The 55,237-nt window shown below is 72.4% G+C and carries 57 protein-coding genes, 1 pseudogene and 1 riboswitch (1 of these 59 cut by a window edge); of the genes and pseudogenes, 19 read left to right on the plus strand and 39 right to left on the minus strand.

Annotated elements, in window-relative coordinates:
- The 14 genes from ACZ6QO_RS14050 to pyrR form a co-directional block, all read right to left on the minus strand.
- Positions 1-116, minus strand: a 116-nt coding sequence (locus tag ACZ6QO_RS14050) for an S-adenosylmethionine synthetase N-terminal domain-containing protein (protein WP_354836556.1), incomplete at its 3' end; no start/stop codon positions are given.
- Between the two features lie 134 nt (positions 117-250).
- Positions 251-643 carry a hypothetical protein gene (locus ACZ6QO_RS14055; protein WP_465850704.1) on the minus strand — a complete coding sequence of 131 codons (393 nt, stop codon included), beginning with the start codon at positions 641-643 and terminating at the stop codon, positions 251-253.
- Between the two features lie 118 nt (positions 644-761).
- A complete protein-coding gene (gene coaBC, locus ACZ6QO_RS14060) occupies positions 762-1,982 on the minus strand; it encodes a bifunctional phosphopantothenoylcysteine decarboxylase/phosphopantothenate--cysteine ligase CoaBC (RefSeq protein WP_465850706.1) in 1,221 nt (406 codons plus the stop codon).
- 49 nt (positions 1,983-2,031) lie between these two features.
- Positions 2,032-2,295 carry a DNA-directed RNA polymerase subunit omega gene (gene rpoZ, locus ACZ6QO_RS14065; RefSeq protein WP_248965200.1) on the minus strand — a complete coding sequence of 88 codons (264 nt, stop codon included), beginning with the start codon at positions 2,293-2,295 and terminating at the stop codon, positions 2,032-2,034.
- Between the two features lie 99 nt (positions 2,296-2,394).
- Positions 2,395-2,988, minus strand: a complete 594-nt coding sequence (gmk, locus tag ACZ6QO_RS14070) for a guanylate kinase (RefSeq protein ID WP_465850708.1) — start codon at positions 2,986-2,988, stop codon at positions 2,395-2,397.
- A 121-nt stretch (positions 2,989-3,109) separates the two neighbouring features.
- Entirely contained in the window at positions 3,110-3,433 is a 324-nt protein-coding gene (gene mihF, locus ACZ6QO_RS14075) for an integration host factor, actinobacterial type (RefSeq protein WP_114031276.1), read from the minus strand.
- A gap of 702 nt (positions 3,434-4,135) precedes the next feature.
- The gene (gene pyrF, locus ACZ6QO_RS14080) at positions 4,136-4,834 is read right to left on the minus strand and encodes an orotidine-5'-phosphate decarboxylase (RefSeq protein WP_465850710.1); all 699 of its coding nucleotides are present in this window, start codon (positions 4,832-4,834) and stop codon (positions 4,136-4,138) included.
- The gene (locus ACZ6QO_RS14085; protein ID WP_465850712.1) at positions 4,831-5,805 is read right to left on the minus strand and encodes a dihydroorotate dehydrogenase; all 975 of its coding nucleotides are present in this window, start codon (positions 5,803-5,805) and stop codon (positions 4,831-4,833) included. The genes pyrF and ACZ6QO_RS14085 overlap by 4 nt, the downstream gene beginning before the upstream one ends.
- On the minus strand, positions 5,795-6,691 hold the full coding sequence (locus tag ACZ6QO_RS14090; protein WP_465850714.1) for a dihydroorotate dehydrogenase electron transfer subunit: 897 nt from the start codon (positions 6,689-6,691) through the stop codon (positions 5,795-5,797). Before ACZ6QO_RS14090 ends, ACZ6QO_RS14085 begins: the two co-directional genes overlap by 11 nt.
- Positions 6,692-6,705: 14 nt before the next feature.
- On the minus strand, positions 6,706-10,005 hold the full coding sequence (gene carB, locus ACZ6QO_RS14095) for a carbamoyl-phosphate synthase large subunit (protein ID WP_465850716.1): 3,300 nt from the start codon (positions 10,003-10,005) through the stop codon (positions 6,706-6,708).
- Positions 9,989-11,137 carry a glutamine-hydrolyzing carbamoyl-phosphate synthase small subunit gene (gene carA / locus ACZ6QO_RS14100; protein ID WP_465850717.1) on the minus strand — a complete coding sequence of 383 codons (1,149 nt, stop codon included), beginning with the start codon at positions 11,135-11,137 and terminating at the stop codon, positions 9,989-9,991. The genes carB and carA overlap by 17 nt, the downstream gene beginning before the upstream one ends.
- Complete coding sequence (locus tag ACZ6QO_RS14105) at positions 11,134-12,438, minus strand: dihydroorotase (RefSeq protein WP_465850719.1); 1,305 nt, start codon at positions 12,436-12,438, stop codon at positions 11,134-11,136. The genes carA and ACZ6QO_RS14105 overlap by 4 nt, the downstream gene beginning before the upstream one ends.
- The gene (locus ACZ6QO_RS14110) at positions 12,435-13,367 is read right to left on the minus strand and encodes an aspartate carbamoyltransferase catalytic subunit (protein ID WP_465851124.1); all 933 of its coding nucleotides are present in this window, start codon (positions 13,365-13,367) and stop codon (positions 12,435-12,437) included. Before ACZ6QO_RS14110 ends, ACZ6QO_RS14105 begins: the two co-directional genes overlap by 4 nt.
- Before the next feature lie 70 nt (positions 13,368-13,437).
- The gene (gene pyrR / locus ACZ6QO_RS14115) at positions 13,438-14,058 is read right to left on the minus strand and encodes a bifunctional pyr operon transcriptional regulator/uracil phosphoribosyltransferase PyrR (RefSeq protein WP_465850720.1); all 621 of its coding nucleotides are present in this window, start codon (positions 14,056-14,058) and stop codon (positions 13,438-13,440) included.
- A 475-nt stretch (positions 14,059-14,533) separates the two neighbouring features.
- Here pyrR and bldD point away from each other — a divergent pair, with 475 nt between their 5' ends.
- The 3 genes from bldD to ACZ6QO_RS14130 all read left to right on the plus strand — a co-directional run bounded on the left by bldD (position 14,534) and on the right by ACZ6QO_RS14130 (position 16,898).
- Positions 14,534-15,028, plus strand: a complete 495-nt coding sequence (gene bldD, locus ACZ6QO_RS14120; protein WP_279783368.1) for a transcriptional regulator BldD — start codon at positions 14,534-14,536, stop codon at positions 15,026-15,028.
- A 183-nt stretch (positions 15,029-15,211) separates the two neighbouring features.
- Entirely contained in the window at positions 15,212-15,640 is a 429-nt protein-coding gene (locus tag ACZ6QO_RS14125) for an RrF2 family transcriptional regulator (protein WP_465850722.1), read from the plus strand.
- Positions 15,641-15,716: 76 nt separating this feature from the next.
- Positions 15,717-16,898, plus strand: a complete 1,182-nt coding sequence (locus ACZ6QO_RS14130; protein WP_465850723.1) for a globin domain-containing protein — start codon at positions 15,717-15,719, stop codon at positions 16,896-16,898.
- A gap of 1 nt (position 16,899) precedes the next feature.
- Here the strand turns inward: ACZ6QO_RS14130 and ACZ6QO_RS14135 are convergent, their stop codons facing one another.
- From ACZ6QO_RS14135 to ACZ6QO_RS14145, 3 genes are all read right to left on the minus strand, one after another.
- Positions 16,900-18,372, minus strand: a complete 1,473-nt coding sequence (locus ACZ6QO_RS14135) for an FAD-dependent monooxygenase (protein ID WP_465851125.1) — start codon at positions 18,370-18,372, stop codon at positions 16,900-16,902.
- 188 nt (positions 18,373-18,560) lie between these two features.
- Positions 18,561-19,001 (minus strand): SAV_6107 family HEPN domain-containing protein, encoded by a 441-nt coding sequence (locus tag ACZ6QO_RS14140; protein WP_465850724.1) that lies wholly within the window; start codon positions 18,999-19,001, stop codon positions 18,561-18,563.
- 759 nt (positions 19,002-19,760) lie between these two features.
- Positions 19,761-20,738 carry a helix-turn-helix transcriptional regulator gene (locus tag ACZ6QO_RS14145; RefSeq protein WP_465850726.1) on the minus strand — a complete coding sequence of 326 codons (978 nt, stop codon included), beginning with the start codon at positions 20,736-20,738 and terminating at the stop codon, positions 19,761-19,763.
- A 63-nt stretch (positions 20,739-20,801) separates the two neighbouring features.
- Here ACZ6QO_RS14145 and ACZ6QO_RS14150 point away from each other — a divergent pair, with 63 nt between their 5' ends.
- Positions 20,802-21,953 carry an epoxide hydrolase family protein gene (locus tag ACZ6QO_RS14150; RefSeq protein ID WP_465850728.1) on the plus strand — a complete coding sequence of 384 codons (1,152 nt, stop codon included), beginning with the start codon at positions 20,802-20,804 and terminating at the stop codon, positions 21,951-21,953.
- Positions 21,954-22,079: 126 nt separating this feature from the next.
- On the opposite strand, the gene ACZ6QO_RS14155 is transcribed toward ACZ6QO_RS14150, so the two are convergent.
- Complete coding sequence (locus ACZ6QO_RS14155) at positions 22,080-22,982, minus strand: L,D-transpeptidase family protein (RefSeq protein WP_465850729.1); 903 nt, start codon at positions 22,980-22,982, stop codon at positions 22,080-22,082.
- 130 nt (positions 22,983-23,112) lie between these two features.
- Between ACZ6QO_RS14155 and ACZ6QO_RS14160 the strand changes: the two genes are divergently transcribed.
- Together ACZ6QO_RS14160 and ACZ6QO_RS14165 are read left to right on the plus strand one after the other, a co-directional pair.
- Positions 23,113-23,589, plus strand: coding sequence for a YbaK/EbsC family protein (locus ACZ6QO_RS14160; RefSeq protein ID WP_465850730.1), 477 nt, complete (start codon positions 23,113-23,115; stop codon positions 23,587-23,589).
- Between the two features lie 40 nt (positions 23,590-23,629).
- Entirely contained in the window at positions 23,630-24,184 is a 555-nt protein-coding gene (locus ACZ6QO_RS14165; protein WP_465850731.1) for a GNAT family N-acetyltransferase, read from the plus strand.
- Between the two features lie 163 nt (positions 24,185-24,347).
- On the opposite strand, the gene metF is transcribed toward ACZ6QO_RS14165, so the two are convergent.
- A complete protein-coding gene (metF, locus tag ACZ6QO_RS14170; protein WP_465850733.1) occupies positions 24,348-25,280 on the minus strand; it encodes a methylenetetrahydrofolate reductase [NAD(P)H] in 933 nt (310 codons plus the stop codon).
- Positions 25,281-25,537: 257 nt separating this feature from the next.
- Here metF and ACZ6QO_RS14175 point away from each other — a divergent pair, with 257 nt between their 5' ends.
- Positions 25,538-26,605 (plus strand): polyprenyl synthetase family protein, encoded by a 1,068-nt coding sequence (locus tag ACZ6QO_RS14175; protein ID WP_465850735.1) that lies wholly within the window; start codon positions 25,538-25,540, stop codon positions 26,603-26,605.
- Positions 26,606-26,807: 202 nt separating this feature from the next.
- On the opposite strand, the gene thiE is transcribed toward ACZ6QO_RS14175, so the two are convergent.
- The 3 genes from thiE to ACZ6QO_RS14190 are packed head-to-tail and all read right to left on the minus strand — an operon-like array spanning position 26,808 to position 29,026.
- Entirely contained in the window at positions 26,808-27,455 is a 648-nt protein-coding gene (gene thiE / locus ACZ6QO_RS14180; RefSeq protein ID WP_465850737.1) for a thiamine phosphate synthase, read from the minus strand.
- Positions 27,433-27,807: an Rv2175c family DNA-binding protein gene (locus tag ACZ6QO_RS14185; RefSeq protein WP_465850739.1), complete on the minus strand. Its 375-nt coding sequence runs from the start codon at positions 27,805-27,807 to the stop codon at positions 27,433-27,435. The genes thiE and ACZ6QO_RS14185 overlap by 23 nt, the downstream gene beginning before the upstream one ends.
- A gap of 49 nt (positions 27,808-27,856) precedes the next feature.
- Positions 27,857-29,026 (minus strand): NAD(P)/FAD-dependent oxidoreductase, encoded by a 1,170-nt coding sequence (locus ACZ6QO_RS14190; RefSeq protein ID WP_465850740.1) that lies wholly within the window; start codon positions 29,024-29,026, stop codon positions 27,857-27,859.
- A 170-nt stretch (positions 29,027-29,196) separates the two neighbouring features.
- Positions 29,197-29,309, plus strand: a riboswitch (TPP riboswitch).
- Here ACZ6QO_RS14190 and ACZ6QO_RS14195 point away from each other — a divergent pair.
- The 4 genes from ACZ6QO_RS14195 (at position 29,310) to pknB (ending at position 33,698) form a co-directional block, all read left to right on the plus strand.
- Complete coding sequence (locus tag ACZ6QO_RS14195) at positions 29,310-30,575, plus strand: FAD-dependent oxidoreductase (protein ID WP_465850742.1); 1,266 nt, start codon at positions 29,310-29,312, stop codon at positions 30,573-30,575.
- A 62-nt stretch (positions 30,576-30,637) separates the two neighbouring features.
- Entirely contained in the window at positions 30,638-30,838 is a 201-nt protein-coding gene (gene thiS, locus ACZ6QO_RS14200) for a sulfur carrier protein ThiS (RefSeq protein WP_465850744.1), read from the plus strand.
- 103 nt (positions 30,839-30,941) lie between these two features.
- Positions 30,942-31,661 (plus strand): thiazole synthase, encoded by a 720-nt coding sequence (locus ACZ6QO_RS14205; RefSeq protein ID WP_465851127.1) that lies wholly within the window; start codon positions 30,942-30,944, stop codon positions 31,659-31,661.
- A gap of 93 nt (positions 31,662-31,754) precedes the next feature.
- A complete protein-coding gene (gene pknB, locus ACZ6QO_RS14210; RefSeq protein WP_465850745.1) occupies positions 31,755-33,698 on the plus strand; it encodes a Stk1 family PASTA domain-containing Ser/Thr kinase in 1,944 nt (647 codons plus the stop codon).
- Between the two features lie 53 nt (positions 33,699-33,751).
- Here the strand turns inward: pknB and ACZ6QO_RS14215 are convergent, their stop codons facing one another.
- Positions 33,752-34,369 (minus strand): winged helix-turn-helix domain-containing protein, encoded by a 618-nt coding sequence (locus ACZ6QO_RS14215; RefSeq protein WP_465851129.1) that lies wholly within the window; start codon positions 34,367-34,369, stop codon positions 33,752-33,754.
- Between ACZ6QO_RS14215 and ACZ6QO_RS14220 the strand changes: the two genes are divergently transcribed.
- A complete protein-coding gene (locus ACZ6QO_RS14220; protein WP_465850747.1) occupies positions 34,286-34,912 on the plus strand; it encodes a dihydrofolate reductase family protein in 627 nt (208 codons plus the stop codon). The two genes, ACZ6QO_RS14215 and ACZ6QO_RS14220, sit on opposite strands and share 84 nt — an antisense overlap.
- A gap of 59 nt (positions 34,913-34,971) precedes the next feature.
- On the plus strand, positions 34,972-35,442 hold the full coding sequence (locus ACZ6QO_RS14225) for a hypothetical protein (RefSeq protein ID WP_465850748.1): 471 nt from the start codon (positions 34,972-34,974) through the stop codon (positions 35,440-35,442).
- 231 nt (positions 35,443-35,673) lie between these two features.
- Here the strand turns inward: ACZ6QO_RS14225 and ACZ6QO_RS14230 are convergent, their stop codons facing one another.
- From ACZ6QO_RS14230 to uraD, 10 genes are all read right to left on the minus strand, one after another.
- Positions 35,674-36,210 (minus strand): cupin domain-containing protein, encoded by a 537-nt coding sequence (locus tag ACZ6QO_RS14230; protein WP_465850750.1) that lies wholly within the window; start codon positions 36,208-36,210, stop codon positions 35,674-35,676.
- A 142-nt stretch (positions 36,211-36,352) separates the two neighbouring features.
- On the minus strand, positions 36,353-37,366 hold the full coding sequence (gene alc / locus ACZ6QO_RS14235) for an allantoicase (protein WP_465850752.1): 1,014 nt from the start codon (positions 37,364-37,366) through the stop codon (positions 36,353-36,355).
- Positions 37,363-38,706, minus strand: a complete 1,344-nt coding sequence (gene allB / locus ACZ6QO_RS14240; RefSeq protein ID WP_465850754.1) for an allantoinase AllB — start codon at positions 38,704-38,706, stop codon at positions 37,363-37,365. The genes alc and allB overlap by 4 nt, the downstream gene beginning before the upstream one ends.
- Before the next feature lie 121 nt (positions 38,707-38,827).
- The gene (locus ACZ6QO_RS14245; RefSeq protein ID WP_465850756.1) at positions 38,828-39,994 is read right to left on the minus strand and encodes a glycerate kinase; all 1,167 of its coding nucleotides are present in this window, start codon (positions 39,992-39,994) and stop codon (positions 38,828-38,830) included.
- Between the two features lie 154 nt (positions 39,995-40,148).
- A complete protein-coding gene (locus ACZ6QO_RS14250) occupies positions 40,149-41,555 on the minus strand; it encodes an 8-oxoguanine deaminase (RefSeq protein WP_465850758.1) in 1,407 nt (468 codons plus the stop codon).
- Positions 41,552-42,025 carry a (2Fe-2S)-binding protein gene (locus ACZ6QO_RS14255; RefSeq protein WP_465850760.1) on the minus strand — a complete coding sequence of 158 codons (474 nt, stop codon included), beginning with the start codon at positions 42,023-42,025 and terminating at the stop codon, positions 41,552-41,554. The genes ACZ6QO_RS14250 and ACZ6QO_RS14255 overlap by 4 nt, the downstream gene beginning before the upstream one ends.
- A complete protein-coding gene (locus ACZ6QO_RS14260) occupies positions 42,016-42,891 on the minus strand; it encodes an FAD binding domain-containing protein (RefSeq protein WP_465850762.1) in 876 nt (291 codons plus the stop codon). The genes ACZ6QO_RS14255 and ACZ6QO_RS14260 overlap by 10 nt, the downstream gene beginning before the upstream one ends.
- A 9-nt stretch (positions 42,892-42,900) precedes the next feature.
- Positions 42,901-43,773 (minus strand): factor-independent urate hydroxylase, encoded by an 873-nt coding sequence (pucL, locus tag ACZ6QO_RS14265; protein ID WP_465850764.1) that lies wholly within the window; start codon positions 43,771-43,773, stop codon positions 42,901-42,903.
- A gap of 2 nt (positions 43,774-43,775) precedes the next feature.
- A complete protein-coding gene (uraH, locus tag ACZ6QO_RS14270; RefSeq protein ID WP_465850765.1) occupies positions 43,776-44,099 on the minus strand; it encodes a hydroxyisourate hydrolase in 324 nt (107 codons plus the stop codon).
- Positions 44,096-44,632 carry a 2-oxo-4-hydroxy-4-carboxy-5-ureidoimidazoline decarboxylase gene (uraD, locus tag ACZ6QO_RS14275; protein WP_465850767.1) on the minus strand — a complete coding sequence of 179 codons (537 nt, stop codon included), beginning with the start codon at positions 44,630-44,632 and terminating at the stop codon, positions 44,096-44,098. Before uraD ends, uraH begins: the two co-directional genes overlap by 4 nt.
- Positions 44,633-44,800: 168 nt before the next feature.
- Here uraD and ACZ6QO_RS14280 point away from each other — a divergent pair, with 168 nt between their 5' ends.
- The 3 genes from ACZ6QO_RS14280 to ACZ6QO_RS14290 all read left to right on the plus strand — a co-directional run bounded on the left by ACZ6QO_RS14280 (position 44,801) and on the right by ACZ6QO_RS14290 (position 47,427).
- Positions 44,801-45,661: a deoxyribonuclease IV gene (locus ACZ6QO_RS14280; protein ID WP_465850769.1), complete on the plus strand. Its 861-nt coding sequence runs from the start codon at positions 44,801-44,803 to the stop codon at positions 45,659-45,661.
- A 1,041-nt stretch (positions 45,662-46,702) separates the two neighbouring features.
- A complete protein-coding gene (locus tag ACZ6QO_RS14285; protein ID WP_465850770.1) occupies positions 46,703-47,074 on the plus strand; it encodes a type II toxin-antitoxin system RelE/ParE family toxin in 372 nt (123 codons plus the stop codon).
- A complete protein-coding gene (locus tag ACZ6QO_RS14290; protein ID WP_465850772.1) occupies positions 47,071-47,427 on the plus strand; it encodes a helix-turn-helix domain-containing protein in 357 nt (118 codons plus the stop codon). The genes ACZ6QO_RS14285 and ACZ6QO_RS14290 overlap by 4 nt, the downstream gene beginning before the upstream one ends.
- A 198-nt stretch (positions 47,428-47,625) precedes the next feature.
- Here ACZ6QO_RS14290 and ACZ6QO_RS14295 read toward each other — a convergent pair whose 3' ends face one another.
- Positions 47,626-48,036: a carboxymuconolactone decarboxylase family protein gene (locus tag ACZ6QO_RS14295; protein ID WP_465850773.1), complete on the minus strand. Its 411-nt coding sequence runs from the start codon at positions 48,034-48,036 to the stop codon at positions 47,626-47,628.
- A 164-nt stretch (positions 48,037-48,200) separates the two neighbouring features.
- Between ACZ6QO_RS14295 and ACZ6QO_RS14300 the strand changes: the two are divergent.
- Positions 48,201-48,290, plus strand: a pseudogene (locus ACZ6QO_RS14300) (sigma factor); the annotation flags it as partial.
- Positions 48,291-48,321: 31 nt separating this feature from the next.
- On the opposite strand, the gene ACZ6QO_RS14305 reads toward ACZ6QO_RS14300, so the two are convergent.
- The 4 genes from ACZ6QO_RS14305 to ACZ6QO_RS14320 form a co-directional block, all read right to left on the minus strand.
- On the minus strand, positions 48,322-48,558 hold the full coding sequence (locus tag ACZ6QO_RS14305) for a hypothetical protein (protein WP_465851144.1): 237 nt from the start codon (positions 48,556-48,558) through the stop codon (positions 48,322-48,324).
- Between the two features lie 60 nt (positions 48,559-48,618).
- Complete coding sequence (locus tag ACZ6QO_RS14310; protein WP_465850775.1) at positions 48,619-49,479, minus strand: LytR/AlgR family response regulator transcription factor; 861 nt, start codon at positions 49,477-49,479, stop codon at positions 48,619-48,621.
- Positions 49,480-49,552: 73 nt separating this feature from the next.
- On the minus strand, positions 49,553-50,743 hold the full coding sequence (locus ACZ6QO_RS14315; RefSeq protein ID WP_465850777.1) for a histidine kinase: 1,191 nt from the start codon (positions 50,741-50,743) through the stop codon (positions 49,553-49,555).
- Between the two features lie 95 nt (positions 50,744-50,838).
- A complete protein-coding gene (locus tag ACZ6QO_RS14320) occupies positions 50,839-51,447 on the minus strand; it encodes a sulfite oxidase-like oxidoreductase (RefSeq protein ID WP_465850779.1) in 609 nt (202 codons plus the stop codon).
- Between the two features lie 341 nt (positions 51,448-51,788).
- On the opposite strand from ACZ6QO_RS14320, the gene aroF reads away from it, so the two are divergent.
- Positions 51,789-52,826, plus strand: a complete 1,038-nt coding sequence (aroF, locus tag ACZ6QO_RS14325; RefSeq protein ID WP_465850781.1) for a 3-deoxy-7-phosphoheptulonate synthase — start codon at positions 51,789-51,791, stop codon at positions 52,824-52,826.
- A gap of 119 nt (positions 52,827-52,945) precedes the next feature.
- Here the strand turns inward: aroF and thiI are convergent, their stop codons facing one another.
- Complete coding sequence (thiI, locus tag ACZ6QO_RS14330; protein WP_465851130.1) at positions 52,946-54,172, minus strand: tRNA uracil 4-sulfurtransferase ThiI; 1,227 nt, start codon at positions 54,170-54,172, stop codon at positions 52,946-52,948.
- 305 nt (positions 54,173-54,477) lie between these two features.
- Here thiI and ACZ6QO_RS14335 point away from each other — a divergent pair, with 305 nt between their 5' ends.
- Positions 54,478-55,237 carry the 5' portion of an MHYT domain-containing protein gene (locus ACZ6QO_RS14335; RefSeq protein WP_465850782.1) on the plus strand. Its footprint extends 125 nt past the window's final position, so 760 of the gene's 885 nt are visible here — the first part of the coding sequence; its start codon is at positions 54,478-54,480; its stop codon lies off the right edge, out of view.

Raw genomic sequence — 55,237 nt, forward strand, 5'->3', positions numbered from 1 at the left:
CGGCTCGTGGGGTCGCCCTTGAGCATGGCGTCGAGGATGGCGTCGCTGATCTGGTCGGCGATCTTGTCCGGGTGACCCTCGGTGACCGACTCGGAAGTGAACAGGCGGCGGGACAACTCAGTGGCTCCTCATGCAGCGGCTGCTGACGTCGTTGGCTTGGCGTGTGACGGCCGAAGCGCTCCGCCGAGTCTAGCCCTACCTGAAGCGGCGCCGCTCTACCGTCCTGGCATGTGGGCATGGACGACGAGACTCACAGGTCGGGGAGCGGATCCTTCGGCAGGTCTCCGGGCGAGAACGCCTCGGCGTCCGCCGCTCCGACGACCGCGACGTACTCGTCATCGACCTCGAAAACCGTACCACCCAACTGGATCGTGGGCCCGGCAGCGAATCGCACAGGCCCGAGCCGCGTCTGACGAGGGTAGGTGGCCCACACGGCCGCGGGCTCGTATCTGCTGAACACCTTGGTGGCCAGCACGGTGATGGACCTGTCCGTGACGACGACCATGTAGTTGGCCACGCCGCCCGAGCGCACCAAACTGACCGGGAACACGTAGTGAAGGTCCTCACCTGGCGGCAGCAGAGCACGACATCGTCCCCTGACGGCGGCGGTCACCGGCATTGTCAAGCCCTCCCGGTCCGGCATCCACCTGGAGTATCCGCCGGGAAGCGCCCGCCATCAAGCACCTTCGTCCTGGTATGCGCTCATGGTCAGAAATCTGTGGCCTGCGAGTCCACCGCACCGGAGCGAAAAGCGAGCCCGATCAGCTCAGACGGGGGGCGATCAGGTCCCAGACGACGTCGGCGAGGGCCTCTTTGGGGCCGCGGGGCACCTCGACGGGGTCGCCGCCGGCCACCAGGACCACGGCGGCGTTGTCGGGGGTGCCGAACGCCAGCCCTTCCCCCACCTGGTTGACGACCAGCAGGTCGCACCCCTTGCGGGCGAGCTTGGCACGGCCGTTGGCGAGCACGTCGTCGGTCTCGGCGGCGAAGCCGGCGATCACCTCGGGGGCCGGCTTCCCGCCTTCCCCGCGCCGCTCGCACAGCTCGGCCAAGATGTCGGGGTTCTTTGTCAGGTGGACGGGCTCCGGGTCGGCAGAAGTTTTCTTGATCTTCGAGCCGCTCAGCGTGGCCGGCCGGAAGTCGGCGACGGCCGCCGCCATGACCACCACGTCGGCGCGCCCGGCCGCGTCGAACACCGCCGCGCGCATCTCCAGCGCGGACTCCACGCGCACGACCGTGACGCCCGCAGGGTCGGGCAGGGCCACGTTGGCGGCGACCAGCGTGACCTCGGCGCCGCGCGCCGCCGCCGTGCGGGCCAGGGCGTACCCCTGGAGCCCCGAGGAACGGTTGCCGATGTAGCGGACCGGGTCGAGGGCCTCGCGGGTGCCGCCCGCGGAGATCACCACGCGGCGGCCGGCCAGGTCGGGCTCGCGCCCGGCGAGGACCGAACGGCAGTACTCGAAGATCTGCGCCGGGTCGGGAAGACGGCCCCGCCCGGTGTCGGCGCCGGTCAACCGGCCCACGGCCGGGTCGATGACCAGCGATCCCCGCTCGCGCAGCGTCGCGACGTTGGCGCGGGTGGCGGGGTGCTCCCACATCTCGGTGTGCATGGCGGGAGCGAAGACCACCGGACATCGGGCGGTCAGCAGCGTGTTGGTCAGAAGATCGCCGGCCAGGCCGCCCGCGGCCCTGGCCATGATGTCGGCGGTCGCGGGGGCGACCACCACGAGGTCGGCCTCCTGGCCGATGCGCACGTGCGGCACCTCGTGGACCGACTCCCACACCTCGCTGGTGACGGGATTGCCCGACAGCGCCGCCCAGGTGGGCTCGCCGACGAAGCGCAGCGCGTCACGGGTGGGGACGACGCGGACGTCGTGTCCCGACTCGGTGAACAGCCGCAGCAGCTCGCAGGCCTTGTACGCGGCGATGCCCGCGCCGACGCCGAGAACGACTCTCGGCCTGGCGCGGTCTTGGCTCGCCATCACGGTCTCCGGGCGCGGTGCCGTCGGTCTCGGATCGCCGGGGAAGGTCTCAGCCCTCGATGGGCTCGGAGCTCAGCAGGCCCTCGGAGACCTCGCGCAGCGCGATGGAAAGCGGCTTCTCCTGGGCGTGGGTCTCGACCAGCGGACCCACGTACTCGAGCAGGCCCTCGCCGAGCTGGGAGTAGTAGGCGTTGATCTGGCGGGCGCGCTTCGCGCCCATGATGACCAGGCTGTACTTGCTGTCGACGACCTCAAGCAGCTGGTCGATCGGCGGGTTGGTGATGCCTTCGGCAACCGGGGCAGTGCCTGCCACGTCGTCGGCCTCTCAGTCGGAGTTCGAGTCTTTGCGTCTTGGCCTCGGAGGATACCAAGCGGGAACGGCGGGGCCGACTCGCTCAGGCCGGGCCGATCGTCACTTCAGCAAGGCTACCAGCCGGCCGCACACGTCCTTGACGGCCGTGTTGACCAGCGAGAGGTCGAACTCCTTCTCGGCGGCCAGCTCGACGCGCCCGGCGGCGAGGCGGCGTTCGATGACGTCCTCGGGCTCGGTGCCGCGGCCGCGCAGGCGGCTTTCCAGCTCTTCCCAGCTCGGCGGGGCGAGGAAGACCAGCAAGGCTTCGGGCATGGACTCGCGCACCTGCCGCGCGCCCTGGAGGTCGATCTCCAGCAGCGTCGGCACGCCCTCGGCGAGCTTGCGCTCGACGGGCGCGCGCGGGGTCCCGTAACGGTTGCCGGCGAACTCGGCCCATTCGAGCAGCTCGCCGTCGGCCACCAGGCGGTCGAACTCATCGTCGTCGACGAAGTAGTACTCGACGCCGTGGGTCTCACCGGGGCGGGGGGCCCTGGTGGTCACCGAGACCGACAGCCACACCTCTGGGTGGGACCGCCGAAGCTCGGCGACGACCGTGGACTTGCCCACGCCCGACGGCCCCGACAGGACCGTGAGGCGCTTTCCCGTCGGTCCGGAGGAGACCATCGTCGCCTCCGGACTCCCGGATGGAGGCATGGGGTCACCGTCACGTGTCCCGAACCCCCCGAAAACGGGAGCCTCGTGGGCTCCGCCCTCTTCGGGCCAGGACGTACCGATCACACCACACCCCCCGTAAATCATGCTCCGCGAGCCGAGATCAGCTCTCGGCACCGCCGAACTCACGCTCCAGAGCGGCGCGCTGGTTGGCGCCGAGGCCCCGTACGCGACGGGACTCGGCGATACCGAGCCGCTCCATGAGCTGCTTGGCGCGGACCTTGCCCACGCCGGGGAGCGACTCCAAAAGTGCCGACACCTTCATCTTGCCGATGACGTCGTCGGTCTGACCATCCTTCAGCACCTCAGCCAGAGAAACCGCGCCGTGCTTCAGCCGGTTCTTGACCTCGGCACGCTCCTTGCGGGCCTTGGCAGCCTTCTCCAGGGCTGCGGCGCGCTGCTCGGGGGTCAGGGGAGGAAGAGCCACGCCGGGTCACCTCGAATTTCTGTCGATGTACTCGGACGGGAGGGGAAACTAGCTGGTCTTGGGCCTTCAAGCAACGTCAAGGCCAGTTTCTCCCCACAAGAAAATAATTTCATCACGCTGCGTGGTCACGCCATTGCCCTGCGTCGACAAAATGCGCCTGTACAGGCCCCTCACGGGCTAGTCCTCCGATGCGGCGGAAAACCCGGCGGGCTAGTCCCTCCGAGCCCAGAAAGATCATCCACCCGCCCGCCGAAGCACCCCTCGAGCATCCCCCGAGAGCCCTCCCAAACCCCGTCCACGCCCCTCCTCAAGCCACCCCAAGCCACCCCAAGAACACTCCAACGGCACTCCCACGCCCGCCCCCTCGGGGGCGCGGCGGTGTCCTGAGGAGGAGGGAGCGAGTGCGAGGAACGAGCGCTCGTGAGCGACGACGAAGGGCGCCGCCTCAAAGGCGCCCCGAGCCCGCCGAGCGAAGCGAGGCAAAGCAAACACGGCTCGGGGCGCGGCGGTGTCCTGAGGAGGAAGGAGGGTGAGGAACGAGCCCGGATGACGACGAAGGGCGCCGCCTCAAAGGCGCCCCGAGCCCGCCGAGCGGAGCGAGGCAAAGCAAGCACCGCGCCCCGAGCCCGCCGAGCGAAGCGAGGCAAAGCAAGCACCGCGCCCCGAGCCCGCCGAGCGAAGCGAGGCAAAAGCCAACACAGCTCAGCCGGAGAGGACGCGCCGCAGGGCGGCGGCGATGCCTGCGGCGGCCGCGCCGGGGTCGGCGGAGCCGGTGATCGGCCGTCCGATGACGAGGAGGTCGGCCCCGTCGGCGATGGCCTGCTCGGGCGTCGCCACCCTCGCCTGGTCCTGGGTGTCGGAACCGGCGGGCCGCACCCCGGGGGTGATGAGCGTGATGTCGGGCCCCACCTCGGCGCGTACGGCGGCCACCTCGCGCGGGGAGCACACGAGGGCCTGGGCGCCCGCTCCGACGGCCTCTACGGCCAGACGGCGCACGGCGTCGCGGGCCGGCCCCCTGACACCGAGACGCTCGAGATCGGCCTCTGACAGCGACGTCAGGGCCGTCACGGCGGCGATCACGGTGGTGGGGAGGGCGTCGACGGCGGCGCGGATCATCGTGCCTCCTCCGGCCGCGTGGACGGTGAGGATGTGCGGCTTGAGCCGCGCGACGGACCTGGCCGCCCCGGCGACGGTGTTCGGGATGTCGTGGAGCTTCAGGTCGAGGAAGATCTGGACGCCTGAGGCGCCGCGCACGGAGGCGATCACGTCGGGTCCGTAACGCAGGTAGAGTTCGAGGCCGACCTTCACGGTGCTCACGTGCGGCGTCACCAGGGCCGCCCAGCGGGCCGCCGTCTCCAGGTCGGGTGCGTCCAGGGCGACGGCGATGGGTGCGGACGTCAAAGAGAGCTCTCCTCCAGGTCGATGCGGTGCCGGGGGCCCGCTCCGGGCGGTCGGTGGGCAAGCCCGACGGCGTCGGCGAGCCGCTCGAAGCCGCGCTCTTTGAGCAGGTCTTCGAGCTCCCGCAGAATCCGCAGGCAAGCGTAGGGGTCGTGGAACAGTGCGGTGCCCACCGAGACGGCGCAGGCGCCGGCCAGGATGAGCTCCAGGGCGTCCCTGCCGGTCATGACGCCGCCCATGCCGACGATCGGCACTCCGGGCAGCGCCGCGTGCACCTGCCACAGGCAGCGCACCGCCAGCGGCCGGACGGCGGGCCCCGAGAGCCCGCCGGTGCCGGCGGCGAGCGAGGGTCGCATGGTGTCGACGTCGATGCTCATGCCGAGCGGGGAGTTGATCATGGCGAGGGCGTCCGCGCCGCCGTCGACGCACGCGCGGGCGACGGCGACGATGTCGGCCACGTCGGGGGCGAGCTTGGCCACGACGGGTACGTCGTAGCGCATGGTCGCGCGCACGGAGGCGATCACCTCGGCGGAGGCGGCGGGGTCGCGGGCGAAGACCCGTCCGAGGTCCTCGACGTTGGGGCACGACAGGTTGACCTCGATGGCGGCCACGCCGGGGGCGTCGGCGAGTCTGCGGGCCAGGGCGGTGTACTCGGCGACGCTGCCGCCGGCGATGGACACAACGGCGCGCGCGCCGCGTTCGACCAGCCTGGGCAGCTCGCGTTCGAGGAAGACCTCCACGCCGGGCCCCTGGAGCCCCACGGCGTTCAGCATGCCGGAGGGCGTCTCCGCCATGCGGGGGGTCGGCCGCCCCGCCCTGGGCGCCATGGTGATCGAGCGGGTGACCACGGCCCCGAGGCGGGCGAGGTCGAAGAACTGGGAGAGCTCGGCGCCGGAGGCGGCGCACCCGGCGGCCGTGGTGATCGGGTTGGCCAGTTCGACGTGCGCCAGGTATGTCCGCATGTCAACTGACATTTCGGGTGTGAGCACCACCCTCCTGGGCTCGTCCCCCGGGGGCTCCCAGGGCGTCGAACGGAATCGTGCCGATGTCCTCGAACCGCACCCGCTCGCCGCGGAAGACCGGTCCTTCGACACACGAGCGCACCATGCGGGTCACCCCGTCCTCCCCGATGACCGGGATCACGCACGTCATGCAGACGCCGTACCCGCAGGCCATCGACTCCTCCACGCTGACCTGCACGGGAATGTCGAACTCGACCGCGACGGCCGTCACACCGCGCAGCATGGGCATCGGGCCGCAGGCGTACACCACGTCGGCGCGCGCGTCGGCGATCACCGACGGCAGGGCGTCGGTGACCCGGCCGCGCAGGCCCAGGGAGCCGTCCTCGGTGGTGAGCGTCGTGGTCTGCCCCATGCGCCGGGCGCGTAGCGCGCCGAACACCCGCTCGGCCGAGGCCGCGCCGAGGACGAAGTCGACCCGGCAGCCGCGCTGCTGCAGGGTGTCGGCCAGCGCGAACAGCGACGCCGAGCCATACTCGCCGCCGACCAGCACGCACGCGCACGGGTCACGCGGCACCGGGAACGGGCGGCCGAGCGGCCCGACCAGGTCGAGGGTGTCCCTGGCCTTGCGCTCGGCCAGCCACGCGGTGCCGCGCCCGCGCACGGCGAAGACGAGCTCGACCGTGCCGCCGTAGTCGGGCTTGACGTCGTGCACGGAGAAGGCCCGGCGGGTGGGCATGGAGGTGTGCGGCCCGCCGATGGCCACGGAGACGAAGTGGCCGGGACGGAAGCGCTCGGCGATGCCGGGCGCGACGACGGTCAGCGCGTGGTAGGCGTCCACGCGGCGCGTCGTCAGCACCGTGCCGGTCACCTGTACCGGAGTAACGGCCGTCTCCTTCACCTCCCGCCGGGGCGTCAGCCCCTCAGCCGCTGGGCGTGCTCCTGGAGCGACCGTACGCCCACCGAACCGGCCGCGATCGCCTGGATGCCCTGTACGGCCGCACCGAGCCCCTGCACAGTGGTGACGCACGGGATGCCCCGCAGGACGGCCGCGGTGCGGATGTCGTAGCCGTCCAGGCGCGGCCCGGACTGGCCCGGGCTGCCGAAGGGGGTGTTCACGATGAGGTCCACCTCGCCGTCCAGGATGCGGGTCACGATGGTGGGCTCACCGTCCGTGCCGACGCCGTCGCTCTGCTTTCGCACGATCTTGGCATGGACGCCGTTGCGGCGCAGCACCTCGGCGGTGCCCTCTGTGGCGAGGATCTCGAACCCGAGCTCGGCCAGGGCCTTCACCGGGAAGATCATGGCCCGCTTGTCGCGGTTGGCGACCGAGACGAACGCCCGCCCCTTGGTGGGCAGCGAGCCGTAGGAGGCCGACTGCGACTTGGCGTAGGCGGTGCCGAACACCTCGTCGATGCCCATGACCTCCCCCGTGGAGCGCATCTCGGGCCCGAGGATGGTGTCGACCCCGAGGAACCGGTTGAACGGCAGCACGGCCTCCTTGACCGCGATGGGGGAGTCCAGCGGCAGCGTGCCGCCGTCGCCCTCGGCGGGCAGCATGCCCTCACGGCGCAGCCCGGCGATGGTGTCGCCCATCATCACCCGGGCGGCGGCCTTGGCCAGCGGCACCGCCGTCGCCTTGGAGACGAACGGCACCGTGCGGCTCGCGCGCGGGTTGGCCTCAAGGACGTACAGGATGTTGGCCGACATGGCGTACTGGACGTTCAGCAGGCCCCGCACGCCCACCCCGCGCGCGATGGCCTCGGTGGCGGCACGGATGCGCTTGATGTCGTACCCGCCGAGGGTGATCGGCGGCAGCGCGCACGCCGAGTCGCCGGAGTGGATGCCGGCCTCCTCGATGTGCTCCATGACGCCGCCCAGGTAGAGCTCGTCGCCGTCGAACAGGGCGTCCACGTCGATCTCGATGGCCTCGTCGAGGAACTTGTCGACGAGCACCGGGTGGTCGCTCGCCGCGCCGGCCCGCTCCATGTACGCGCTCAGGGTCGCCTCGTCGTACACGATGGCCATGCCCGCGCCACCGAGGACGTAGGAGGGGCGCACCAGCACCGGGTAGCCGATGTCGTCGGCGATGGCGCGGGCCTCGTCCACGGTGACCGCGGTGCCGTGCTTGGGGGCCGGCAGGCCCGCCTCGGCCAGGACGCGCCCGAACGCGCCGCGCTCCTCGGCCAGGTGGATGGACTCGGGGCTGGTGCCGACGACCGGCACCCCGGCGTCCTTGAGCGCCTGGGCCAGCCCGAGCGGGGTCTGCCCGCCGAGCTGGACGATCACCCCGGCGACCGGCCCGGCCTGCTGTTCGGCGTGCACGACCTCCAGGACGTCCTCCAGGGTGAGCGGCTCGAAGTACAGCCTGCCCGAGGTGTCGTAGTCGGTCGAGACCGTCTCGGGGTTGCAGTTGACCATCACGGTCTCGTACCCCGCCGCCGCCAGCTCGAACGACGCGTGGACGCAGGCGTAGTCGAACTCGATGCCCTGGCCGATGCGGTTGGGCCCGCTGCCCAGGATGATCACCTTGGGCCGGTCGCCGCCGGGGACCTCGGTCTCCTCGTCGTAGGTCGAGTACAGGTAGGGGGTCTTGGCGGCGAACTCGGCCGCGCAGGTGTCCACCGTGTTGTAGACGGGCCGCACGCCGAGGCCGTGGCGCAGGGCGCGCACCTCGTGCTCGGCCAGGCCGCGGATCTCGGCGATCTGCGCGTCGCTGAAGCCGTGGCGCTTGGCGCGCACGAGCGCGGCGGCGGTCAGCTCGCCGCGGCCGAGTTCGCGCGCCTCCTCGTCGATGAGGAAGAGCTGGTCGAGGAACCAGGGGTCGACGCTGGTCGCCTCGTACAGTTCGTCGAGGGTCGCCCCGGCCCTGATCGCCTGCTGCATGGTGCGCAGCCGCCCGTCGTGCGGCTTGCGGCAGGCGGCGAGCAGTGCGTCCTTGCCGGACGGCTCCTCGCCCCAGGAGAAGGACGAGCCCTTCTTCTCCAGGGACCTGAGGGCCTTCTGGAGCGCCTCGGGGAACGAGCGCCCGATCGCCATGGCCTCGCCGACCGACTTCATGTGGGTGGTGAGGGTCTGGTCGGCCCCGGCGAACTTCTCGAAGGCGAAGCGCGGCACCTTGACCACGACGTAGTCCAGGGACGGCTCGAACGACGCGGGCGTCTCGCGGGTGATGTCGTTCGGGATCTGGTCCAGGGTGTAGCCGACGGCCAGCTTGGCGGCGATCTTGGCGATCGGGAAGCCGGTGGCCTTGGAGGCCAGCGCGCTGGACCGCGAGACGCGCGGGTTCATCTCGATGACGATCATGCGCCCGGTGCGCGGGTCGACGGCGAACTGGATGTTGCAGCCGCCGGTGTCGACGCCGACCTCGCGGATGACCGCGATGGCGACGTCGCGCATGTTCTGGTACTCGCGGTCGGTGAGGGTCATGGCCGGGGCCACGGTGACGCTGTCGCCGGTGTGCACGCCCATCGGGTCGATGTTCTCGATGGAGCAGACGATGACGACGTTGTCGGCCCGGTCGCGCATGACCTCCAGCTCGTACTCCTTCCAGCCGAGGATCGACTCCTCCAGGAGCACCTCGGTGGTGGGCGAGGCGTCCAGGCCCGCGCCGGCGATGCGGCGCAGGTCGGCCTCGTCGTAGGCGAAGCCCGAGCCCGCGCCGCCCATGGTGAAGCTCGGCCGCACGACGACCGGGTAGCCGAGGCCGGCGGCGGCCGACAGGCACTCGTCGATGGTGTGGCAGATCGCCGAGCGCGCCGACTCGGCGTTCAGGCCGTGCTCGGTGGCGACCTTGGCGACGATGCGCTTGAACAGCTCGCGGTTCTCCCCCGCCTGGATGGCGTCGATGTCGGCGCCGATCAGCTCGACGCCGTAGCGTTCGAGGACGCCGCCCTCGTGCAGGGCGACCGCCGTGTTGAGCGCGGTCTGCCCGCCAAGGGTGGGCAGCAGCGCGTCGGGGCGCTCCTTGGCGATGATCTGCTCGACGATCTCGGGGGTGATCGGCTCGACGTAGGTGGCGTCGGCGAACTCGGGGTCGGTCATGATCGTCGCCGGGTTGCTGTTGACGAGGATCACGCGGTAGCCCTCGGCCCGCAGCACCCTGCACGCCTGGGTGCCCGAGTAGTCGAACTCGCAGGCCTGGCCGATCACGATCGGGCCGGAGCCGATCACCATGATCGACGCGATGTCGGTGCGCTTAGACACGCGTGCCATCCTCCTTGGTGCCCGGGCGCGCCATCAGGGCGCAGAACTCGTCGAACAGGCCCGCGGCGTCGTGCGGGCCCGCCGCGGCCTCGGGGTGGTACTGGACGCTGAAGGCCGGGTAGTCGAGCAGGCGGAGCCCCTCGACGCAGCCGTCGTTGAGGTTGACGTGGCTCACCTCGGCCCGGCCGTACGGGGTGTCGAACGGGCCGTCGACAGGGGCCTGGACGGCGAAGCCGTGGTTGTGCGCCGAGATGTCGACCTTGCCGGTGCGGCGGTCCTGCACGGGCTGGTTCACGCCCCGGTGCCCGTAGCGCAGCTTGTAGGTGCCGAGGCCGAGGGCGCGGCCGAGGATCTGGTTGCCGAAGCAGATGCCGAACACCGGCCGGCCGGCCTCCATGACGCCGGTCAGCGCCTCGACGGCGTAGTCGGCCGTCGCGGGGTCGCCCGGCCCGTTGGACAGGAAGACGCCGTCGGGGTCCAGGGCGAGGATGTCGGCGGCCGTCGCGCTCGCCGGGAGGACGTGGACCTCGCATCCGCGCTCCGCCATGCGGTAGGGGGTCATCGCCTTGATGCCGAGGTCGACGGCGGCGACCGTGAACCGCTTGTCGCCGTGGGCCGGCACCACGTACGGCTCGGGCGTCGAGACCTGCACGGCCAGGTCGGCGCCCACCATCGAGGGGCTGTTCCTGACCCGTTCGACCAGCTCTTCGACCGGGGCCGTGGGGGCGGTGAACACCCCGGCGCGCATGGCGCCGCGCTCGCGCAGGTGGCGGGTGAGCGCCCGGGTGCCCGGCATGGCGATGCCTACGACGCCCTGGCGGCGCAGCTCGTCGTCCAGCGAGCGCCGGGAGCGCCAGCTGGAGGCGACGCGCGCCGGCTCGCGGACGACGTACCCGGCGACCCAGATGCGCGAGGACTCGGGGTCCTCGTCGTTGACGCCGGTGTTGCCGATGTGCGGGGCGGTCATCGCCACGATCTGCCGGTGGTACGACGGGTCGGTGAGGGTCTCCTGGTATCCGGTCATGCCGGTGGAGAAGACCATCTCGCCGAACGTCTCCCCTTCGGCGCCGTACGGCGCGCCGTGGAAGACCCGGCCGTCCTCCAGCACGAGGATGGCCGTGCCGGTGGTCGCGAGCGTCACGTGAGCTTCCCTTCGAGAACGGTGGGGCGGCCGCGCAGGAACGTCGCGACGACCCGCCCTGGCAGGGTGAGGCCCTGGTAGGGGGTGTTGCGGCTCTTCGAGGCGAAACCGCCGGGGTCGACGGCCCAGCGGACGGAGGGGTCGTACAGGGTGAGGTTCGCGGGCGAGCCCGCCTTCAGCGGCCCGCCCTGGCCGTCGAGGCGGCCGATGCGGGCCGGCCGGGCGGACATGCGGTCGGCGACGCCGGCCCAGTCGAGCAGCCCGGTCTCGACCATGGCCTCCTGCACCACCGACAGGGCGGTCTCCAGGCCGATCATGCCCATGGCCGCGGCCGGCCACTCGGTCTCCTTGTCCTCGACCGGGTGGGGGGCGTGATCGGTGGCCACGCAGTCGATGGTGCCGTCGGCGAGCGCCTCGCGCAGCGCCTCGACGTCCGCGCGGGTGCGCAGCGGCGGGTTGACCTTGTAGATCGGGTTGTAGGCGCCGTTGGGCGACCGCTCGGCGCAGCCGTCGGTGAGCAGCAGGTGGTGCGGGGTGACCTCGGCGGTGACGTCCCAGCCCTTGGACTTGGCCCAGCGGATGATCTCGACGGACCCGGCCGTCGAGACGTGGCAGATGTGCAGCCGGGAGCCGACGTGCGCGGCCAGCAGGCAGTCGCGCGCGATGATGGCCTCCTCGGCGACGGCCGGCCAGCCGGTCAGGCCGAGGCGCCCCGAGACGGCGCCCTCGTTCATCTGCGCGCCCTCGGTCAGGCGCGGCTCCTGCGCGTGCTGGGCCACCACCCCGTCGAAGGCCTTGACGTACTCGAGCGCCCGGCGCATGAGGACGGCGTCGGAGACGCACACCCCGTCGTCGGAGAAGATCCGCACCCGGGCGGCGCTGTCTGCCATCGCGCCGAGTTCGGCGAGCTGCTTGCCGGCCAGGCCCGAGGTGACCGCGCCGACCGGCTGGACGTCGCAGTGTCCGGCCTCCTGGCCGAGCCGGTACACCTGCTCGACCACGCCGGCGGTGTCGGCGACCGGGGAGGTGTTGGCCATGGCGTGCACGGCGGTGAACCCGCCGAGCGCCGCGGCGGCCGTGCCGGACTCGACGGTCTCGGCGTCCTCGCGGCCCGGCTCGCGCAGGTGGGTGTGCAGGTCGACCAGGCCGGGCAGCGCGATGAGCCCGCCGGCGTCGATGTGCCCGGCGCCGGCCGCGTCCACCTCGCCGGGCGCGCCGACCGCGGCGATGTAGCCGTCTTTGACGAGGATGTCCTGCGGCTCGCCCCCGAGGATGCGGGCGCCCTTGAGCAGGTAGGTCACTGGTTTCCCCCGATCGCGGGCTCAGAGCCGGAAAGAAGCAGGTAGAGGACGGCCATGCGCACGGTCACGCCGTTGGTGACCTGCTCGACGATGGTGGAGCGCTCGGAGTCGGCGACCTGCGCGGCGATCTCCATGCCGCGGTTCATCGGCCCCGGGTGCATGACGATCGCCCCGTCGGGCATGCGGCCGAGCCGTTCGGGGTCCAGGCCGTAGCGGCGGCTGTACTCGCGGGCCGAGGGGAAGTAGGAGGCGTTCATGCGCTCGTGCTGGACGCGCAGCATCATGACCGCGTCCGACTTGGGCAGCACCGCGTCGAAGTCGTAGGAGACCTCGCACGGCCAGTCGCCCATCGCGACCGGCAGCAGCGTGGGCGGCGCGACCAGCGTCACCTCGGCGCCCAGGGTGTGCAGCAGGTGGACGTTGGAGCGCGCGACCCGGCTGTGCAGCACGTCGCCGACGATGGTCACCCGGCGTCCGACGAGATCGCCGAGGCGCCTGCGCATCGTGAAGGCGTCCAGCAGGGCCTGCGTCGGATGCTCGTGGGTGCCGTCGCCGGCGTTGACCACGCTGCCGTCGACCCAGTTGGCCAGGCGGTGCGGGGCGCCCGAGGCGCCGTGGCGGACGACCACGGCGTCGGCGCCCATCGCCTGCAGGGTGAGCGCGGTGTCCTTGAGGCTCTCGCCCTTGGACACGCTGGATCCCTTCGCCGAGAAGTTGATCACATCGGCGGACAGGCGCTTGGCGGCGGCCTCGAAGGAGATGCGGGTGCGGGTGGAGTCCTCGAAGAAGAGGTTCACGACCGTGCGGCCGCGCAGCGTCGGCAGCTTCTTGATCGAGCGGCCGGACACCTGGGCGAGCTGCTCGGCGGTGTCGAGGATCAGCAGGGCGTCGTCGCGCGACAGGTCGGCGGTGGACAGCAGGTGGCGCATCATCGCCGGTCTCCTGTCGGGAGCGCGTGCGCGACGGCGCGCGGACCGGCGGTGGACGACGAACGGGACTTCATCGCTGGCCCCCTCTCAGCAGGACCGCGTCGCGCTGGTCGATCTCGGCCAGGCACACCCGGACGGTCTCGGCGCGGGAGGTGGGAAGGTTCTTGCCGACGTGGTCGGCGCGGATGGGCAGCTCGCGGTGGCCGCGGTCGACCAGCACCGCGAGGCGGACGGCGGTCGGGCGGCCGAGGTCGTTGAGGGCGTCCAGCGCGGCGCGCACCGTGCGGCCGGAGTACAGCACGTCGTCGACCAGGACCACGATGCGGCCGTCCACGCCCTCTCTGGGCAGCTCGGTGTGGCCGAGGGCGCGCGCGGGACGCAGGCGCAGATCGTCGCGGTACATGGTCACGTCGAGTGAGCCGACGGCCACCGGGCGGCCCTCGACCTGCTCGATGCGGTCGGCGAGCCGCCGCGCGAGGACGGCGCCCCTTGTGGGGATGCCGAGAAGCAGGAGGTCGTCGGGGCCCTTGGCGCGTTCGAGGATCTCGTGGGCGATGCGGGTGAGGGCCCGGTTGATGTCGGGGGCCTCCAGGACGGCGCGTTCGCCGTCGACCGGACGCCCGCCGCCTGGGACGGTCTCGCCGTCGACCCGGGCGTCGTCGTCGCGCGCCTGATTTCGGGCGGCGTTCATGAGGGTCACCACCTTTCCCGCCTCACAGGACGGGTCTTAAAGGAACTGGCGTGCCCCACGTTAGCAGCCCCTCGCCGGACGCCCGGACCGGGTCGGACCTTCGCAACCTGGGCAGATGCCGTCAGGTCGCCCGCCGGGCGGCTTCGCCGTGCCGCCGCCCGGCCGTCCGGCGATCCGTGCCGGCGGCCGACCGAATCCATGGCCCAGGCGGGCCACAGCGGCGGGCGAGGCGCCTGTGACCGAGCGAAGCGAAGCCGAACCGGACAGGATTCGGCATCTTTTTTCCAATCAGCTTGACCAATCCCGCCCACACCTTTACCGTCACTGTGCGTAACCACACCTCGCGACGTTCTCGGGTAAACATGGACGTGTCGGTCACCGATGGTGTCTCCCCAGGCACCACCCGATCGCCGACGCATTCGTCGCAAGGCGCACAATAAGTGAGAACGTTCATAGAAAGCCGGGGGGCCAAACGATGCCGTCTGACTACGCCAAGTCGCTGGGCGCGAGACTGCGCGCCATCCGTACCCAGCAGGGGCTATCACTGCATGGAGTCGAGGAGAAGTCGCGGGGCAGATGGAAGGCCGTCGTCGTGGGCTCCTACGAGCGTGGCGACCGCGCCGTGACGGTGCAGAAGCTCGCCGAGTTGGCCGACTTCTATGGTGTGCCGGTCTCCGAGTTGCTCCCCGGCGGCTCCGCGCCGAGCCCGCTCGGCCCCACGCCGAAGCTCGTGATCGATCTTGAGCGGCTGGCGCAGTTGCCCAAGGAGAAGGCCGGGGCACTGGCCCGCTATGCGGCCACCATCCAGAGCCAGCGCGGCGACTACAACGGCAAGGTGCTGTCCATCCGCCAGGAGGACCTGCGCTCCCTCGCGGTGATCTACGACAAGTCGCCCACCGAGCTCACCGAGGAGCTCATCACCTGGGGCGTGCTGGACGCCGAGGCCCGCCGCGCCGTCGAGTCCTTCTGACCCGGCGCCGAGGCCGCCCGCCCGGAGACCGTGAGCACCCAGCCCGCGAGGGAGCTTTTCGCTCCCCCGCGGGCTTTTCGGCGTCCGCGCCGCCCTCGGCATCGTCACGCCCCGCGTGTGGGGTCTCCCACATTCGCCGCCTTTTAATTGTCACCTGAGATGCCAGATTGCTAGCTTCGTGTCGTGCGACTGACGAAGTTCACCGATCTCGCCCTGCGGGTGACCATGCGTCTGGCGGTCATGGCGCCGGGGACCTCCCTCACCACCGCGCAGGTGGCCGAGGCGATGGCCATCCCGTACACCCACACCGCCAAGGCCATCTCACGCCTGCGGCATCTCGGGGTCGTGGACGCGCGACGGGGCCGCGGCGGCGGCCTGGAGCTGACCGCGTTCGGCCGCTCCGCCTCGCTGGGCTGGCTGGTCCGCGAACTGGAGGGCGAGGAGGAGGTCGTGGCGTGCGAGGGTGAGTTCCCCTGCCCGCTGCGGGCGGCCTGCCGGCTGCGCGGCGCGTTGCGCGACGCCCAGCGGGCCTTCTACGCCTCTCTCGACCCGCTGACCGTCGATGACCTGGTGGCCTCCCCGACCGGGCCCGTGCTGGTGTCGCTCATCTGAGCGCCCCGCCCGCACGGCCGTCGGATCGCTCGCCGTTAAATACGAAGATCAAATACCAATTCTCTCAGGAGGACGTGTGCTTTCCCCGGAATCGGCCGCGAGTGTCCGCGCCACCCTGCCCGCCATCGGCGCCGCCATCGGCGACATCGCGGCACGCTTCTACGACACGATGTTCGCCGACAACCCCGAGCTGCTGCGCGACCTGTTCAACCGGGGCAACCAGGCGAACGGCGAGCAGCGCGCCGCCCTGGCCGGGGCGCTGGTCGGCTACGGGGCCTCGCTGGTCGGCGGCCCCGGCGGCCGCCCGGACACGATGCTCGCCCGCATCGCCAACAAGCACGCCTCCCTGGGCGTCACCGCCGACCAGTACGTCGTGGTGCACAAGTACCTGTTCGCCGCCATCGGCGAGATCCTCGGCGAGGCGGTGACGCCGGAGGTGGCGGCCGCCTGGGACGAGGTGTACTGGCTCATGGCCGGCACCCTCATCTCCCTTGAGGCGGTCCTGTACCGCGAGTCGGGCGAAGGATGGTTGGAGGCGACGGTGCTCGACCGGCGCCGCGAGACCCCCGACGTGGTGTCGTTCACGCTGCGGCCGCACACCCCGAAGCCGTTCAGGCCGGGGCAGTACATCAGCGTCGCCGTGCCGCTGCCCGACGGGGCCCGGCAGATCCGGCAGTACAGCCTCTCGCGCGCCCCGGAGCGGGGCGACTGGCGCATCACCGTCAAGCGGGCGCGCGGCGACGGCACGCCGGACGGCGAGGTCTCCGGCGCGCTCCACGCCGGCGTGCGCGCCGGGGACGTCCTGACGGTCTCCGCGCCCTTCGGCGACCTCACCCTGCCGCCCGGCGACGGCCCGCTGCTGCTGGCCTCGGCCGGGATCGGCGTCACACCCATCCTGTCCATGCTCGACCATCTCGCCGCCACGGGCTCGGGCCGCCGGGTCGTCGTGGCGCACGCCGACCGCGCCCCTGCCCACCACGCGCACCGCACGGAGCTGCTGGACCTGGTCGCCGCGCTGCCCGGCGCCAGCCTGCACCGCTGGTACGAGGACGCCCACGCCTGCTCCTGCGACTCCCCGGCGAGCGCCGGCCGGCTGGACCTCACCGGCGTCGAGCTGCCCGAGGGCCTGGTCGCCTGCCTCTGCGGGCCGGTTCCGTTCATGCGCGAGGCGCGCTCGCAGCTGCTCGCACGCGGCGTGCCGGCCGGCGACATCCACTACGAGGTCTTCGGGCCCGACCTGTGGCTGCCCCGCGCCTGAGTCAGGCGCGCAGCGGACGGTGCGCGCGGTCCGGCGGGAACTCGCCGCACCACGTCGCGAGGGCGGCGCGCAACCCGGCCCCCTGTGCGTCGGGAGCCACCCGGTCGGCCGCCCAGGCGATGTACCCGTCCGGCCGCACCAGCATCGCCGGACGCCCCGCCCGCTCGGGCGCGACGCGGTCCACCCGCCCGGTCGGCTCGACGGCCACCGCCGCGGGGTCGCCCGGCGAGGCCACCAGCACGAACCGTCCCGCGCGCAGCGCCTCGTACAGCCGCGCCGGCTCCCCCGCCAGCGCCACGTCCGGCGCCCGCCGCCCGGCCGGGCGCGGGGCGCGCGGCGGCGCGGGGTAGGCGACGGCGAGGCCGGAGATGGCCTCGGCCAGCCTGTCGTTCAGCGGCGGCGCGCCGCCCACGAGGACCGGCAGCACCGCCCGGACCGCCCGGGTGCGCCAGTTGGAACCGATGGCCAGGCTGAGCAGGGCGCCGCTGAGGCGCAGCACCGACCGCCCGACCGGACGGCGCTCGGCGTCGTAGCCGTCGAGCAGCGTGGGCGAGGCCCACCCCTGCACCTCGGCCGCGAGCCGCCACGCGAGGTTCGCCGCGTCCTGCAGGCCGGTGTTCATCCCCTGCCCGCCCGCCGGGGAGTGCACGTGCGCGGCGTCCCCGGCGAGCAGCACCCGGCCGGCGCGGTAGCTCGGCACCTGCCGCTCGTCGCTGTCGAACCGCGACAGCCACCGCGCGTCGCCCATGCCGAAGTCGCGGCCGGCGGTGCGGCGGGTGATGTCGGCGACCTCCGCGAGGCTCACCGGCGCGGTTTCGGGGGCCTCCCGCCGCCGGTCCCAGCAGATGACGCGGTGCCAGCCGTCTCCGTAGGAGGCGATGAAGCAGAACCCGTCGTCGGAGACGTCGAGCGCGAGCGGCCACCGCGGCGGCTCGGCCAGGCGCACGTCCGCCAATATCACCGACCGGACGGCCGACCGGCCGGGAAAGGGCATGCCGATCGCGTGGCGGACGGTGCTGTGCGCGCCGTCGGCGCCGACGACGAAGCGCGCGCTTCGCGTGCGCACCGTGCCGTCGACGCGCATGCCGACCCGCACGCCCTCGGCGTCCTGGCGGAGCCCGACGACCTCCGCGCCGCGGACGATCTCGGCGCCCAGGCCGGCGGCGCGGTCCTCCAGCACGCGTTCGGTGTTGTACTGCGGGGTGGACACCGCGAACGCGAACCTTGACGGCAGGCGGGACAGATCGAGGCCCGGACCGCCGAACAGCCGCATCCTGCGGATCACCGCTCCGGTGGCGATGAGCTCGTCCGCCACGCCGCGCGCGTCGAGCAGCTCAAGGGAACGGGCGTGCAGGACGAAGGCACGGGACAGCTTGGCGTTGTGGGCCGCGCGCTCGATCACGGTGCAGCCGACGCCTCTCGCGCACAGATCGCCGGCGAGGAGCAGGCCGGTCGGACCCGCGCCGACGACCAGGACGTCAGTGTCGAAAGGGCATCATCAGCGCCTCCAGGCGAATGCGTGGGGGGCGTTCGGGTTCCGCGGCCGTCGCGCCGGCCGTCCACCGGACCACGAGCGGTCACTTCGACTGTATCGACCGCGCTCGGCGCCAGTGTGCCCGCGTCACCCCCGGCGCCTCCCCGGCGCGAAGGCGACGCCGCGCCTCACCCCGCCAGGGGGGCCTTCACCGGCAGGGTGGCCTGGCCGGGGACGCCCAGGATGTCTTCGACGACGCCGACGAAGGTGTCGGCCTCGGTGATGAGCTCGTCGGCGTCGTGCGCCGACACCGCGCGGACCATGCCGGCCTCGGCCGCCGCGCGCTTGCGGGCGCTCTCGGCGAAATACGCCGCCCAGCGGGCGAGCCTGGGCTCGGCCTCGGGCAGCAGCTCCCACGCGCTGCGCAGGCGCCGCCTGCGGCCGTCCATCGGCCTGGGCAGGGCGGCGAGGATGGCGGCCGCCGCGCGCAGCGCCGCCAGGTGGGCCGAGACGTAGCGCTCGGCGGGGGTGCGGGCCGCCGCGGCGTCCGCGAGGCAGGAGTGCGCGTCGGCAAGGTGCGCGCGCACGGTCTGTGAAACCCGGGGACCTTCTCCGGACTGTCGAGTCATGCCACCCTCCTCGGGGTCATGGCTCCGGCGGTGACCGCCGGTGATAACACGGTCGCAGACCCCACCGACAATTCCGGTGGTCCGCTGGTCATGGTCACGGACGCTCGCTCCCTTGCTCCCTCGCCTCGGCACGCTCGCCGTGCCGTGGGTGCTCCGGTACGTGTGCCAGCCCCTCCGCTTCGTGGTGCCGCCGGCGATGCTCCAGGGGGCCGCCTGCCGGATGAGCGGCCGCGCCCGGGCGGGCTGCCGCGGACACCGGCCCGTGCGAGACCGGCGCCCCGGCCCGCTCTCGGCGCCCGGCGCCCTCGGCATGGCCGGCCGGTGGCACCCCCCGTGCCTGCCGGCCGTCGTTCCGGCGGCCGCGGTGGTCATGGCGGCAGCCGCGATGTCGTACGGCGCCGGCCGCGCGCGGCCGGCCGCCGATGTGGAGTTGTCGGCGCCGCCTGGCGGCGGCGCCCGCTCGGGGCCGGACGAGGAGCTTCCCCTCTCCCCGTCCGGCCATCGGGTTCGCGTGGAAAGGCCGCCGCGGACGGCACTCTCCAGCCGGATGGTGGGGGTGGGCCGCGAGTCCCACCCCCACTGTGTCGAACATAAATTCGATGACCGGCTATGTCAAGCATCTAACGAACACAAGTTCGATCATGCGGTCAACCAGGGGTTCGAACACCAGGCCCGGGCCGCCTCGCGCTCCGGCCGTGCCCCCGATCAGGCGGCCCCCGCAACGCGGGCCCGGTGGTGATCACGGAGAGCCGGCCCCCGTCAGCCGGAACGCGGGTCCGACATGGCCGCGGCCCGGTCGAGGCGGTCGCGGACCTCGCGCAGCACCGGCACCAGCTCCGGCGGATCCAGCACCTCGAAGTCGAACCCCTTCACCGCCACGTACACCGCCAGCTCACGCAGCGAGTTCGAGCCGACCGTGAACAGGCAGGTGCGCGCGTCCACGGCCTCCAGCCGTCCGGCGCCGGGCGACGTGCGCGGCGCCACCGCCTCCAACGGGGCGTGGAAGAGGACGCGGGCCTGATAGGTGTACGGCGCCGAGGTGATGGCGTGCGAGACGTAGGCGGCGGCGTCGTCCTCGGGCGGCACGCGCGGCGTGAAGCGCGCCCCCGGCGGCCCGAGCGGCTCCTCGATCCGGTCGGCCCGGAAGGTACGCCAGTCGTCCTTGGCCACGTCCCACGCCACCAGGTACCACCGGCGCGGGGTGTGCACCAGCCGGTGCGGCTCGACCTCGCGCGTGGTGACGCCGTCGCGCCCCCGGTAGCGCAGCCGCACCCGGCGCCGGTCGCGGCACGCGGCGGCGATCGCGGCCAGCAGATCGGCGCCGACCCCCGGATCGGCCGCCCCGGGCAGCGCCACGGTCGCCGCGCGGAACGCCTCCATCCGGTGCCGCAGCCGGGAGGGCAGGAGCTGCTGGAGCTTGGCCAGCGCCCGCACCGCGGCCTCCTCCAGGCCGGCGACGCTGCCCGTGGCGGCCGTACGCAGGCCGATCGCCACCGCCACGGCCTCCTCGTCGTCGAGGAGCAGCGGCGGCAACGCGGCCCCCACCCCGAGCCGGTATCCGCCGGCCACCCCCGAAGTGGCGTCCACCGGATAGCCCAGCTCGCGCAGCCGTTCGATGTCGCGCCGCACGGTGCGCAGGCCGACCCCCAGCCGGTCGGCGAGTTCGGCGCCGGTCCAGTCCGTGCGCGCCTGCAGCAGCGACAGCAGGCGCAGCAGCCGCGCCGAGGTTTCCAACATGAGCACCATTGTGGCCACAATCGGTGCCCGAACCTGTCACCAATAGTCCATACCGTGACGGACATGACGAACGAGATCCAGCCCTTCCGCGTCGAGATCCCGCAGGCCGACATCGACGACCTGTACGAGCGGCTGCGCCGTACCCGCTGGGCCCCCGAGGTGCCCGGCACCGGGTGGGAGCGCGGCGTGCCCACCGGCTACCTGCGGGAGCTCGCCACCTACTGGGCCGGTGGGTTCGACTGGCACGCCCAGGAGGCGGCGCTCAACGCATACCCGCAGTTCACCACCACCGTGGACGGCGCGCAGGTGCACTTTCTCCACGTACGCTCCTCCGAGCCCGACGCCACTCCGCTGCTGTTGCTGCACGGCTGGCCCGGCTCGGTCGTCGAGTTCCTCGACCTCATCGGCCCGCTCACCGACCCCGTGGCCCACGGCGGCGAGGCCGCCGACGCCTTCCACCTGGTGATCCCGTCGCTGCCGGGGTACGGCTTCTCCGGCCCGCTGCCCGGCACCGGCTGGACGGACGGCCGCACCGCCGCGGCGCTGGCGGAGCTGATGTCCAGGCTCGGCTACGACCGGTACGGCGTGCAGGGAGGCGACGTCGGCGCGTTCATCGCTCCACTGATAGGACGCGCCGCACCGGACAGCGTCATCGGCGTGCACGTCAACGGCCTGCTCACGTTCCCCGGCGGCGATCCGGCGATCATGGGATCGCTGACCGAGGCCGAGCGTGGGCGGCTGGCCGGGATGAAGGATTGGCAGGCGAAGCTGGGTGCGTACATGCAGGTTCAGGGCACGCGCCCGCAGACGGTCGCGGCCGCGCTGCACGACTCCCCCGCCGGTCAGCTCGCCTGGATCGTGGAGAAGTTCAAGGACTGGACGGACCCCGCCGCCGAGCTGCCCGAGGACGCGGTGGATCGGGACCGGATCCTCACCGACGTGGGCATCTACTGGTTCACCGGCACCGCGGGCTCGGCGGCGCACACCTACTACGAGCGGTTCAACGACTTCACCATGTGGGCGCCGAAGGAACGCGGGACGGTGCCGACCGCGGTCGCGGTGTTCCCCACGGACTTCTCGGTCCGCCCGCTGGCCGACCAGGCGCACAACGTGGTGCGCTGGTCGGAGTTCGAGCGGGGCGGCCACTTCGCGGCCCTGGAGGCCCCTGACCTGATGGTCGCCGACCTCCGGGCGTTCTTCCGCAGCCTGAGCTGACCGGACGGCAGGCGCCGCGCCGCGCCTTCCGTAAGGGCGACCACGGCTCGCCGGAGGAGGGGCGGAAGGGGTACGCGCGGAGCGGGAGGCCGGGCCTCACCGCGCCGGCGGGTGGGGCGGATCGGGTCAGCGCTGGAAGCGGCCTCTGACGTGGACGGGGACGCCGGTGCCGAGCAGGCCGGGGAGGACCTGGGCGACGTGCATCGGCAGGCGCACGCAGCCGTGGGAGGCCGGGTAGAGCGGGACCGACAGCGCGCCGTGCAGGGCGATGCCGCCGTTGAAGAAGATCGGGTTGTAGAGCTGGCCGAGGTAGGACTTGTGCCAGCCCGACCGGCGCCAGGTGGTCTTGTAGTCGCCCGTCGGCGTGCGGGCGCTGCCGCAGAACCGCTGCGTCCTGCCCTGCCAGGTGGCCGTCTCGCAGTAGGGGATGCCGCTGCCGGAGGAGACGTGGGTGATCAGCCGCACCTGGCCGCCCCGGTAGAGGACGGCCACCTGCCTGGTCAGGTCGATCTCGACGCGGTCGGGCTTGCCGTTCGGGACGAGCACCCGCGGGGCCCTGGGGCTTTCGAGCGCCCGCCAGGTGCGGCCGGTGATCGTGCTGGTCGGCTTGATGCCCTGGACCTTCTGGAAGGCCCACACGGCCGACTGCGTGGTGCCGCCGTACCTGGCGTCGATCTTGCCGGGGGCGTAGCCGAGCTCGCGCAACCTGCTCTGCAGTTGCTTGACGGGGGCGCCCTTGGCGCCGAACCGCAGGTTTCCGTGGGGCGCCACGAACGGCTTGACCGCGCCGGCGAGACCGGCCTTCGCGGCGGGCGCCGTGACCGTGACCGCCGCTCGCGGCGCCGTGACCGTGACCGCCGCTCGCGGCGCCGTGACCGTGACCGCCGTCTGCGGCGCCGTCGCGCCGGTGGCCGCACTCGCGCCTTGAGCCGCCGTCGCCGCGCCGGCCGATGCCGGCACCGGCGCCGAGACCAGCACGGCTCCCGCGGTCAACGCCGCCGCGACGGCGAACCGCCTGCCAACCCCCATGTCGAGACTCCCCTCCGACAGCACCACGTCCGGTTCACGGGACCCTAGCGCATCGGGCACGCGCAACCCCGTACGGTCACGGAGATGTAATCGATCGCCCGGCGCCGGTCAATCTGTTTAGAGTGTCCGCGTGCCAGAAAAGTTGCATCCGAGCGTCACCAAGGTGTCCGACGCCCTCCGCGAGTCCGGCGCGACCGGCGAGGTCGTCGTCCTGACCGACCCCGCCCCGACGGCGGCCGCGGCCGCCGCGCAACTCGGGTGCGAGGTGGGCGCGATCGCCAACAGCCTGGTCTTCGACGCCGACGGCGAGCCGCTGCTGGTGCTCACCAGCGGCGCCCACCGGGTGGACACCGGGCTGATCGCCCGGCTCGTCGGCGCGGCCAAGGTCCGGCGCGCCAGTCCCGACTTCGTCAAGGCCGCGACCGGCCAGGCGATCGGCGGGGTCGCCCCGGTCGGCCATCCCGCGCCGATCCGCACGCTGGTCGACACCTGGCTGGCCAAGCACGAGGTCGTGTGGGCCGCGGCCGGCCATGTCCACACCGTCTTCCCGACGACCTACGACGAGCTGCTGCGGGTCACCGGCGGCACGCCGACCGAGGTCGAATGACCTCGGCGCGGCCGATCGCCGTGCTGCTAGTGTGCGGAAAGTGATCGAACTGCGACACGCCGGTCCCGAGGAGTTCACCGACTCGCTGGACACCGTGATCGACATCTACACGGCGGCGATGCGCCCGCCGGCCGATCAGCTCACGGGCCGGCAGAGCATCATGCGCAACCACGCGACGTATCCGCGTTTCACCTGCCTGCTGGCCGAGAACGCCGACGGCGTCATCGTCGGCTTCGGGTACGGCTTCCACGGTTCGCCGGGCCAGTGGTGGCATGACGTCGTGCGCCGCGCCCTGGAGGAGCGCGAGTGCCCGGCGACGGCCGCGGCGTGGTTCGAGAACGCCCTGGAGATCGCCGAGATCCACGTGCGCCCGGAGTACCAGGGCAAGGGCATCGGCCGCCGGCTCGTCCACGGCCTGTGCGCGGGCCGCGGCGAGCGCACCGCCGTGATGTCCACCCACGACAAGCCCACGGCCGCGCGCCACCTCTACCGGCGGCTGGGGTTCGTCGACCTGATCGGCATGTACGTCTTCCCCGGCGGATACGAGCACTACGCCATCGTCGGCGCCACCCTCCCGCTGCGGCCCCTGCCCTGACGCCGTCCCTGCGCGCTCGGGCGGCCCGGCCGCGCGGCTGACGAGACCGCCGCGGGACGCGCCGGGCCGGCGGCGGGCACAGCCCTGCCGTGGGCGCCGGCCGGCCGCGAGCGCGCCTCGCCGCGGGCGGGGCCGGCGAGCGAGCGCGGGCCCGCGCGGAGCGTCAGCCGGCGCTCGCCGCCACCGGGCTGGGCGTCAGGGCCTGGTAGACCTCGCGGGTCGCGCTGGAGCGGTTGAAGGTGATGAAGTGGATGCCGGGCGCGCCCTCGTCGAGCAGCGTCTGGCACAGCTCGGCGGCGTGCTCGATGCCGAGACGGCGCACCTCGGCCGGGTCGTCGGCGACCGCCTCGAAGCGCTCGGCCACCTCGGCGGGGAACGGCGCCCCCGACAGCTGCTCGGACCGCGCGATGGTGCTCATCTGGGTCACCGGCATGATGCCGGGGATGATCGGCGTGTCACAGCCCGCGGCGGCCACCCGGTCGCGCAGGCGCAGATAATCTTCGGCGCGGAAGAACATCTGCGTGATGGCGTAGTCGGCGCCGGCCCGGCACTTGCGGACGAAGTACTCGGTGTCGGACTCGATCGACGGCGACCTCGGGTGCCGGTAGGGGAACGCGGCCACGCCGACGCAGAAATCGCCCGCCTGCCGGATGAGGCGGACGAGGTCTTCGGCGTAGGCGACCCCCTCGGGGTGCTTGACCCACTCGTCCAGCGGGTCGCGGCCGGGCGGGTCGCCCCGGACGGCGAGGATGTTGCGCACGCCCGCCCCGGCGAACCTGCCGACGAGGTGGCGCAGCTCGCGCACGGAGTGGCCGACGGCGGTGAAGTGGGCGACGGGCGTGAGCGTCGTCTCGTGGGCGAGCCGCTCGACGATCTCGACCGTGCGGTCGCGGTTGGAGCCGCCGGCGCCGTAGGTGACCGAGACGAACGTCGGGCGCAGCCCTTCGAGCTCGCGGATCGCGCGCCACAACTGCCGCTCCCCCGCGTCACTCTTCGGGGGGAAGAACTCGAAGGAGAACGACCGCCGCCCGGAGGCGAGCAGCTCCCGTACCGTCGGAACGCGGTCGGGCAGGACGGATGGACGACCCAGAGCCATGCACCAAGGCTACAGGTCCAGGCCGCCGCGCACCGATCGCGAACGTGCGCTCCGCGCCGTGGACCGCGCGCGCCGCACGGCCTCATACCACACCGCCACACTGATCACGACGCGCGTGTCGGACCGGTCACCACCGCCCCGGATCCGGTGTAGGCAGCTCATCGGCCCCGGGCGGACGCGCCCTTCGCCGATCATGACGTCGGTCACACAAGGGGAGGCAGATCGGCTGGCCGTTGTACGGCCGTTAATCTCAGAGCATGACCACTTCCTTCGCCCTGTCGGACGCGTTCCGTTCCGAGGTCGACCAGCGCCTGCGGGCGTTCGTCGAACGGCAGCGTCCTCTGGTCAGCGGTCCCGAACTGAGCCCCATGCTCACGGCCGCCGAGGACTTCCTCGCGGGCGGCAAGCGACTGCGTCCGGCCTTCTGTTACTGGGGCTGGCGCGGGGCTGGCGGAGGCGACGATCCGGCGATCTTCACGGCGGCCGCGTCGCTGGAGTTGCTGCAGGCCAGCGCGCTGGTCCACGACGACGTCATGGACGCCAGCGACATGCGCAGAGGCAAGCCGTCCGCGCACCGGCGGTTCCAGGCGCTGCACGAGGAGTCCGGCTGGCAGGGGTCGGCCGAGCAGTTCGGCGAGGGGGCCGCCGTGCTGCTCGGCAGCCTGCTGCTGGTGTGGTCGGGCGAGATGTGGCGCACGAGCGGGCTGCCCGCCGAGGCGCTGGCGGCGGCCGAGCGGGTGCACGACCTGCTGCGCACCGAGCTGATGTGCGGGCAGTACCTGGATCTGCTGGAGCAGGCGCAGGGCGGGAGCACCTTCGACAGCGCCCTGCGGGTCGCGCTGCACAAGAGCGGCAAGTACTCCGTGGAGCAGCCGCTGCGCCTGGGCCTGCTGCTGGCCACGCGGTCCGCGCCGCCGTGGATCGACCGGCTGTGCGTGGACTACGGACAGAAGGTCGGCATCGCCTTCCAGCTGCGCGACGACGTGCTCGGGGTGTTCGGCGACCCGGCCGAGACCGGCAAGCCCGCCGGCGACGACCTGCGCGAGGGGAAGCGCACGATGCTGATCGCGCGCACCCTGGCGGAGGCCACGCCGGAGCAGGCGGCCGACGTGCGCCTGCTGCTCGGCGACCCCAAGCTGGAGCAGGACGGCGTCGAGCGGCTGCGCGCCATCATCGAGGACACCGGCGCCCTCGCGGCGAGCGAAGAGATGATCAAGCGTTACCTGGACGACGCGCTGGCGTCCCTGGACCGCGCGCCGATCACCCCCGAGTCCCGGGACGCGCTGCGGGAGCTCGCCGTGGCCGCCACCGCCCGCCGCAGCTGACGCGCGGCACGGCAGGGCCCGCCCAAGCCGGGCCCTGCCGGACCACAGCCAGGTGAGTGGGGCATCTGGATGGGCCCGGGGCAACCCAGCAGGAATGGGTCAACCCGACAGGAACGGGTCAACCTGCCAGGACAAGGCCAACCCGGTAGGAACGGGTCAGCCCGGTGCGGCCGGGTGGGCCGGGTCAGCCGGGTGGGCCGGGTCAGCCGGGTGGGCCGGACGTGAGGCGGCGGGCGAACTCGGCGGCGGCGGCTCCCGGATCGCCGGCCTCGGTGATGGCGCGCACCACCACGACGCGCGTCACCCCGTACGACATCACCTCGTCCAGCGTGCCGAGGTCGATGCCGCCGATGCCGAACCACGGCCGGTCGGTCGCCAGCGCCGCAGCGTGCTTCAGCAGACCGGGGCCCGGCGCGAAGCGGCCGGGCTTGGTCGGCGTCGGCCACACCGGCCCGCAGCAGAAGTAGTCGACGCCCTCCTCCATCGCCGCGGCGGACGCCTCGGCGTCGCTGTGCGTCGAGCGGCCGATCAGGACGTCCGGCCCGAGGATGTCGCGCGCGACCGCCACGGGAAGGTCGTCCTGGCCGAGGTGCAGCACGTCGGGACGCGCGGCGTAGGCGATGTCGGCCCGGTCGTTGACGGCGAGCAGGGCTCCGTGTCTGTCGCAGGCCGCTCGGAACACTTCGAGCAGCGCGAGCTCTTCTCGGGCCTCCAGGCCCTTCTCGCGCAACTGGACGATGTCCACGCCCCCGGCGAGGACGGCGTCCAGGAAGGGTTCGAGATCGCCTTGGCGGCGGCGCCCGTCGGTGCAGAGGTAGAGCCTGGCGTCAGAAAGCGAGCGCCTGAGCACGCCTTTTCACCTCGGTGTGCCGGCCGGCGACGATCGCGTCGATGGGCGCTCCCGGCAGGGAGTCGTCGGCGGTGAACAGCCACCGCAGGGCGGCGGCGTCATCGTAGCCGGAGTCGGAAAGGACGGTCAGCGTGCCGGGAAGCCCCTTGATCACGTCGTTTCCGGCGATGAACTTGGCGGGGACCTCGGGCTCGGGGCCGCCGCGGCGGACGCCGATGAGCTTCTTGTCCTTCAGAAGCTGCTTGGCCCGCCCGGTGCTGAGCCCGAGCCGCCTGCCCACTTCCGTGAGGGGGAGCCACTCCCCCACCATCTGGTCGGTTTCACGGTCGATCTGTGCAACAGAAAGCGTCACGGAACCACAACTACCACGTCGCGCCTCTTCTCAAACACCCCGCAGGGGGTCACAAGCAGTCGCGCAAGGGTATCGAGGGGTCGATCGCCTTATCAACGTCGAGACTTTGCCCTGCCTCGACGATGCGACGCCCTTGCACCAGATCACGGGGCCGGTCGACGGTGAGGATGGCGGCCAGCCGGTCGTCCTCGGTCAGCCAGCACGCCGCCCACTTGCGGTCGGTGTCCGGGTCGCCCCGCAGGACCAGCCTGGCCCCGTCGTGGTGGCCCGCGTACTGGACCATGCGGCCGAACTGCTCGGACCAGAAGTACGGCACCGGGTCGTAGACGGCGCACTGACCCAGCACGGTGGCCACCGCGGTCTCCGGCGCGTTGAGCGCGGTGTCCCAGTGCTCGACGCGCATGTGCCGCTGGAAGCGCCGCGACCACCAGTTCGCGCAGTCGCCGACCGCGACCACGCCCTTCATGGAGGTGCGCAGATGCTCGTCCACGACGACGCCGTTGTCCAGCGTGACGCCGGAGCCGGCGAGCCAGGCGACGTTCGGGCGCACGCCCACGCCGGTCACCACGACGTCGGCCGGGATCCACGAGCCGTCCATCATGGTCAGGCCGCCGGGGTCGACCGAGCCGACCATCGTGCCCAGCCTGAGGTCGATGCCCGCCTGGCCGTACCAGGACGCGGTGCGGCCGCCCACCTCGGTCCCGAGGGCCGCGGCGAGCGGCGACTCCGCGGCCTCGACGACGGTCACCTCGCAGCCGGCGCGGCAGGCCGCGGTGGCGACCTCGGCCCCGATCCACCCGGCGCCCACGACCGCGACGCGGGCCTTCGGCACCAGGGCGGAGCGCAGCGCCAGGGCGTCGTCGATGGTGCGCAGCACGTACTGGGCGCCCTCGCCGCGCAGCCGGATGGGGGACGCGCCGGTGGCGATCACCAGGCCGTCGTACTCCAGCTCGCCCTCGGTGGTCTCCAGGGCGCCCTCGCGCAGCCCCTTCGCCGAGACGCTCGTGCGCAGGTCGACCTCCAGCGCGCCGAGGTCGGAGTCGACGATCGTCGAGTCGAGGTCGCCGAGCAGGACGGCCTTGGACAGCGGTGGCCGGTCGTACGGCCGATGGGGCTCCTCACCGATCAGTGTGAGGCGCCCTCGGTAACCGCGCGCCCGTAGCGCCTCGACACTGCGCACGCCGGCCAGTCCGGCCCCCACCACCACGACATGATTCACATCCTGACCCTAAGCGGCCAGCACGGTAACCCGCCAACGGCGATTTGGTAACAAATTAGCTCACTATCCCACACAGGCAGTGATGAGAACACTCAAGCAGGTGGCCAAGCCGTTCCAGGGGAGAAATAGCCGGTTCTCCGGCCATGCGGGGACGGGCATAGGCTTGGGTCACCAGCACGCGCGGGAGTCCGGCGAGACCGGGCTGAGAGGAGGGCTCACGGCCCTCGACCGCCACGAACCTGATCCGGATCATGCCGGCGAAGGGAGCGGACATCAAGTGAACATGCCTGACGCCCTCTCGGCCGAGGCGCGGGACGCGTCTCCGGCGCACCTGCCCGGAGCGGACGCCGATCCCGGCGGGCCGAGCCACGCGGACGTGGTCGTGGTGGGCGGCGGCGTCATCGGCCTGTCGATCGCCTGGCGCGCCGCCCAGCGCGGGCGCGCCGTCACCGTCGTCGACCCGGCGCCCGGGTCGGGCGCCTCCCACGCGGCGGCGGGGATGCTCGCCCCCGTCAGCGAGGTCACCTACACCGAGGAGCCCCTGCTGCGGCTCGGCCTGGCCTCGCTGGCCCGCTGGCCGGCGTTCGCCGCCGAGCTGTCCGCCGAGTCGGGGATGGACGTCGACCATCGCGGCGACGGCACGCTCGACGTGGCGTTCGGCGCCGACGACCTCGCGGCGCTGTCGGAGATGGCCGGCTTCCTGGAGAAGCTGTCGCTTCCAGTCGAACGGCTCACCGGCCGTGAGTGCCGACGCGCCGAGCCGATGCTCGCCCCGTCCGTGCGCGGCGGCATCCTGGTCGCGGGCGACGCCTGGGTGGACCCGCGCCGCGTCACGGCCGCGCTGCTCGCCGCGCTCTCACGCAGGGGCGTGCGGCTGGTCGCCGACCGCGTCACGGGCCTGCTCACCGACGGCGACCCGGCGCGAGAGGCGCGGCGCGCCGCTCCCGGGACGGCGGCGCCCGGCACGGGCGGCGTCGTGCGCGGGGTGCGGTGCGCGAGCGGCGCGACGATCGGCGCCGAGCTGGTCGTCCTGGCGGCCGGGGCCTGGTCGGGCTCCCTGGACGGCCTGCCCGCGGAGGCGCTGCCGCCCGTGCGTCCCGTCAAAGGGCAGATCATGCGGCTGCGCGGCGCTCCGGGGTTCCTCGGCCGGTGCGTGCGCGGCGTCGTCCACGGCTCGCGCGCGTACATGGTGCCGCGCGGCGACGGCGAGATCGTGCTCGGTGCCACCCAGGAGGAGATGGGGTTCGACACGCGGGTGACCGCGGGAGCCCTGTGGGAGCTGCTGCGCGACGCCCGCGAGCTGGTGCCAGGGATCACCGAGCTGGAGGTGGTCGACCTGGCCGTGGGGCTGCGCCCGGGAACGCCGGACAACCTTCCGGTGGTCGGTCCGAGCGGCATGGCCGGGCTGGTGCTGGCCACCGGCCACTACCGCGGCGGCGTGCTGCTGAGCCCGCTCACCGCCGAACTGGTGGCCGGCGACCCCGACCCGGGGCTCGCCCCGCTGGCGGCGCTCTGCTCCCCTCTGCGGTTCGCCGAGACCCACCGATGAACGAAGGAGGAACGGGGTCCGCGCCCTGGCGGACGCCAGGGCTCTCCCGCCCCGGAACGGCGATGAATGTGATGATCAACGGCGTGTCCCATGACCTGCCCGCGGGGGCGACCGTCGCGCGGGCCGTCCAGGAGCTGACCTCCTCCGCCGCGGGCGTCGCGGTGGCGGTCAACGACGAGGTGGTGCGGCGCGGCGCGTGGCAGTCCACCACGCTCAGCGAGCACGACCGCGTCGAGGTGCTGACGGCGGTGCAAGGTGGCTGACCACATCCCCGGCCGGACGGCCGGACACGACACCGGGCACGACACCGGCGGGGCGGCCGACGCGCTGGTCATCGGCGGGGAGAAGTTCACCTCCCGGCTGATCATGGGCACGGGCGGGGCGCCGTCGCTGGACGTCCTCGACCAGGCGCTCGCCGCCTCCGGCACCGAGATCACCACGGTGGCGATGCGGCGCCTGGACCCCGCGGCCGGAGGGTCGGTGCTGGACGTCCTGCGCGCCCGCGGCATCAAGGTGCTGCCGAACACGGCGGGCTGCTTCACCGCCGGCGAGGCCGTGCTCACCGCGCGCCTGGCCCGCGAGGCCCTCGGCACCGACTGGGTGAAGCTGGAGGTGATCAACGACGAGCGCACCCTGCTCCCCGACCCCATCGAGACCTTCGACGCCGCCGAGCGGCTGGTCGCCGACGGGTTCGTCGTCCTGCCCTACATCGGCGACGACCCGGCGCTCGCGCGGCGCCTGGAGCAGGCGGGATGCGCGGCCGTGATGCCGCTGGGCTCCCCCATCGGCTCGGGCCTCGGCATCCGCAACCCGCACAACATCGAGTTGATCGTCGAGTCGGCGACCGTCCCTGTGATCCTTGACGCCGGCATCGGCACGGCGAGCGACGCCGCGCTGGCGATGGAGCTAGGATGCGACGCGGTCTTGCTCGCCAGCGCCGTCACCCGCGCGCAGCGCCCCGGCCTGATGGCGGCGGCGATGCGTGAGGCCGTCACGGCGGGTCGTATGGCGCGCCTCGCGGGCCGGATCCCGCGGCGGCGGTACGCTGAGGCCTCCTCACCGGCGATCGAGCCGCGTGCCAGGTGACAACGATGACCCCTTGGGGACGGGAGAACATGTCGGCATCGGTTTGGGATGTGCTTGCCCTGCCCCCGGCAAACCGCCCGTAAACTCACTCCCGTGGACACGACGGTTGCGGACCCCCTCCTAGGGCGGCTGCTGGACGGGCGCTATCGGGTCGAGTCCCGGATCGCCCGGGGCGGCATGGCCGCTGTCTACCTGGCCCTGGACGTCCGGCTCGACCGCACGGTCGCCCTCAAGGTCATGCATCCCTCGCTCGCCGAGGACCCCGACTTCGTGCGTCGCTTCATCGGCGAGGCCAAGTCCGTCGCCAGCCTGTCGCACCCGAACGTGGTGCACGTCTTCGACCAGGGCACCGACGCCGGCAACGTCTACCTGTCGATGGAGTACGTCCCCGGGCGCACCCTGCGGGACGTCCTCCGCCAGCGCGGGCGCTTCCCCGCCCGCGAAGCCCTTGAGATCCTCATTCCGGTGCTGGCCGCGCTCGGCGCGGCCCACCAGGCCGGCATGGTCCACCGGGACGTCAAGCCCGAGAACGTCCTGCTCACCGACGACGGCCGGGTCAAGGTCGTCGACTTCGGGCTGGCCCGCGCGATCGAGGCCGGCAACCAGACCAAGACCGGCGTCATGATCGGCACGATCGCGTACATGTCGCCCGAGCAGGTGACCGCCGGGCAGGCCGACGCGCGCAGCGACGTGTACGCGGCCGGGGTCCTGCTGTTCGAGCTGCTGACCGGGCAGCAGCCCTACCAGGGCGAGAGCCCCATGTCGGTGGCCTACCGCCACGTCCACGACCGGGTGCCCCCGCCCTCCGCGATCGTGCAGGGCACGCCGCAGGCGCTCGACGCGCTGGTGCTGTCGGCGACCGACCGCGATCCCGCCCGCCGACCGGCCGACGCCACCGCCATGCTCGTCGCGGCCGTCGAGGCGCATCGCGGGCTGCCCCATGACCCCCATGACAAGGCTCCGCAGCGCACGCCCGCCGGCGCGACGTCCCCCTCGATGCTCCGCGAGCCGGGCCTGACGCCCCGCGAGACCGGCGTCCCGCCCGCCAACCCGACCCTCGTCCACTCGCGCACCGAGATGATGGCCGCTCCCGCGGTCGCTCCCGCCCCGCCGGCCGGGCGCCGCAGCCTGCGGCCCGCGTTGTTCATCGGCGCGCTGGCCGTCATCATGATCGCCGCGATCGCCGGCACCGGCTGGTGGTTCTCCGAGGGCCGGTACACCAAGGTGCCCGACCTGATGGGCCTCAACGTCACCGTCGCCAAGGCGCAGGCAGAGCGGCAGGGCTTCTCGGTCAAGGTCGGGCCGGCCGAGCACGACGACAAGCTCGCCGAGGACAAGGTGCTCCGCACCGATCCCGAGCCGGGCAAGCAGGTGCTCAAGGACGCGGTCATCACGCTCATCCCGTCGTCCGGCCCCGTCAAGATCGCCGTGCCGAACGTGCTGAACCTCTCCCAGGGCGACGCGCAGGCGAAGATCTCCGAGGTGGGTCTCACGCCGGGGTCGGTCAGCCGGGTGCCCAGCGACACCGTCCAGCGCGGCCTGGTGATGCGCACCAGCCCGCAGGTCGGCGCCAAGGTCCGCGAGGGCAGCCGCGTGCAGCTCGTCCTGAGCGCCGGCCTGCTCATGCCGGACGTCAGCGAGATGCAGTGCGACCAGGCCGACGCCTTCCTGCGGCAGAAGGGCTTCACGCCGACGGTCGTCCAGCAGACCGACGAGGCCCAGCCGAACACGATCATCGCCCAGGTGCCCGCGGCGCGCGCCGAGGTGACCGCCGGGCAGGCCGTACAGCTCACCTGCTCCAAGGGGCCCGACACCGGCTTCCACTGGCCCTGGGAGAATCCCGACAACGTCCAGCCCGGACAGGCTCTCGTCGCCATCCCCGACGTCCGCTTCAAGAAGGTCACCGACGCGCTGCGCGAACTGCGCGCGGCCGGCTTCAAGGTCCGCGTCCGCCGCATCGCCGGCACCGGCGCCGTCGTCGCCGAGAACCCCCTCGGCCAGGCCCCGGCGGGCACCCGCGTCACCATCTGGCACTGACCACCGGGCACCACGTCACCGTCCGGCGGCGACCGGCGGGCGCGCGGCCGGGATCAGCCGTCCAGCAGCACCTGAGCGCGCTCCGTGCGAACGTAGAGCATGGCCCTGCCGACGCGATGCTTGGTGACCAGGCCCGCGGACCGCAGCAGGGTGAGCTGTTCGGAGACGCTGGCGGGAGCCAGGCCGGTGCGGCGGGACAGCTCGGTGGTGGAGGCGGGGGCGTCCAGCTCACCGAGCAGCAGAGCGCGGGAGCGGCCGATGACGGCGGCCAGCGCGTCCTGGGCGGGCGCGGTGCCGCGTTCCCAGAGTGTGGCGATGGCGCGTACGGGGTAGGTGATGGCCGCCTGGCCGGGAGAGTCGGTGCGGTAGAGCAGTTCAGGCCAGACGAAGACCGACGGAGCCAGCAGCAGTCCCTCGCCGTTCAGCACGCGGGAGAGCTCCTCTGGGCGGTGCTCCAGGTAGAGGGTGCGATCTTCCCAGCGGATGGCCGGGTGCATGTCCGCGAACACCTCGGCGGGGCCGCTTTCGGCGTACTTCCTGGCACGGTAGAGGATGTCGCCTTCGAGAAGATTGCGCATGCGCGGCCAGTGCGGCGCCATGGCTACGGCGACTGGATGGCCGACGACGGTCCGCAGCTCGTGTCCTACCTCGGCCGGGTCATCGCGACCCAGGACGACGTCCTGCTGGGGCGCGGGACGTACGACTACTGGTCCGGGTACTGGCCCGGGTCCGACTTCCAGCCGTTCGCCGGCTTCATCAACGGCACCCGCAAGCACGTCGTCACCTCCAGCGCGCCGGCCCGGCAATGGGCGAACTCCACGCTGGTCACCGCCCCCGCGCACGAGTACGTGGCCGCCCTCAAGCAGCAGCCCGGCGGCGACATCGGCGTCCACGGCAGCATCGAACTGGCCCGCTCGCTGCTGCGGGGCGGGCTCATCGATGAGCTGCGGCTGGTCGTCGCGCCGGCGGTGGTCGGGCACGGCAGGCGGGTGTTCGAGAGAGAGACGTCCAGTCGTGGAAGCTGGTCGAGGTCGAGCGCGGCAAGAGCGGCACGCTGTTCCTCGATTACCGGCGCTGAACGGCCGGCGCTGATCGGCGCGCGGGACAGCCGATCCAGACGAAGTGCCCTTTATGTGACTTTCGCTGTTGAATATCTACTTATTTGCATCAACAAGACTTATTTCCCGTATTCAGAGATGTCCCAAAAAGAGTGATGAAGCGCTGCGTTAATAGGTAAAGTCTCCGCGACTGGTCCGCATTCGTGGGGGAGAACATGCGTCCGTACCGCCTGCCGCTCGTCCTTCTGCTGTCATCACTGGCCGTCGCGGGCTGCGGCGGCGGGGAGCCCGAAGGGGCGGACACGCCGCAGGAGACGTTGACGAGGCTCACCGCGTTCATCGCCGACGACAAGGGCGAGGACGCCTGCAACCTGATGTCGCCGGCCGCGCAGGAGTTGTTCGCGCGCGATAACGAGATGAGCACCTGCGCGCAGGCCGTCAACCTCTTCCACGGAAAGATCACCGAGCCCGACGCCTACCGGAAGATGGTCCCCTCGGGCCTCAAGACCAAGGGCCCCGAGGCCGAGATCAGCGGATACTGCGGTGAAGGATGGACTCTCCCCGAGGGCGAGAAGCCGGCGGAAGACCCCAACAGGCTGGGCACTCTGACCCTGCGCAAGACCGAGAGCGGCTGGCTGATCCAGGACTACAAGAGCAGCAGGCACTACTCCAGCTGCGGCGGATGAGCCGGCGCGATCACCCCGGTGCGATGACCGGAAAGGTTCGCCGGGTGCCGCCGTAGGGCGGCGCCGGCACTCGCCGTCCACCGCCCCGCCGACGCGGCGCCGACGCGGCGCCGATACAAGCACCCCATCGGAGGGACTGGAGCAACACACGCGGCGCGGTGCTCGTACGGTTTCCGGCCATGCCGGCGACGAAGACGGCGGCGGTGCATGACGGGGCTTGAGCCGCTGTGGTCAATGGGTCGGGGGCGTCAGGCCGTAACGGGCCACGATGTCGTCGAGCCAGTCGGGGGTGCCGTAGGTCAGGCCGTATCTCATGGCGAGTTCGGTGAATTCGGGCGTCTGGTGGAGGCTCACCCCGGGGGCTGACTCTCCGGAGGTGAGCAGCTCGCCGAGTTCGCGGAAGTAGTCCTCGAAACCGCCCGGTGTGATGACCTCGATGATGCGGCCGGGCGTCGTCCCCGCGTTCCACATGGCGTGCATCTGCCCCCGCGGCTTGGTGATGTAGCCGCCGGGTCCCAGGACGACCTCGTCGGCGTCGGACCTGAAGCCGATTTCGCCTTCGAGCACGATGGAGTGCTCGTCCTCGCGCGTGTGGCGGTGCGGCGCGGTGATCGCGCCCACGGCGAACGGATGCTCCACGATGGCCACTTCGCCGTTGTTGTCGCGGCCGTAGAGCTTGAAGACCGCGCCGAACCCCGGGATGGCGACGGACTCTCCGCCGCCGGGCGGCACCACTTTCACGGCCGGCGCGCCGGCGGCTTCCATCATGTCCCCTCCTCGATGCCGGCTCCCCCGCCTGGCTCCTCTGCCTGGCATCATGCCCGCGCGTCGCCTCTCGGCACCGCCGCGGGCGCAGGTTCGTCCTCAGGGCTTCGGACACCGGTCCCCGGGGTTTGGACACCTGGGGCGGTCAACCGGGGCCTGCGGGGGTTCCGTAGAGGCGGAGGCGGCCGAGGCCGCCGTCGGGGTGGATGTCGAGGCGGACGTGCGTCACGGGGCGGTCGTCGTCGAGGCGGAAACGGTGGCGGGTGTCGGGCTGCAACGGGATGCGCGGCAGCAGTTCGAACCAGCCGGCGTCCTCGCCGGGCGTGCCCTCCAGCGCGCTCGCGGCGGGACCGGCCGCCGGGCCCGCGTGGACGCCCTTGAGGGACGCCGAGCCTGGGGCGTTGTACACCAGGTTGGCGGTGTCGAGTTCGGCGACGCGGACGACGCCGGGGACGGCCAGCCGCACCACGAGCCAGTCGTTGCCCCCGTCGCGCCGGCGGGCGGTCTCCCAGCCCTCGCCCTGGTGGCGGGGCAGCCCTGGGGCTATGACGTTCTGCGGCGAGGAGTAGAACTCGTCGGAGCAGGCGGTGACCAGCGCGCCGTTCTCCAGGGCCGCCAGGTCGAGGGGCATCCCGTCGTGCATGGCGAGGTCGGCGGCCACCTCGCCGTGGACGCGCAGCCTGGCCACCCCGCCGTCGGGGAAGATGTTCAGCCGCACATGGGTGAACCGGCGGCCGTGGGAGACCGGGAAGGTGTGCGCGGCGTCCCCGGTCAGCGGGCTCTTCGGCACGATCTCCACCCAGTCGGCCAGCCGCAGTTCGGCGACCGAGGGGTGGCCCGCCGCCTCGCACGCCTCGACCGACGCGAACGGCGGGTAGTTGCCGGTGAACCAGGCGGTGTCGACCACCACGGCCCGGATGACGCCGGGCATGCCGAGGCGGACGACGGCCCAGTCGTGGCCGGGTTCGCGGCGGCGGCGGGTCTCCCAGCCGTCGTACACCTGTCCCCTCGCGCCGAAGGTCCCGGCCTGGAAGGCGGGCCGGCCCGGCCTGATCAACGCCTGGCGCTCGGCGAAGGACTCGTCGCTGGCCGCCACGACGGACCCACCGTGGGAACGGAGGGCGAGGTCGGGCAGCCTGCGCAGGTCCCGGTCGGTCATAGGAGGGCTCCGGAGGGTGGGGTGGCGTCGGTCACCGGGCGTCCCCGGAGCCAGGTGGCCCGGACGACGCCGGTCAGCGTGCGGCCGTGGTACGGGGTCAGCGGGTTGCGGTGGCGCAGCCGGGCCGCCTCGACGGTGAACTCGGCCGTGTCGTCGAAGGCCACCAGGTCGGCGGCCATGCCCACGGCGATGCCTCCCTTGGACGGCAGACCCGCGAGCGCCGCCGGTCCCGCCGACATCCACTCCACCACCCGGCCGAGCCCGTGGCCGCGTGCCCGGGCCTCGGTCCACATGGCGGGCAGGCCGATCTGGAGGGAGGAGACGCCGCCCCACGCGGCGGCGAAGTCCGGCACCTTCAGGTCGGCGGTGGAGGGTGAATGGTCGGAGACCACGCAGCTCAGCACCCCTGCCGCCAGGCCCTCCCACAGCCGGTCGCGGTTGCCGACGTCCCTGATCGGCGGGCAGCACTTGAACTCCGGCCCGCTCACCTGGTCGGCGGTGATGGTCAGGTAGTGCGGGCAGGTCTCGGCGCTGATCCGCACCCCGTCGCGCCGGGCGGCCTCCAGCGGTTCGAGGCAGGAGGCGGAGGACACGTGCAGGATGTGCGCCCGCGCGCCGCTCTCGCGCGCCGCGGCGATGACCCGTTCGACGGCCCGCCGCTCGGCCTCCCCGGGCCGCGAATCGAGAAATTCCTGATATGTCGGACCGGGCGGATCGGTGAGCAGCGCCGGGTCCTCGGCGTGCACGACCATGAGCCCGTCGAAGGCCGCCACCTCGCGCATGGCCGTACGCAGCCCGCCCGCGTCCAGCGGCGGGAACTCCTCCACGCCCGACGGCGACAGGAAGCACTTGAAGCCGTACACGCCCGCCTCGTGCAGCGGCCTGAGCTCACCGGCGTTCCCGGGGATGGCGCCGCCCCAGAATCCGACGTCGACGGCGCACTGCCCGGCGGCCGCCGCCCGCTTGACCCGCAGAGCGTCGACGTCGACCGTCGGCGGCAGGGAGTTCAGCGGCATGTCGATGATCGTGGTGACGCCACCGGCCGCCGCCGCCCTGGTGGCCGTGGCGAAGCCCTCCCAGTGCGTGCGGCCGGGCTCGTTGACGTGCACGTGGCTGTCCACCAGCCCCGGCAGCAGGCACACGTCGCCGAGATCCACCTCCTCGGCCGCGCCGGGGCGGGCGTCGTACGGGAGCAGTGCGGCGATCACCCCGTCCCGGACGGCCACCGCCGCCGGTCGCTCCCCGTCCGCCGACACGACCCGCCGCGACCGGACGACCAGGTCGAAGCCGTTCCCACGCACCCGATCGGCGGCCGAGACCGCCTCCTGCCCAGGGTCCATGGACGAGACCGCCTCCGTCCAAGGGCCTGTGGGCGAGGTCGCCCTTGGCCCAGCGCCTGTGGGTGAGGCCGCACCCGGTAGCCCGGCGCCGGCGGGCGGCAGGCCCGCCGGTCGCTCACCGTCAGTCGCGGGCATGGGCGGTGACCCGGGGAAGCCAGTCGGCGGCCAGATCGGCGGCGAGTCGTTCCACAAGGGGGCCGGCCTCCTCCATGCAGCGGCGCAGGTCGCTCTCGATGTCGGTCAGCGCGTACGCGGCCTGGATGCCCGCCACGTGGAGCTGGTCGTCGGTCAGCGTCCGCCTGCCGCACACGGCGACGACCGGGACGCCCGACCGGCGGGCCGCCTCCGCGACGCCGGCCGGGGCCTTGCCGCGCAGCGTCTGGCCGTCGAGCGATCCCTCCCCGGTGACGACCAGGCCGGCTCCGGACAGCCGGTCGGCGAAGCCGAGCAGGTCCAGCAGGAGGCGGATGCCCGGCTGGATCTCCGCGCCGAGGAAGGCCATGGCGGCGAAGCCGACGCCGCCCGCCGCCCCGGCGCCGGGGTTGTCACGCACCCGGACCCCGAGCTCGCGTTCCGCCACGTCGGCCCAGTGGGCCAGGCCCTCCTCCAGCCGGGGCAGTTCGGACGGGCCCGCGCCCTTCTGCGGGCCGTACACGGCGGCGGCCCCGTCCGGGCCGAGCAGCGGATTGTCCACGTCGCCGGCCACGACGAACGTCACGCCGTCCGGCGGCGTGAAGCCGGACAGGTCCAAGGAGCGCAGGTCGGCGAGGGCGCCGCCGCCGGGCGGCAGTTCCCGGCCGCGCGCGTCGAGCAGGCGCACGCCGAGCGCGCGCATCATGCCCGAGCCGCCGTCGGTGCAGGCGCTGCCGCCCAGGCCGAGCACGATCTGCCCGACCTCCTCGCGCAGAGCCGCCGCGATCAGGTCTCCGGTGCCGTGGCTGGTGGCGGTGAGCGGGGCGAGCCGCCCGCCGGTGAGCCGGTGCAGTCCGGACGCCTCCGCCAGCTCGACCACCGCGACGCCGTCCTTGACGCCGTACGCCGCCGTCACCGGCTCACCGGTGGGCCCGGAGGCGACCGCTTCGACGCGCAGGAACCCGCAGGCCACCGCCGCCTCGACCGTGCCGTCCCCGCCGTCGGCGACCGGCATGGTCACCACCGCGACGTCCGGCCGCGCGGCGCGCAGGCCCGCCGCGACGCGCCCGGCCACCTCGACGGCGCTGAGCGATCCTTTGAACTTGTCCGGCGCGACCAGCACGTGTCCCGGCATCCCGGCGTCCTCCAGCTCCATGTGTCCCGACCTCACCCGGCAGACCTCCGCCGGGCGGAGCCGCCCGGCGCGGAGACACCCGGCGCACGCCCCGGCGTCACAAGAGCATCTTCCACCGCGCGCGCCACCACATCACCGGCGACCCTCCCGGCACCGGATCGTGGCGGTGGGGCGGTCATGGACGTAGTTCGGGGGCGACGGTGACGCCGCGTTCGGCGGCCAGGCGCAGGAGGCGGCGGTGGGCGGCGGCGCCGGCCTCCCCCGCGGCGTCCTGGGCGACGGTGCGCAGTTCGCCGTCCGCCACCACGGTCCGCCCGCCCACCAGCACGCGGGCCACGGACGGCGACCCGCCGAAGACGAGCGCGCACACCGGGTCGTCGATCGCCGCGGCGAACCCGCCGACCCGCCACAGGACGATGTCGGCGAGTTTGCCCGGCTCCAGGGAGCCGATCTCGTCCTCGCGGCCCAGGCACCGGGCGCCGCCGAGCGTGCCGATCTCCAGGGCCTGACGGGCGGTGAGCGCGGCGGGGCCGTACCGGGCGCGCTGGAACAGCAGCGCCTGCCGCATCTCGCCCGCGAGCGGCGTCAGCTCGCTGGAGGCGCTGCCGTCCACCCCGAGGCCGACCACCGCGCCGGCGCGCAGCATCTCGGAGACCCGGGCGATGCCGGCCCCGAGCCGGCCGTTGGAGCTCGGGCAGTGCGCCGTGCCGGTGCCGGTCGCGGCGAAGCGGCGGATGTCGCGGTCGTGGAGGTGGACGGCGTGCGCCACCCACACGTCGGGGCCGAGCCAGCCGAGCTTCTCCATGTAGTCGACGGGGGTGCAGCCCATCTGCGCGAGGCAGTGCTCCTCCTCGTCGACGGTCTCGCACAGGTGGGTGTGCAGGCGTACGCCCTTTGCGCGCGCGAGCGCCGCCGCCTCGGTCATCAGGTCGGCGCTGACCGAGAACGGGGAGCACGGGGCGACCGCGACGCGCAGCATCGAACCGGGCGAGGGGTCGTGGTAGGCGTCGATGGCGTCGGCGGTGGCGGCGAGGATGTCCTCCAGCCCTTCCACCACCTCGTCCGGGGGCAGACCGCCCTGCGAGACGCCGCGGTCCATCGAGCCGCGGCAGGGGTGGAAGCGCACCCCCACGTCGCGGGCGGCGTCGATCTCGGCGGCGAACAGGTCGCCGCGGCCCTTGGGGAAGATGTAGTGATGGTCGGTGGTCGTGGTGCAGCCCGACAGCGCCAGCCAGCCCAGCCCGGCGGTGGCCGCGCCCTTGACCACCTCGGCGTCCATGGCGGCCCACACCTTGTACAGGGCGGTGAGCCACTCGAACAGCGTGGCGTCCTGGGCCACGCCCTGGGAGGCCCACTGGTAGAGGTGGTGGTGGGTGTTGACCAGGCCGGGCGTCGCCAGGCAGCCGGCGCCGTCGACGCGGGTGACGCCCGGCGCCGCCGGGGCCGGGCCGGAGCCGAGCGCCGCGACGCGGCCGTCCCTGATGTGGATGTACCCGCGGGCGATCTCCGGCCCGGCGACCGGGGCGATCGCGACGTTCTCGATGACGGTCTCCGCCGTTCCCGTCTCGCGCGGACCGCTCATCGGGCCTCGGCCTTGCGGGCGGCGGCCAGGCGTACGGCGTCGAGGATCTTCTCGTACCCGGTGCACCGGCACAGGTTGCCGGCCAGGGCCTCGCGGATCTCGGCGTCGGTGGGCTCGCCGACGCGTTCGATGAGGTCGTGCGCCTGCACGAGCAGGCCGGGGGTGCAGAAGCCGCACTGCACGGCGCCGCACTCGACGAAGGCCTCCTGGACCGGGTCCAGGCGCTCCCCCTCGGCCAGCCCTTCGACGGTCCGCACCTGACGGCCCTCGGCCTGCCCGGCGGCCACCAGGCACGCGCACACCGGCAGGCCGTCGAGGTAGACCGTGCAGGACCCGCATTCCCCCTGCTCGCAGGCGTTCTTGGCGCCGGGCAGGCCGACCCTCTCCCGCAGCACGTACAGCAGGCTCTCGCCCTCCCAGACGCCGTCCACGGCCTCGGGCCTGCCGTTGACGGTGAGGTTCACGCGCATGCCGCCACCTTCCCTCGGTAGTCGTTCCAGGCCCAGGTGAGGGTGCGGCGGGCCATCACCGCGATCGCGTGCCGCCGGTAGGCCGCGGTGCCGCGCACGTCGTCGATGGGCGAGGCCGCCTCGGCGGCCAGCTCGCCGAAGCGGGCGAGCAGTTCGGCGTCCAGCGGCGCCGCCCCGGTCCAGTCGAGTTCCCGTCCGGCGAACTCCTCGGCCGCGTGGGCGCGCCGGGGCGTCGGGGCGGCCGAGCCGACGCCGGTGCCGAGGCGCCGCTCGCCCGGGTGCAGGGCGATCGCGAACGAGCACACCGCGATCACCATGGCGTTGCGGGTGCCGACCTTGGAGAAGTACTGCGGCCCGCCGGCCGGGCGGGCGCGGAAGGCGCGGATCAGCTCGTCGGGTTCGAGCGCGCTGCGCTTGACGCCGAGGTAGAACTCCGCGGCGGGGATCATGCGGGTGCCGCGCGCGGCGGACTCGACCTCGATGACGGCGTCCCCGGCGAGCAGGGGCGGGTGGCTGTCCCCGGCCGGCGAGGCGGCGCCGAGGTTGCCGCCGACCGAGCCGCGGTTGCGGATCTGCGGCGAGCCGACCGTGCGGGACGCCTGGGCCAGCCCGGGAAGCCGGTCGCCCAGCTCGGCGATGATCCGGGCGTACGACACGCCGGCGCCGACCCGGAGCCAGCCGTCGGCGGTGAGCTCCCAGTCGCCCAGCTCGCTGATCGGGTTGAGGTCGAGCAGCGCCACCGGGCGCCGCACGTCGAAGTTGATCTCGACCATCACGTCGGTGCCGCCCTGGATGGGCACGGCCTCCGGCTCGGCCGCCTTGGCGGCCAGCGCGTCGGCCCAGGTGGCGGGTCTGATGAAGTCCATCGGGCGCTCCTAGTCCCAGGCGGGGCCGGCGGGCGGGGCGTCGTCGTGCAGCACGGCCCCCTCGATCAGCCCGTACGGGCGGTCGGCGGCGAAGTAGACCTCGTTGTCGTTGTCCAGGCCGAACGGCGCCAGATCCACCAGGAAGTGGTGTTTGTTGGGCAGTTCCAGCCGGACCTCGCAGATCTCGGGGCGCGTCCGCAGGACCCGCTCGCCCATGGCGAACAGCGTCTGCTGCAACGAGAGGCTGTAGGTGCCCGCGAAGGCGTCCAGCAGGCATCGCCGCACCTCATCGTATGACTTGCCGTGGTCGTAGGGCTCGGCCCCGTCTCGGGGGACGTGCCGCCAGCGGGCGGTCACGGCGGTGGCCAGGACGCGGTCGGTGGCGGGCGGCAGCGTCGTGTACTCGTCGCGGGCGAACCCGTGGAACTCCGAGCCGGTGGAGTTGAGCACCACCAGGTCGCGCAGCCCCGACACCACGGTGGTCGTGCCGTCCCGGTCGTGGTGGACGACGCACGTGCGCACCTCGGCGCCCGAGCGCGCGAACGAGTGGGGCCCGCGGCGCTCCCAGGCGTACTCCTCCACCTCCACCCGGGCGTGGTGGATCGTGGGCTGGGAGCCGACGAAGTGGCGGGCCAGCAGCAGGGCGAACTCCTCGATCTCCCCGATGCCGTGCTTCTTGGCGAAGGCGTACACGGTGTTCTTCTGCGAGTCGGTGGGCAGCACGGCGGCGTTGTCGCCGTGCCTGTGCACGTCCTCCATGGCGCCGGAGAGCGAGACGCTGACGTTGCAGTCCTTGACGTGGTGCACCTCGCCGTCGCGGGTGACGCGCACGACGCGGGTCTCCGCCTTGCCGTAGCGGTTCGGTCCTAGGACGACGGCCATCGCTAGCTCCCCCGGTAGGTCGAGTAGGCGAACGGGCTGAGCAGCAGCGGCACGTGGTAGTGCGCCGCGGGGTCGGCCACGACGAACGTGACCACGACCTCCGGGTAGAAGGCGGCCACGCCGTTCGCGGCGAAGTAGGCTCCGGTGTCGAAGACCAGGCGGTGGACTCCCCTGCCGGGCTCCCCGTCGGGCAGCCAGTCGCTCAGGCGGCCGTCGCCGTCGGTCACGCCGCTGCCGACGACCCGGTCGCCTTGGTGCAGCGTCACCGCCACGCCTTCCGCGGGACGGCCTCTGCTGGAGTCCAGCACATGGGTGGACAGGCTCACGTCTCCTCCTGGTCGCCGGTCACGAGCTTCACGACGCGCAGTACGGCGATCTTCGCGAGCTCCTCGCGCACCACCGCCCATTCGGCGTCCTCGTCGTTGTCCAGCCTTTCCGTCAGCCGGTCGAGCATCTCCCGCGCCGTCAGCCCGGTGGCGCACACCAGGTACACGTGGCCGAACCGCTGCTCGTACCGCGTGTTGCCCGCGGCGAGCTCGGCGAGGATCCTGCGGTCGGCGCCGGCCGCGCCGGCCTGCTCGGCACGGGACCAGGACGCCTCCCTGCCGGCGCCGGCGGCCCGGTCGCCGATGCGCGGGTGGGCGGACAGCGCCTGGAGCACCTCCGGCCGGCTCAGCCCGCGGACGGCCTCCTGCGCGGCCGCGGCCAGCGCGGCGGCGTCGGCGTACGGGCGCATGGCTGCGACACGGCGGGCGAACGCGGGCGCGGCGCAGCAGCTCAGCAGCTCCCGCTCGGCCTGCGCCGTACCGAGCGCGTTGAAAGCGGCAAGGTCGCGCCGGCCGGATGTCACGTTCGGCATGCCAGCTAGTGGAACAGCCGCGGGCGGGCGCGGTCCAGCGGCGGGATCTCCCAAGTGGGCGGGCGCATCGCCATGGTTTTTCGTGTCATGCTCCAACCCCCGCCGCCCAGCGCGCCGCTGAGGGGGTTCCCACGAGCACCGAAGGCGCTCCCATAAGCTGGAAGCATCATGACGGTAACCTCTCTCATCGGCGGCCACGCCCTGGTCGCGGGCGGTCTGGCGACCGGCGGCCTGCGCTACGCGGCCGAGATCGAAGCCGAGATCATCCAGGTCTTCGTGACCAATCCGCGCGGCTGGGCCCTGACCGCGGGCAAGCCCGCCGAGGACGCCGCGCTGCGCGAGTCGGACATCCCGGTGTTCATCCACACGCCCTACCTGGTGAACATGGGCTCGCCCAGCGCCGACACGCTCGAGAAGTCCGTCGAGAGCGTCCGGCACGCGCTGCGGCGCGGCGCCGAGATCGGGGCGCTCGGCGTGGTGGTCCACACCGGGTCGGCGGTCACCCAGTCGCGCGACGACGCGATGCGCCAGCTCCACGAGCACCTGCTGCCGCTGCTGGAGGAGATTCCCGAGGACGGCCCCGATCTGCTGCTGGAGCCGATGGCCGGCCAGGGGCGGATGCTCTGCGCCACCGTCCAGGACCTGGAGCCCTATCTCGCGGCCCTCGACCACCATCCGCGGGCGAACGTCTGCCTGGACACCTGCCACGCCTTCGCCGCCGGGCACGACCTCGCCGCGCCGGGCGGGGTCGCGGAGATGCTGGACGCGCTGCACGCCGTCGCGCCGGGACGGCTGAAGCTGCTGCACGCGAACGACTCCAAGGACCTGTGCGGGTCCAAGCGCGACCGTCACGAGAACATCGGCGCCGGGCACATCGGAGCCGACGCCTTCGCCGACCTGCTGCGCCATCCGGTCGCCGCCGGGGTCCCTCTGTGCATCGAGACGCCCGGCAAGGCCGAGAAGCACCGCGAGGACATCCTGCTGCTGAAGAAGCTCCGCGAGTCCGCCGCCGTCGCACCCGTCCACTGAGACCGCCGATCTCGCGACCGCCGTACCCGTTCGCAGGGACCGCGCCGATCACGGGGTCGGAGCGGTCCGGCACTGAGGTGCGGGCCGGGCGGAGTGTTCGCCAACGGGATCCGGCCGCCCCCCTTGGGCCGGATCACGTGCGGGGCCTTGCGGCCGATCGGCGAACACCCCGCCCGCCTGGGCCGACGGGCCCTACCCCCCGGTAAGGGCCCGGCGACCATGGCGGTCGCCGGCCACCCGCGCGGGCGCGGGAACTCGGCGATCACCATCGGGTCCGCGTAGCCAAGGTCCGTCCGGCCCAACAGGGCTGGTGTCCCCCCCGGTCACGCACTGTGGCTCTTCGACGCGGACGACATTACGGTGTGTCATCCGGGTCGCGTGGGTCCTTCGGGTTCCGCTCGCCGAGCGGTCAGTAGCCAGCGATGTGCGGAGCGTAGTGGCGCGACGAGCGGCGTCCCACGGCCGACGAGCGGCAGCACGGGGGCTCGCGCGCGAGCCGCCGGGGCGTCATCCCTCGCTTCGGAAGGCACGGCATCCGGCCTCCGGATGGATGACGCCCCGACCGGCTCACCAGGTCTTGCCGGCCTGCTCCCGGATCGTACGCTTGAGCCGGTTGAACCGGATACTGAGCTGGCTGCCCTGAGCAGCGAAACAGGGATGCAGGTCAGGGCGGACCGGCTGACCGTGAGTGTCCGCGAGCAACTGTGGTTCCCCGTACTATCTGGCACGGATCTGGCACGCCATCTCGGCATCGGGGTCACTCACTACGGTGAGCGCTGTGCCGCCGTAGTGAGGTCGTCCGGCACGAATGATCACGAACTGGTGGCCGTTGCCATACCCCTGGGCACTCCAGCGATTCCGTCAAGCCCTGGTGGTCTGGACGGGCTCCTGGCAGATCATGATCTGCATCTGCGGTGTCAGATCCGGAGCGGTTGAGTCGCTGATCTGGGACAGCGGCCGGGAGCGAGATGCGAACGCGGTGTCAGGCCTGGTGTTCATCCACGCCACGAGTTACCATTGAGGACATATACCATTGAGGGTATGTCTCAGTGGGAGATCGGTCTAGAGCCGGAGGTGGAGTCTTGGCTGGACGGGCTTCCCTTTGCGCTCTACCAGCGGGTTATGCGAAATGTGGACGACTACCTCGTCAGCGGCGGCATCCCCGATGGAGACCACGTGAAGAAGTTGAAGGATGCCGAAGGTGTGCACGAACTGCGTGTCGCTCTGGACCGCACGACCTGGCGGTTGACCTTCTGGAAGCCATCCAACAAGGTGATCGTGGTACTGACTGTCTTCCGCAAGACCCAGGACGGGACGCAGACCGCCGACATCGACCGAGCGATCGCTGCGAAGAAGCGGTGCGAGGCAGAGCATGACCTGACCGTCACGCACGTGTTCGAGAGGAGCGCATGATGGGTCACAGCCGTTGGGAAACCTACAAGGCGAAGCGTCTGCGCGAGATGGAAGCGGATGCGCAGCCCCACCCCGAATACGAGCAGGCGGGCCGTGACCTGGAGCTCGGAGACCAGTTGCGTGAAATCCGTAAGCGCCGAGGCCTGTCTCAGAAGGTCGTTGCGGAGCGCTCCGGGATGTCCCAGCCCGCCCTGTCTCGCATCGAGGGCGGTGGCGGCATCCCAGACATAGCGACATTGCTGCGCCTCGGCGTGGCGATGGGGGTACGGTTCCGCGTCGAACTCGTCGTCGATGACGACGCTACTGAAATCGAGCCTCTAACGGTGCATCACCGACAGTTCGTGAACGTATAAGTTGCAGAATGCCGCTTTGAGTCTCAATCCGCAGAGCTTCTGCTGCTCCTCCGGCAGTGGCGGTCCTCCGCCGTGGTGGCAGGCTTTGTTCGGGAGTGATCAGCGCTAGCTAGGGGGACGAGGAAGGCCCAGCTCTAGATCGCATTCGTGAGCTCGGCCGTGGTGTTGGAGCGGGTGATGGGCATCGGACCCGCGCTGTCAGCTTGGGAAGAAGTTGGTCAGCGCGATCTCCAGGTTGATCGCGGCCAGCTGTGTCTCGTCGAAGTGCGCCGCGGCGGCGTCCCAGATCTCGACGGTCACGCCTGGTGCGCCGTCCTGGATGCGGGTGGCGGCCTCGGTCAGCGCGAGCGCGGCCCGCTCCGCCTCGGTCAAGAACGGCGTGTCGCGCCAGGTGACCACGTTGTGCAGCCGCCCATCGGTCTCTCCCTGCTTCTTCGCCGACTCGACCCCGGCGAAGACGCACGGGCTGCAGCCGTTGATCTGGCTGGCGCGCAGGTGGACCAGACCGAGCAGGCGCGGGTCGACGCCGCCGGCGTGAATCGCCTTGTAGAGGTGCTGGACCGCCGTCATCACGTCGGCGTTCGCCCGGCTCTTCATGCGTGCTTCCATCAGTGGAGCTCCTTCATCAGTTACCCGAGCCCGTCCGGGCCCGTCATCACCCATGACGGAATGGATCCGAGGAAGGTAACAACATGTCCGATACCAGCCCGGCAGACCCGGTGGGCGAGGCGTTCGAGGTCCAGCGCGACCGGCTGCGCGCGGTCGCCTACCGCATGCTCGGATCGCACGCCGACGCCGAGGACGTGGTCCAGGAGGCCTGGCTGCGCCTCTCCCGGCAGGACGCGGCGACGATCGACAACCTCGCGGGCCGGCTGACCACGGTGGTCGGCCGGATCAGTCTGGATGTCCTGCGGTCGCGCCAGGCCCGCCCTGAGGCGCGACGATCGGCTCACCGACCTCGTGGTGACGGCCGACGACGACCCCGCGCCCGAGGACGCCGTGGCGCTCGCCGACTCGGTCGGGCTCGGTCATGGCGTTCACCATCGTCGAGGGCCGGATCGCCGCCATCACGACCGTGATCGACCCGGCCAGGCTCGCGTCGATGGACCTGCCGGATCCGGGGTGAGCCACCGCCGAGCGAGAGATGGCGGTACTGCGACGCACCCGTGCCTTGGTCGGGGGTGAGGTGCTCTAGTCGTCGGTGGAGGGCGTGGGCGCCGGGTCGGTCGTGGCGGTGGTGGGGCCTGCGGCGGGAGGCGGCAGGGGGCGGGGGAGGCCGCCTGGGGGGACGGGCAGGTGGGCCGCTTGCGGGAGGGGGGCGCGGAACTGGCGGACGAGCTGCTCGCGGACGCGGCGGCTGTGGCGGCGGCTCACCGGCAGCGTGGTCTCTCCCACGCGTAACACGATGCGGCCCTCGTCGAAGCGCATCTCGGTGACGTGCCGGGCCGACACCAGCGTGCTGCGGTGTATCCGGATGAACCCCGAGGACGCCCAGCGGCGTTCCAGGGCCGCCAGCGACATGCGCACCAGATGGGTGCCCTCGGCGGTGTGCAGGCGCACGTAGTCGCCGCTGGCCTCGGCGTAGGCGACGGCGTGCTGCGACACGAAGCACGTGCGCCCGCTCAGCTCGACCGGGATGACGTCGTCCACCGCCGCCTCGGCCGCGGAAGGCCCGTAGGCGGCCTGTTCCAGGCGGCGCACCGCCTCGGCGACCCGGTCGGGGCGCAGCGGCTTGAGCAGGTAGTCGACGGCCTCCAGCTCGAACGCCTGCACCGCGCGGTCGTCATGCGCGGTGACGAAGACCAGTTTGGGCGGGCTGGGGAAGGCGCCGACCAGCCTCGCCAGGTCGAGGCCGTCGAGGCCGGGCATGCGGATGTCGAGGAAGACGCCGTCGAGCCGTTCTCCGGCACCGATCATCGCGACCATGTCCTGCAGCGCCGCGACCCCGTCCGAGGCCGTCAGCACCTGCTCGACGCGGCCGTCCTGCCGGAGGAGGTAGGCCAGCTCCGACAGCGCGTGCACCTCGTCGTCGACCGCCAACACACGGAGCATGGAGACCAAACTGCCGTCCGCACCGCCGCTCGGGCAAGCCCTCTATCAACATTCAGTCGTGACCCGAATGCGGTCAGTTATAGTTTGGCCGGATTTTCGGCACCCGCATGCGGACCGTGGTGCCTTCGTCCGGGGCCGTGTCGATGACGAGCCCGTACTCCTGGCCGTAGATCTGGCGCAGCCGCACGTCGACGTTCGCCAGCCCGATGCCGCCGCCGTCGCCGCTGGGCGGCTCACCGGCCAGCAGCCGCCGCACGCGCTCGGGCTCCATGCCGGCACCGTCGTCCTCGACGGTGATGTGGACCTCCTCCCCGGCGTCGCGCACCACGACGCTCACCTCGCCGGACCCGCCGCCGCGGCGGATGCCGTGGGTGATGGCGTTCTCCACCAGGGGCTGCAGGCACAGGAACGGCACGGGCACCGGCATGACCTCGGGGACGACGTCCACGACGTAGCGCAGCTTGTCGCCGAAGCGGGCCCGTTCCAGCAGCAGGTAGCGGTCGACGCAGGTCAGCTCGTCCGACAGTGTGGTGAAGTCGCCGGCGCGGCGCAGGGCGTGCCGGGCGAAGTCGGCGAAGTCCAGCAGCAGTTCGCGGGCCCGGTCGGGCTCGGTGCGGGTGAAGGAGGCGATCGTGGCCAGCGAGTTGCAGACGAAGTGCGGCGAGATCTGCGCCCGCAGCGCCCGCGTCTCGGCCTCCATCGCCCGCCGGCGCGTGGCGTCCAGTTCGGCCAGCTCAAGCTGACCCGACGCCCACTTGCCGACCTCGGTGACCGCCCGCACCAGGGGGGCGCCGACCTGGGGGTCGTAGGCGGCCAGGGCGCCGATGACCCGCCTGTCCACGGTCAGCGGCACCACGACGGCGCCGCGGATGGCGCAGTCCTCCGCCTCGCAGAACAGCTCGTCCCCGGCCACGAGGTGCGGCCGCCCACCGGCGAGGATGCCGTGGACGTGCCCGATGAGGTCGCGCACGTGGGCTTCGCCGGGCGGCTCGCGGCCGCCGTCCCAGGCGAGCACCTGGTCGGTGGAGGTGACGGCGAGGGCGGCCGTGCCGACGAGGGCGCGCAGGTGGCGCACGGCCCTGCGGGCGGAGTCGCGCGACAGCCCGGCCCGCAGGTAGGGGGCGGCCATCGCGGCCAGGTGCAGCGTGTCGAAGGCGGTGTCGCCGGCCCGGTCGCGTGAGCCGGCGTCGCCGCGACGGCGGCCCACGCGGTAGGCGACCAGGCCGCTCAGGACGCACAGCAGCGCCCACCCGGTGTGCAGCATGCGGGCAACCGTAATCGGTGACCAAGTGTGATCGTGTGGGAACCCGGACAGGGCCCGAGCGGCGCCCTGCTCGGCGGATCCGCGTGGGCGGCGCGCTAGGCGGGGCCCTCGCCCGGCTCCTCCTGGTAGGCGTACCGCTGCTCGCGCCAGGGGTCGCCGACGTTGTGGTAGCCGCGTTCCTCCCAGAACCCGCGGCGGTCGCCGACCATGTACTCCACGGCGCGCACCCACTTGACGCTCTTCCACGCGTACAGGTGGGGCACGATCATGCGCACGGGAAAGCCGCGCTCGGCCGTCAGCGGCTTCTCGTCCAGTTCGAGGGCGAACAGGGTGGAGTCGCGGTCGAAGTCGGCGAGGCGGAGGTTGGCGCTGTAGCCGTACTCCCCCCAGATCATGACGTGGGTCACCTCTGGCGCCGGAGGAACGGCCGCCAGCAGGCCGGCGGCGGGCACGCCGCCCCACTCGTTGCCCATGAGCGAGAACTTGGTGACGCAGTGGAAGTCGGCGATGACCGCGACGCGCGGCAGGGCGGAGAACTCCGGCCAGCTGAAGCGGATCTCCTCCCCCGACGCCGTGGCGCCGAAGACCGACAGGTTCCAGCGCTCAGGCCGGAACTGCGGGACCCGGCCGTAGTGGAGGACCGGGCGGCCACGGGGGACGTACTGCCCGGGGGGAAGACGAGTTTCCTCGGTTGGATCCGGCACGCAGCAATCCTGCCATCGCGGTCCCGGTCACCCGCCATTGGCTCCCGGTTAACCCCGGGGCCACCCCCGCCGCGCGCCGCCCGCACCCCGCCTCGCGGACCGCCGCGCCCGCGCGGGCGGGTCCCGGCGCGCCGGGATGGGTTATGCTGGCGGCGATGCGTACTGCGTTTGAGTTTTGGTATGGCGACGGACCCGTGGAGCGGACCGTTCGCCGTCAGATGCTGCGCTGACCGGCAAACGTCGACGAAGGCCCCGGGTCCGAACGGACCCGGGGCCTTCGTCGTTTCCCGGGCGTCCACCAGGCGACCGCCACGCCGCGGTCCAGCAGAAAGGGCACCACCATGGTCATCGTCATGGCCCCCGAGGCCACTCAGCAGGACGTCGACGCGATCGTCGACCTCGTCGCCACGGCCGGCGGTGACGCGTTCGTCAGCCGTGGCGTCAACCGGACGATCATCGGTCTGGTCGGGGACATCACCCAGTTCATGAACCTGAACCTGGGCGGCATGACCGGCGTGGCCGATGTGATGCGCGTCTCGACCCCCTACAAGCTCGTGAGCAGGGACAACCATCCCGAGCGTTCGACGGTGCGGGTGGGCGGGGTGCCGATCGGGCCGGGCACCGTGACGCTGATCGCCGGGCCGTGCGCCGTGGAGACCCCGGACCAGACCCTCGCCGCCGCGCGGATGGCGCAGGCCGCCGGCGCGACCCTGCTGCGCGGCGGGGCGTACAAGCCCCGCACCTCCCCGTACGCCTTCCAGGGGCTCGGTGAGAAGGGGCTGCGCATCCTTGCGGACGTGCGCGCCGAGACCGGTCTGCCGATCGTCACCGAGGTGGTGGACGCGCACGACGTCGAGCTGGTCGCCTCCTACGCCGACATGCTCCAGGTCGGCACGCGCAACGCGCAGAACTTCGCGCTCCTGCAGGCCGTCGGGTCGGTGGGCAGGCCGGTCATGCTCAAGCGCGGCATGAACGCCACGATCGAAGAGTGGCTCATGGCCGCCGAGTACATCGCCCAGCGCGGCAACCTGGACATCGTGCTGTGCGAGCGCGGCATCCGCACGTTCGAGACCGCGACGCGCAACACCCTGGACATCTCGGCCGTGCCGGTGGCCCAGCGGCTGGCGCACCTGCCGGTCATCGTGGACCCGTCGCACTCGGGCGGCCGCCGCGACCTGGTGCTGCCGCTGACCCGCTCGGCGATCGCCGCCGGGGCCGACGGAGTGATCATCGACGTGCACCCGACCCCCGAGCAGGCCCTGTGCGACGGCCCGCAGGCGCTGGTGGACGGCGACCTGGAAGAGCTGGCCGCCATCATGCGCGACTTCCCGCCGCTGATGAACCGCACCGCCGCCACCAGGCTCACCCCCGTGGCCTGACCCCGGCGAGGCGGGCGTGCCCGGCGCCGCGGCGACCGTGGCACGCCCACCTGCGGGCCGGCACGGCCCTCTCCGGCGCGGCGACGCCGTCCCGGACGGGGCCGGGCCCGCCCGGTGGGTCAGACGCCGGACGGCGCGACGTCGAGCTTGTACTCCTGGATGGAGTCGGCGAGCTGGACGGCGAGCTCCTCGGCGTCCAGGCGCTTCTCGATCTGCCGCAGGTCGGCGATCTTGGCGGCCGTCTCGGCGCGGCGCGGGGTCAGCAGGGTGCAGCAGTCCTCGTCGGGCAGCTCGGAGATCGCCAGGGTGCCGATGCGCCGCGCCTCCGCCATGATCTCGGTCTTGTCCATGCCGATGAGCGGACGCAGGATCGGCAGGTCCACGGCGTCGTCGAGCGCGGTGATGTTCTGCAGCGTCTGCGAGGACACCTGGCCGAGCGAGTCTCCGGTGACCAGCACGTTGCGGCGCAGGCGGTGGGCGACCTCCTCGGCGGTCTTGAGCATCAGGCGGCGCTGGGCCACCACCTGCAGGCGGTCGGCGCCGGAGGCCTTGAGCGACTGCTGCGCCTTTCCGAACGGCACCACGAACAGCCGCGCGTTGCCCTGGAACTTGCTCAGCTCCCGCACCAGCGCGTACGCCTTGTAGATCGACTCTGAGGTGGTGAACGGGATGCCGGAGAAGTGCAGGAAGTCGACCTGCAGCCCGCGCCGGAGCATGCGGTAGGCGGCGACCGGGGAGTCGATGCCGCCGGACATCAGCACCAGGCCGCGCCCGCTCGTGCCCACCGGGAGGCCGCCCTGGCCGGGCAGGCCGTCGGTGAAGACGAACACCTCGTCCCTGTCGACCTCGATGTGCACGGTGAGCTCGGGGTTCTTCAGGCTCACCGGCAGACCGTACTTGTCGTTGATCTCGCCGCCGACCATGCGGTCGAGCTCGTTGGAGCGCAGCGGGAACCGCTTGTCGCGGCGGCGGGAGCGCACGGCGAAGGTGGCGCGGCGCTCGACCTCGGGGCGGCCGGCGACCAGTTCGAGCGCGGCGGCGGTGACGGCGTCGGGGTCCTTGGCGACCCGCCAGGCGCGGTGGATCCACACCAGGCCGACCACGTCGGTGAGGCGCCGGGCGATCGCGTCGGCGGTCTCGACGCCGGTGCCCTCGGGCAGCAGGATCGCGATGACGCCGTGGCGCTGCCGTACGTCGATCTTGACGCCGAAGCCCTTCAGCGCCGCCTTGATGTTGGCCTGCAACTGCCGCTCGAACAGCTCGCGGTTCCTGCCCTTGAGGACGACCTCGCCCAGTTTGAGGAGCACGCAGGGCTCGCCCAGAGCTGACGGGGGCACGACGGACATGGGGTTGCCTCCGGCGGGGATGGTGGAGTCGGGGTGGGTCGCGTGCGGGCGGGAGGTCGTCCCGCGCTGCGGCACTCCTCAATTTATCCCGGATCCGGGGCCGCCGGATCCCCCCGCCTCACGTGGCCGGCGTCAGCCGCGCGGCCTCGAGGGCGCGCACACCCGGCCGGGCACGCAGCGGGCCCTCTTTTTCGGCTGGAAGAAACCCAATAATCGGAGAAACCGAATAGCATCCGCGAAAGGCCCTGATGTCGCGAATAGCCAGCACGGCCCCCAAAAGATCATTTGTCAGGTAAGGAAGCTCAGTGTCGCATATCGACCACTTCTCTCAGGGAGTGTTCACCCCGCTGGCCGCGTACGCGATGTCGGTCATCGGGTCCCTGCTCGGCCTGCTGCTGGCCTCCCGGACGCGCGGCATACGGGGCGCCTCCCGTCTTCCGTGGCTGGCCGGCGCCGCGCTCGCACTCGGCGGCACCGGCATCTGGGTGATGCACTTCATCGCCATGATGGGGTTCAGCGTCGCCGGAACGGCGATCACCTACGACGTCCCGCTCACCGTCGTCTCCGCCCTGGTCGCCGTCGTCATGGTGGGCGTCGGCCTGGCGCTGGTGTCGCGGTCCGGCGAACGCCTCCCGGCCCTGCTCGGCGCGGGCGTGCTCACCGGGGTCGGGGTCGCCGCGATGCACTACCTCGGCATGGCCGCCATCCACATGGCCGCCGTCAAGCACTACGACCCGCTGACCGTCGGGGCGTCGGTGTTGATCGCGGTGGTCGCCTCGACCGTCGCGCTGTGGTTCAGCCTGCGGGTGGAAGGCTGGCCGGCGACGACGGGGGCCGCGCTTATCATGGGTTTCGCGGTCGTCGGCATGCACTACACCGGCATGTTCTCGCTCAGCGTCACTCTGGATCGCTCCAAAACCGCTGAAGCACTCGCGGGCGCGCCCGGCCTGAGCTTCCTGCTGCCGCTGCTCATCGTGATCAGCCTGATCACCCTGGTGCTGCTGCTGGTGGTGATGCTGTCGCCGTCCCGCGAGGAGCGCGAGAGCGAGGAGAGGCTGATCGCCC

The sequence above is a fragment of the Sphaerisporangium sp. NPDC049457 genome, from assembly GCF_055586705.1.

Excerpts from the sequence above, each read along its gene's own strand:
- ACZ6QO_RS14230 (WP_465850750.1), bottom strand. The coding sequence starts at position 36,210 with ATGATGGAAGCCGCCGGCGCGCCGGCCGTGAAAGTGGTGCCGCCCGGC.
- bldD (WP_279783368.1), top strand. The coding sequence starts at position 14,534 with ATGCCGTCTGACTACGCCAAGTCGCTGGGCGCGAGACTGCGCGCCATC.
- ACZ6QO_RS14055 (WP_465850704.1), bottom strand. The coding sequence starts at position 643 with ATGCCGGACCGGGAGGGCTTGACAATGCCGGTGACCGCCGCCGTCAGG.
- ACZ6QO_RS14245 (WP_465850756.1), bottom strand. The coding sequence starts at position 39,994 with ATGGAGCTGGAGGACGCCGGGATGCCGGGACACGTGCTGGTCGCGCCG.
- ACZ6QO_RS14255 (WP_465850760.1), bottom strand. The coding sequence starts at position 42,025 with ATGCGCGTGAACCTCACCGTCAACGGCAGGCCCGAGGCCGTGGACGGC.
- ACZ6QO_RS14150 (WP_465850728.1), top strand. The coding sequence starts at position 20,802 with ATGACGAACGAGATCCAGCCCTTCCGCGTCGAGATCCCGCAGGCCGAC.
- aroF (WP_465850781.1), top strand. The coding sequence starts at position 51,789 with ATGGTCATCGTCATGGCCCCCGAGGCCACTCAGCAGGACGTCGACGCG.
- ACZ6QO_RS14155 (WP_465850729.1), bottom strand. The coding sequence starts at position 22,982 with ATGGGGGTTGGCAGGCGGTTCGCCGTCGCGGCGGCGTTGACCGCGGGA.
- metF (WP_465850733.1), bottom strand. The coding sequence starts at position 25,280 with ATGGCTCTGGGTCGTCCATCCGTCCTGCCCGACCGCGTTCCGACGGTA.
- ACZ6QO_RS14085 (WP_465850712.1), bottom strand. The coding sequence starts at position 5,805 with ATGTCAGTTGACATGCGGACATACCTGGCGCACGTCGAACTGGCCAAC.
- thiS (WP_465850744.1), top strand. The coding sequence starts at position 30,638 with ATGAATGTGATGATCAACGGCGTGTCCCATGACCTGCCCGCGGGGGCG.
- pyrR (WP_465850720.1), bottom strand. The coding sequence starts at position 14,058 with ATGAACGCCGCCCGAAATCAGGCGCGCGACGACGACGCCCGGGTCGAC.
- ACZ6QO_RS14110 (WP_465851124.1), bottom strand. The coding sequence starts at position 13,367 with ATGCGCCACCTGCTGTCCACCGCCGACCTGTCGCGCGACGACGCCCTG.
- ACZ6QO_RS14280 (WP_465850769.1), top strand. The coding sequence starts at position 44,801 with ATGACGGTAACCTCTCTCATCGGCGGCCACGCCCTGGTCGCGGGCGGT.
- ACZ6QO_RS14145 (WP_465850726.1), bottom strand. The coding sequence starts at position 20,738 with ATGTTGGAAACCTCGGCGCGGCTGCTGCGCCTGCTGTCGCTGCTGCAG.
- ACZ6QO_RS14310 (WP_465850775.1), bottom strand. The coding sequence starts at position 49,479 with ATGCTCCGTGTGTTGGCGGTCGACGACGAGGTGCACGCGCTGTCGGAG.
- ACZ6QO_RS14260 (WP_465850762.1), bottom strand. The coding sequence starts at position 42,891 with ATGGACTTCATCAGACCCGCCACCTGGGCCGACGCGCTGGCCGCCAAG.
- ACZ6QO_RS14290 (WP_465850772.1), top strand. The coding sequence starts at position 47,071 with ATGATGGGTCACAGCCGTTGGGAAACCTACAAGGCGAAGCGTCTGCGC.
- ACZ6QO_RS14225 (WP_465850748.1), top strand. The coding sequence starts at position 34,972 with ATGCGTCCGTACCGCCTGCCGCTCGTCCTTCTGCTGTCATCACTGGCC.
- gmk (WP_465850708.1), bottom strand. The coding sequence starts at position 2,988 with ATGCCTCCATCCGGGAGTCCGGAGGCGACGATGGTCTCCTCCGGACCG.
- ACZ6QO_RS14175 (WP_465850735.1), top strand. The coding sequence starts at position 25,538 with ATGACCACTTCCTTCGCCCTGTCGGACGCGTTCCGTTCCGAGGTCGAC.
- ACZ6QO_RS14285 (WP_465850770.1), top strand. The coding sequence starts at position 46,703 with ATGTCTCAGTGGGAGATCGGTCTAGAGCCGGAGGTGGAGTCTTGGCTG.
- ACZ6QO_RS14205 (WP_465851127.1), top strand. The coding sequence starts at position 30,942 with ATGGGCACGGGCGGGGCGCCGTCGCTGGACGTCCTCGACCAGGCGCTC.
- alc (WP_465850752.1), bottom strand. The coding sequence starts at position 37,366 with ATGACCGACCGGGACCTGCGCAGGCTGCCCGACCTCGCCCTCCGTTCC.
- pucL (WP_465850764.1), bottom strand. The coding sequence starts at position 43,773 with ATGGCCGTCGTCCTAGGACCGAACCGCTACGGCAAGGCGGAGACCCGC.
- ACZ6QO_RS14140 (WP_465850724.1), bottom strand. The coding sequence starts at position 19,001 with ATGACTCGACAGTCCGGAGAAGGTCCCCGGGTTTCACAGACCGTGCGC.
- ACZ6QO_RS14195 (WP_465850742.1), top strand. The coding sequence starts at position 29,310 with ATGCCTGACGCCCTCTCGGCCGAGGCGCGGGACGCGTCTCCGGCGCAC.
- ACZ6QO_RS14315 (WP_465850777.1), bottom strand. The coding sequence starts at position 50,743 with ATGCTGCACACCGGGTGGGCGCTGCTGTGCGTCCTGAGCGGCCTGGTC.
- ACZ6QO_RS14295 (WP_465850773.1), bottom strand. The coding sequence starts at position 48,036 with ATGGAAGCACGCATGAAGAGCCGGGCGAACGCCGACGTGATGACGGCG.
- thiI (WP_465851130.1), bottom strand. The coding sequence starts at position 54,172 with ATGTCCGTCGTGCCCCCGTCAGCTCTGGGCGAGCCCTGCGTGCTCCTC.
- carB (WP_465850716.1), bottom strand. The coding sequence starts at position 10,005 with ATGGCACGCGTGTCTAAGCGCACCGACATCGCGTCGATCATGGTGATC.
- allB (WP_465850754.1), bottom strand. The coding sequence starts at position 38,706 with ATGGACCCTGGGCAGGAGGCGGTCTCGGCCGCCGATCGGGTGCGTGGG.
- uraD (WP_465850767.1), bottom strand. The coding sequence starts at position 44,632 with ATGCCGAACGTGACATCCGGCCGGCGCGACCTTGCCGCTTTCAACGCG.
- ACZ6QO_RS14250 (WP_465850758.1), bottom strand. The coding sequence starts at position 41,555 with ATGAGCGGTCCGCGCGAGACGGGAACGGCGGAGACCGTCATCGAGAAC.
- coaBC (WP_465850706.1), bottom strand. The coding sequence starts at position 1,982 with ATGGCGAGCCAAGACCGCGCCAGGCCGAGAGTCGTTCTCGGCGTCGGC.